Genomic DNA, 57,671 nt, shown 5'->3' on the forward strand with positions numbered 1-57,671 from the left:
GGTCGCCTTTAATTGATTGCGTGCACTTAAGAACATTTGTTGTTCCTCCTTGTCGTTATATCGAATCATATCGATATTATTATATCGGAAAACTGCTTTTGTGCAACATTTTGTTTTAGAAAATTATTTTATCCGGGTGGCTCTCGTCGAGTTGAGGATCGCGAGCAGCGCGACGCCGACGTCGGCGAAAACAGCCTCCCATAGCCCCGCGAGCCCGGCGACGCCGAATATGAGGAATATCCCCTTCACGCCGAGAGCCATAACGACATTTTCCCAGACGATGGCGCGCGTCTTCTTCGCGATGCGCAGGAGGTCGGCCACCTTTGCCGGAGAGTCGTCCAGTATAACGGCGTCGGCTACCTCTACGGCCACCTGAGATCCGAAGCCTCCCATCGCGATGCCGGTTTCCGAGGTTACGAGCACGGGGCCGTCGTTGACGCCGTCTCCGACGTAGATCGTCTTCTTTGTGTCGCCGCGGCAGATATCCTTCAGCGCGTCGACCTTGTCGCCTGGCAGCAGATCTGCCTTGTATCCGTCGAGTTTTAGCTCCTTCGCTACGCTCTCCGCCGTATCCTCGCGGTCGCCCGTCAGCATATAGACGCCCTTGATGCCGAGCCTGCGCAGCTCCGCAACGGTCGCGGCCGCCTCCGGGCGGATGGAGTCGGCCACGGCCATCGAACCCATGTATCTGCCGTTTTTCATTACGTGCACTATGGTGCCGTGTTCGTCTATCTCCGGTACGGCAACGCCGAAATCTTCAAGCAGCGCGGCGTTGCCGGAGGCGACCGTATCCTCTCCGAGGCGGCAGACCATTCCCTTGCCGGGTATCTGCGTGATCGAAGCCCCCGGGGGAACGGCCCGTTCGCCGGCGGCGGCCATGATCGACTTCGCCACGGGGTGAGTGGAGCCGTTTTCCGCCAGCGCCGCCGTCTCTAGCAGCTCCGTTTCGCTCACACCTGGGGCCGGCAGGATCTTTGCGAGCTTGAAGCGCCCGTATGTGAGCGTGCCGGTCTTGTCAAATATGGCGATGTCGACGCTGCCGACGGCGTCAAATACATTGGCTCCTTTTACAAGAATGCCGTTTTTGGAGGCCGCGCCGATGCCCCCGAAGTAGCCCAGCGGTATCGAAATGACGAGCGCGCAGGGGCAGGAGATGACGAGCAGGACGAGCCCGCGGTAGATCCATTCATGCCACGTGCCGTATCCCGTGAGCGGGGGCAGCGTCATCACCGCGGCGGCGAGAAAGAATACCGCGGGGGTGTACCATTTGGAGAACCTTGTGATGAAGCGCTCAGTCGGCGATTTGCGCTCCACGGCGTTCTGCACCATCTCAAGCATCCGCGCGATCGTAGAATCCTCGAACGGCCCCGCCGCCTCGACGAGCAGCAGCCCGTCAAGCGACAATGTGCCTCCGTGCACCTCGCCGCCCGGGGATGCCGTGGTGGGCATCGATTCCCCGGTGATCGCCGAGGCGTCTATCTGCGAGACGCCGCTTATCACATGGCCGTCTATCGGGATTATTTCTCCGGGAAGCACCTGCACGACGTCTCCCTTTACGATTTCCTTAGGGTCCCGTTCAACGATCCTGCCGCCCGCGACGATGCGCGCCGTCAGCGGTTTTTGCGCGAGCAGGGCCTTTATCGAGCGGCGGGAGTTGGAGGAGGCGCGTTCCTGAAAGGCCTCGCCGAGCCGGTAAAAGAGCATCACCCCGACCGCCTCCGACATTTCGCCGATGGCGACGGCGGCGAGCGTCGCGCCTCCCATCAACGTGAACTCGTTGAAGACGTCTCCCTTGAAGAGGGCTTTGAGGGCTGTTTTCAGAACGGGAACGCCGGTCGCGAGATAGAGGGCGATAAAGACGGCGCTGAAAAGCCATTCCGGCATTATCTCCGGCGCGAGCTCCTCCAGCACGAGCGCGGCCAGAAATATCGCTCCCGCCGCGGCGAGGAATGTTATCTCGCGGCGGAACGACGCCCGCTGTTCCCTCTCATCAACCTCGTTCTCGCTGAATATGTCGTCAAGCGCATGGCATGAGGCGCAGCCGCAGCCGCTGTCGTGCCCGTGGACATGATGGGCCGTGTTTTCATGGCGGCCGCCGCACTCAGGGTCCCGGCAGTCATGCCCGCAGCATTCGTGGTCGTGTTCGTGATGATGTTCGTGGTTCATACTCTGTCCCCGTCTCCTGTGAAAAGGGCCGCCTCCCGGCGGCCCCGCGGATTTTATGCAAATTCTATCGTATCTCCGGCCTTGACCTTGCCGCCTTTTATCACCTTGGTGAAGATGCCCTTTTTCGGCATTATGCACTCGCCGGTCTGCTTGAAGACTTCGCAGTGAGAGTGGCATTCCTTGCCGATCTGCGATACCTCGAGCAGCGTCTCGCCGACCTTGAGCATATCGCCGATCTTGAGCTGTCCCAGGTCGAAGCCCTCGGTGGTAAGGTTCTCGGCGAAGCTGCCCGGCACGAGATTCGGCAGCTTTGCCATCATCGTGCGGATATCTTCCATCGAGATCAGGCTCACCTGGCGGTGCATGAAGCCCGCGTGGGCGTCGCCCTCCAGGCCGATCCCCTCGATGAGTCTGCCTTCGCCGATCTCATGCTTTATCATGCCCTTTTGCGGGGCGCTGCATACCGCGATTATCCTGCCTTTTTTATTCTGCAACACGGTGATCCTCGCCTACAAAACGCTCTTCTTCCTCTTCCTCGTGTCCGCCGCAGGCGCCGCCGCAAGCCGTGCAGTTGCCCGGGAACGAGAGCCCCTCGGGCAGCTTTCCGTCCCGGCGCAGATAATAGTCGGCCACCGCCGCCTGGATGCCTTCCTGCGCGAGCAGGGAACAGTGAAGCTTGACGGGAGGCAGTCCGCCGAGAGCCTCCGCGACGTCTTTGTTGTTTATCTTCAGGGCCTCGGCGATCGTCTTGCCCTTCGCGAGTTCCGTCACCATCGAGCTGGTGGCGATCGCCGCCGCGCAGCCGAAGGTCTCGAACCTGATATCCTCTATCACCTCGGTCCCGGGGTCGATCTTCAGATAAATCTTCATTACGTCTCCGCAGGTGGGATTGCCGACCTCGCCGATCGCGTTCGCGTCGTCTAGTTTGCCTGCGTTGCGCGGATTCATGAAATAATCTACCACTTTCTGGTTGTACATGACCTCATCTCCTATCCGGGTTACTTTTTATAAAAGGGAGACATCGCGCGGAGCTTCTCCACGATCGCGGGGAATTTCTCAAGCACATAGTCGATATCTTCTTTTGTAGTATCATGGCTCATCGTCAGGCGTACCGAACCGTGGGCCGTGGTGTGGTCAAGCCCCAGCGCGAGCAGCACGTAGCTCGGCTCAAGGCTGCCGGAGGTGCAGGCGGAACCGCTTGAGGCGGCGATCCCAGCCGCGTCGAGCAGCAGCAGCATCCCCTCGCCCTCGATATACTTGATCGTAAAACTGGTATGGAAGGGCAGCCTGTCGTCGCCCACAGCCCCCGTAAGATGTGACTCCGGTATCCTCGAAAGGACGCCGTCGATGAAATAATCGCGCAGCCGCGCAAGCTTCTTGTCGTCGCCGCGCGCGAGGCGCTCCTTTGCGATCTCCGCCGCCACGCCGAAGCCGACGATCCCCGGAACGTTTTCCGTGCCGGAGCGGAGGCCGAACTCCTGGCCGCCGCCGTGGAGGGTCGGTATCAGCTTGATGCCTTTGCGGACATAGAGAGCGCCGAGCCCCTTAGGGCCGTACATCTTATGCGCCGCCATCGTCATCATGTCGACCGGAAGCTGCTGGATGTCGATCATGATATGTCCCGCCGCCTGTACGCCGTCGACGTGGAACATCACGCCGCGGCGGCGGCATACCTCGCCGAGCTCTTTTACCGGCTGGATCGTGCCGATCTCGTTGTTGGCGAACATGATCGTCGCCAGTATCGTCTCGGGGCGGATCGCCGCTTCCAGGTCGGCGGGGGAGACCATCCCTTTATCGTCGACGGGGAGTATCGTATATTCAAAGCCCATCTTTCCCAGCCATTTAACGGTGTCGAGGATGGCGTGATGCTCGACGGCGCTGGTTATGATATGGTTTCCCCGCCCCTTTTCCTTCAGCGCCCAGGCCGCGCCTTTGATAGCCAGGTTGTCGGCTTCGCTGCCCGCGCCGGTGAAAATGATATCGGAGGGCTTCGCGTTGATCAGCGCCGCCACCTGCGCGCGCGCGTTATCCACCGCCGCGCGTGCCTCGCGTCCGAACTTGTGAAGGCTGTTGGGGTTGCCGTATTTCTCCGAGAAGTAGGGGAGCATCGCCTCCGTTACTCTTGGGTCCACCTTTGTCGTTGCCGAATTGTCGAGATATACTTCGCGTGGTGCCATGCCTGTTCACCTCATAAAGTTTAATTTTTAATTCTCTTGCCGCACCAGCAGTCGGGCCGGTGGCAGCTATTGTCTGACTGATTGACAAGGTCCTGAAAGGTCGTACCGTCATAGACGACCTCAAGGGCCTCCCTTGCCTTGTCCCAGAGCGGCCGGAAGACGCAGTCCTCATAAAGCGAGCAGTCGTCCTCCATGCGCGTTCCGCACTCCACCGGGCCCAGCGGCCCCTGAATGAAGCGTATCACCTCGCCCACCGTGATCGCATCGGCAGGCTTCGCAAGAAAATATCCGCCGTCCTTGCCGCGCGCGGAATCGACGACGCCGGCGCTCTTCAGGCTGCTCAGAATATTCTCGAGAAAGCGGACGGGGATATTCTGAGCCTCGGCGACCGCGCCGATCTTGCACGGCCCCTCCTGCTGCCGTCGCGCGAGCTCGTATATCGCTCTCAAAGCGTATTGACATTTTTGTGTGATCGCCATAATCCTCACCTTCTCTACCAACTTAGTGTAGATTACAGCGCGCCGATATATTTGTCAAGAGAGGTCGGCAAGATTTTGTAAAAGTTTGCGGATAAAATAGTATTCCTCCGGCGGGCGTCAAGCGCAGCGCCGGGAAAAACCCATGCAATGAGAGAGGGATAATCCGGCGGAGGCTGCCGCCGTAATGCCGCTATGCCTTATAATAATGGCTATAACTTTTGAAGGGGCTGTTTCAATGAAACTTGTAACGATCAGGAGCAGGGGGACGGAAGCCGCCGCGGTGATGATCGAACGCGGTTTTGTGAGGATAGATACTCTCAACGAGGAAAAACGTTCCAGCTGGCCGGAGACGCTGGGGGAGCTTGTCGGAAGCGGGCAGGCGGAGCTGCTGAACCGCTGGTATCTCGCGGGCGGCAGGACGGTCCTTGAGAATATGAGCCGCAGGCTGATAGTGACGCCAGATGAGGCGGAGATCACAGGCGAGGTCTATCAGACGGCGGACGAGGAGTAGGGCGGGGGATAGGCCCGCCCGCCGCATAAAGAACGGGAGGCCCGCCGTCCGGCAGGGGCCTCCCGTTTTAATTTTGACCGGCGGCTTCCTAGAACCCGGCGCCGTCGGCGGTGAACATGTTTTCGTATGCGCCGGGGATCTGAAGTTTCTTACGCAGCTGTATCTTCGGCATTCCTACGACGACGAGGCCGGAGGACGGGTCCACATGATACCGCTCGGTGTCGGCTACGGGGTCGAAGCCTATCGAGGTGCCGTTGGGGATGACGTTGTGCGCGTCAACGATCACGCGGCGCAGGCGGCAGTTTTCCCCGATATGGACGTTCTGCCCGATGATCGTCTCTTCGATGACGGAGCCGGAGTTGATCACGCAGTTGCGCGACAGCACGCTTTTGCGTACGTACGCGCCGAGCACGCGGCTCGCTTCGGCGCGCAGGCAGCCGTCGACGGAGCAGGAGTGATCGTTAGCCGGGTAGGTGAATCCGGGCGGATCGGAGTAGGAGACGGTCCTGATGGGCCATTGCTGGTTGTAGAGCGAGAGCGCCGATGGGTGGCGCAGCAGGTCCATGTGGGCCTCCCAGTAGGCTTTGATGCTTCCCACGTCTTTCCAGTAGGGGCGGTCGTCGCCGGGCAGCTTGTTGGTCGAGAAATCATAGGCCATCAGTTTGTAGCCCTTGAAGAGCATCGGCAGGATGTCCCGTCCGAAATCATGGCTGCTGTCCTTGCGCTCGTTGTCCGAGAGCACCGATTCTTCGAGTATCTCGCGCTCAAAGATGTAGTTTCCCATAGAGACGAAGCTGTAGCCGGGACGTCCGGGAATCTCCGGCGGGACGGCCGGTTTTTCTACGAAATCTATGATGCGCCCCTCCGCGTCGGTGGCGATGCAGCCGAACTGACTTGCCTCCGATGAGGGGACGACATAGGCCGCCACCGTAATGTCGGCGTTATTATCCATGTGATAGGCCAGCATCTGTTCCACATCCATCTTGTAGACGTGGTCCGCCGCGAAGATGCAGACGCGGTCGGCGTCGAAGAGCGTCACAAGGTGCATGTTCTGGAAGATGGCGTCCGCCGTGCCCTCGTACCAGCGTTCGCCGTCCCACATCTGGGCGGGGACGACGTTGACGAAGAAGTCGCGTCCGCGCAGCGCGCTGCCGAACTGCCACCCTTTGCCGATGTGTTCATGGAGGGACTGGCTCTTGAACTGTATGAGGCAATATATCGAAAAGAGCCCGCTGTTCACCATGTTTGAAAGTGCGAAATCTATTATGCGGTATTTTGCGGCGAAGGGTACGGCGGGCTTCGCCCTGTACCTCGTCAGAGGCATCAGTCGTTCTCCCTTTCCTCCCGCAAGGACCATTCCGAGTACGCGTCCGTATTTTCCGTGAATCATTGAAGAAGGCCTCCTTTTCAAAGGATTACTGCTATGAAACTGGGTTTTGCCGTTAACGCTTACCTTATTGCCTGTTATTATAGACTATTTAAATGTAAACGTCTATTAATCAGAACTGATGATATTCCTGTACAGCGCCGCGTATTCCTTCGCCGACGAGTTCCAGGAAAAGTCCTCCTTCATCGCGTTTCTTACGATCCTGCTCCACCGTTCGGGCTCATCTTTCGCCGCGAGGGCGCGATTCAGCGCCTCCTCGAGCTCCGCGATGCTGTAGTCGGTAAAGAGGAAGCCGGTGCCGTCCGGCGAACTGTCCGCGTCGATGACGGTGTCTGCGAGGCCGCCGGTGGCGCGCGCGACCGGGATGGTGCCGTAGGCGAAGGCGATGAGCTGCGAAAGGCCGCAGGGCTCGAATAGCGACGGCATCAGCAGGATGTCTCCGGCGGCGTACGCGAGGTGGGCGCTCTCTTCGCTGAAGGCGGTCACCGTTCGCACCGAAGAGGAATGGCTGGTCTCGAAGTCGGAGAGCTTCCTGTTGTAGAATTCGTTGCCCGAGCCGATGATGAGGGCGAATATTTTATCGGGCATAAAACGCTCCAATGCCTCAAGCATGATGTCGACGCCCTTCTGTTCCGTGAGGCGTCCGACGAAGATGATCAGCGGCCGTCCGTCGTCCTCCCAGCCGAAGCCCTCCATCAGCGCGCGGCGGCAGCTTTTCTTGCCGTCCCGGTGGCTGACGTCGTAATGCGCCGGCAGCAGCGGGTCCGTGTGAGGATTCCAGACGTCGTAGTCGATGCCGTTCAGTATCCCGCGCAGCTTGCTCTTGTTCGTCGACATCACGCCGTCGAGGCCGAAGCCGCCGTCATGCGTCTGGATGTCCCATGAATAGCTGGGGCTCACCGTCGTCACCGCCTCCGAGGTGTTTATCGCCCCCTTCATAAGGTTGACGAGCCCGTAGAACTCAAGCGACGCCGGGTCAAGCGCCGAGAAAGAGTCTGGAAGGAATCCCCACCCGTTGAGGCATTCCTGCTGGAAGAGGCCCTGATGCGCCATGTTGTGTATCGTGTAGACGCTGTCGAAGTCGCCGGCCATGGAAGAGTAGTGCCGGTGCCAGCGCAGGGCACTGGGGATTATCGCCGTCGGCCAGTCATGGGCGTGGATGATCTGCGGTTTCCAGCGCGCGGCGCGGGAGAGTTCAAAGGCCGCGTAGGAGAGGAAGATCATCGGCTCGGCGGTGGCCGCGCTCATCTCTTCAGGATAGATGTTTTCGTTCGCGAACAGCTCGTCGTTTTCCAGAATGTAAATGGGAAGCCCGTCGATAGAGGCGCGCCAGAGCTTTGCGGAGAGGGAGCGCCAGTTAAGGGCCGCGGAGACGGTCCCCAGCGGGCGGCTGGGCAGCGCGGAGAGCTCCCGTGCCCTGTCCAGCACGCCGGGCCAGGCCGGCATCAGCACGCGCGCGTCGATATCGTTTTTACGAAGCGCCTTTGGCAGCGCTCCGGCCACGTCGCCGAGCCCGCCCTTTTTTGCGAGGGGGGCGCACTCGGGCGACACGTGCAGGATCTTTAGTACAAATTCATGTTCCTTTTCCATTTTAATGTCCGCGGAATACGGTACCATAAGCCTTTTCACAATATTCGTGCACCACCCTATGCGTATTAAAGTAGCTTGCGTTCACAGCTATTGCGAATTTCATCATGCCTATCCACCGTTTGCGGTCGGTGTAATAGGCGGGAATGATCTTCTCTTCCAGCTTATTATAGAGGTCCACGGCGTCTTCCGCCTCATTATACTCCACCATTCCGTTCTCCGTAGGCTCCGGCCCGATCGCCCATCCGGTCCTGCCCTCGATGCAGCCCTCTATCCACCAGCCGTCGAGGACGGAGAAGTTCATGACGCCGTTATGGACGCACTTCATGCCGCTCGTGCCGGAGGCTTCGCGCGGACGTATCGGTGTGTTGAGCCAGATGTCGACGCCGGAGGTGATGAACTTCGCGGGGCCCATGTTGTAATTTTCGATGAAGACCACCGGAAGCTCCGCGCCGAGCTCCTTCGCGATCCTGTTTATCTTTTGAAGGATGTCCTTTCCCGGTTCGTCGTGCGGATGCGCCTTGCCGGAGAAGACGAACTGCACCTTGCCCTTGCCGATCTCCACCAAACGCCGGATATCGCTGAATACGAGGTCAGCCCTTTTGTAGGTCGCGGCGCGGCGCGCGAAGCCGATCGTCAGCACGTCGGGGTCGAGCTGCTGTCCCGTCTCTTCGAGCACGAAAGCAAGCAGCTTCATCTTTGCCGCCTGATGGGCCTTCCATATCTCCTCATCCGGGATATGCAGGGCCTGCATCAGCCGCGAGGGGTCGTTTCGCCAGCCGGGGATGCGGGCGTCATAAAGGTTTGCGAAACTCGGCGAGGTCCAGGTCGTCGAGTGGACGCCGTTGGTTATCCAGTCGATCGACTCGTTGCCGAACATCGCGCGGCTGACGAGCGCATGTTTGTGCGACACGCCGTTGACATAGCGGGAGAGCTTGAGCGCGAGATCCGTCATCGAAAGGCCGTTGCCGCCGATGTGCTGGCGCAGTATCTGGGCCACGTCGCCGTCCATCACCTCGTCTATGAGGTCGTAGGAGAAGAAATCGTGCCCGGCCGCCACCGGCGTATGCGTGGTGAATATGACCTGGTTCCTCACCTTTTCGATGTCGCCGTAGCCCTGTTCGCGCAGAAGTTCGAGCGTGAGGAAGCCGGCGTGCCCCTCGTTGAGGTGGAAGGTCGAAATATTACGGTAACCCATGTCGCGCAGCAGGCGCAGACCGCAGATGCCGAGTATCAGCTCCTGGCAGAGGCGGTATTTGTTGTCGCCGCCGTATAGCTCCGCCGTCAGCAGGCGGTCTTCCGGAAGGTTCTCCGGCAGGTCCGTGTCGAGGAAATAGATCGGCAGCGGGTGCTCCGTCTGCCCTATCAGCATATAGCACCAGGCGCCCACAGTAACCGGACGCCCGTTCATCGTGATCGTCACGCGGTTCGGCAGCTGCGTCATGAAGTCACGCGGATTCCACTCGACCGGATATTCGGTCTGCCGTCCCTCCCGGTTGATCTTCTGGGCGAAATAACCCTTTTTGTAAAGCAGCGTCATCGCCACCATCGGCACCCCGAGGTCCGAGGCGCTCTTTAAAATATCGCCCGCGAGCACGCCGAGCCCGCCCGAATAGGTCGGTATCTCCGGCATGAGCGCGATCTCCATCGAGAAATAGGCTGTATTCCTGAAAGCCGGGTCGTGTTCAAGCGTCGCCAGCAGCGAGTTTGCAAGGTTCGTTCCGTAATTCATTCCGTTCATCTTCTCCGATCCGTCTGTATTCTGTTCGCCTTTTGTTTTCATGTCCGACTGTTCCCTCATGCGCGGCATGATGTCGCGTATCGCTACCGCCGCGGCGGTGGGGCGTTCCCTCGTGTTGCCGCGCGCCTTTCTGAGGTCTTCGAGCAGCGGCCTGATGAAATCCCTGCCCGAGGATTCCTCCGCGATCTGAGCGGCGCGGAGGGCGTATGATATGACCTGCCTCGTTTCGACGCCGGCGACGTCGTTGAAGAACCAGGCGCACGAGGTGTAGGCGAACATGCGCATACGTTCCATCTCGATCAGGCCGGCGATCCTCTCCGATACCTTTTCCGACAGATCGCCGAATCTCTCCGTGACGAAGGCCCTCCTTCGTTCCGCCCTCTCCTCCGCGCTGGGCGCGAGCCCGCATTTATAGAGGTCGACGGCCTCGTTGCGCAGCTTCCAGGGATCGCCGTAGACTGAGATCTTTTCCTCAAAAAGTTCGTCGGTTTTGGCGGCGAGGTTGTCGAACGCCTCCCGCAGCGGTCCCCGCCATTTCTGGTTCCAGCCCGGTTCTCCTCCCGTGTGGCAGCCGCAGTCGCTCTGCCACCGTTCGACGCCATGCGCGCAGGACCAGGAGGTATTTTCTTCGATTATGCAGCTCGCCGTGGGCGGATGTTCGGCGAGGAATCCTTCTATAGATGGCAGGTTTATCCTCTCGTCCAGCTCCATCTGTTCGAACATTCGCGCGAGGGCCATCTCTCCGAATTTGTGATGATGCCCGTAACTCTCTCCGTCGGTCGCCGTCACGAGCAGGCGGTCCTCGCCCTCCGCCGCGGAGCGCACGGCGGCGTCTTTGAAAAGGTCACCGTTGTTCAGCAGCCCGCCGAAGGCGATGCCCTGCGCCAATCCGGCGTGATAGAAAATTATCGTGATAGAGCGGCCGGAGGGCAATTCACAGCGGTACGGGCGCGTGACGTCGAGGTTTGCCCCTCGCGAGGTCAGTATGGGGCTGCCGTCGACGATCACCGCCTTGCACTGGTGCGGGGCGAGTATCGTAAACTCCACGCCGCAGGCCGCAAGCGTCTCCAGCGTGGGAATATCGACGGCCGTCTCCGGCAGCCACATGCCCTTTGGCGCGCGCCCGAAACGGTATTTGAAATCCTCGGTTCCCCAGACCGTCTGCGTCAGCCGGTCACGCTCCGAGGCGAGCGGCATTATTACATGGTTGTAGGCCTGGGCGATCGCCCTTGATTGTGATTCTATCAGTGTCTTATTGAGAGACGGAGAATGTGCCTCTATCCATCGGTGAAGCGTGGGGCCAAAATTGAAGCTCAGTTTTGCGTAATTGTTGATCTCCGTTTTTATGCGTCCGTCCGTTCCAAGTATCCTTGCGCAGCTGTTTGGCAGATAGCACTCGGAACAGACGCGTTCGTTCCAATCGTGCGCCGGACTGGCGGTTGGGTCCCGCGGGATCGTTCCCGTCCATGGGTCTTCACGCGGAGGCTGATAAAAATGTCCGTGAATCGCGATGTTTATCAAATGCGAGCCTCCTCAAAAAATTTAATTGCCATAAAGCCATGGCATGATATGATTATACTATCAAGAGCTGGAATTAGTCATAAGCGAATGTAAATAGACTAAAACTATCTAAAAGAGGAGGAAGCCAGATGCTTGAAGATCTTTCTGCGCACGTACTGGACATTTCCGAAAACAGCACGATGGCCGGAGCCGACGAGGTGGAAATAACCATAAACGAAGATGAAAGAGAAGATCTGCTCCTCTTTTCGGTAAAAGACAACGGACGCGGCATGAGTCCGGAGTTTGTCGCGAAGGTGACCGACCCGTTCACGACGACGCGGACGACGCGGCGCGTCGGCATGGGGCTGCCCTTTCTGCGCCAGTCCGCGGAGCTCTGCGGCGGGGCGCTGGTGATCGACTCCGCCGTCGGCGTGGGGACGACCATCACCGCGACGTTCCGTTACGGCAGCGTCGACCGCCCTCCGCTCGGAGATATGCCGGCGACGGTCATGACCCTCGTCATGGGTTCGCCGAACGTCCATTGGAAATACAGGCACATCATTAACGGGCGCGAATTCCTGCTGGACACCGATGAAATAATCGAAGCGCTGGATGGCGACCGTGAGATGCTCGCGTCGCCGGATGTCGGCCTCTGGCTGCGCGACAACATCCGCGAAGAGCTCGCGGCGCTGAGGGGCTGAGACAAAACCGGCGGAAAAATAGGGCGCTGCGCTTAATTCGTTATCATTTTCCGCCGTACCACTTGTTTTTTTCTATTTCGGGGTTATAATTTTAATCAAGAAATAACAGCAATCCCATTTACCCTGCTGGGTTCGTGTGATGTGGGTTGAGTCTTGAGCCAACAACTAAACCCGTTTGGATCGTCTTCCGAAGGCGGCGGAGATACGCAAGTATCGACCAGGTTAAGCGGATACGGTCCTATATCCTTGATTAGGATCGGGTCAAGACCTCCCATACACGGCCACGCGGGGTCTTTTTTATCATCCGGCGCGTCCGCGCAAGAAAATATATTTGCAGCATCCGAAGGCCGGTGTCGTGCAGGGCGGCCTGCCCGGCAAAGCAAGCGCGTCAACAAAGGCCGGGGAAAGGGTAAACGGCGGTTTAGCTTGTCATGCCGGGCCTGGTACTCCGTCGCCCCGGGCTTGACCCGGGGCCTAGTGTCTTGATGTTTTTGCTCCACCGGCGCATGTAAAACCAACGCCCATGGACTCCGGCTCGGAGGCCGGAGCGACGGAAGAGCATAACACAAAACCGCAATTCATTTCCTATTTTGCTGTTGACGCGTTTGCCTGTGTGTGGTAAATGAGGGCGCGGCGTGTTATAACCCGACTTTTACAGAAAATCTAGAAGTCCACAAATCGACCCATCAATAAACCCAGTCCCGGAGCGGAAAATTACAATTCTGTTTCGGGTTTTCTTTATTCTATTTACGTTATGCTATTGTTGTGCTATACTATATTTGTATTGTTCTTCATTCTTTTTCTGGAGAAGAGGCGATTTGTCATGATCCGCAAGGACAGCAGAGTATATAAGAGCGGCGCAGTCAAAACTCAGGTTCGCGTGGTCGAGGGCTACAGACCTGGGCCAGGATGTCCTCCAAAGCAGCGTACTCTAAAGAATTTTGGCTATTTGGAGGATCAGGAGGATCCTGTGGCTTTTATGGCTATGGTTCGCGAGTATGACGAAAACTGCAAGAATGAGCCGGTGACACGGCTTGAGGTTCCTTCTACGCTTAAGATGTATTCACTGTCCAACCGCGTAAGGAATTATGGCTGCAGGTTCCTCGAGGCACTATATAACAGTCTTGAGATTGACGGCTTTATTGAACGGTATGCTGCATACTCTGGATATAAGGGCAATATTCCTTTGGCTGAGATATTTAAGTTTTTTGTGTTGACTCGCATTTTGGCTCCTGATTCCAAAAGGGGAAGCTGTCAGATGAAGGAGGAATTCTACGGCCTGTCATGCGATTTTTCTTTGCAGGACGCATACCGAGCTCTCGACGTGTTCGGAGATATGTCGCAGGATCTCCAACTTTGGCTGAATAATGAGGTGAAGCGCAGCATAGGGCGCGATATGTCTTATGCCTTTTATGATGTTACCAATTTCTTTTTCGATATAGATTTCCCTGACGATGAAGGAGGATACCGCAGGCGCGGGGTTTCTAAGGAACATAGGGTGGATCCTATAATCCAGATGGGGCTATTTCTTGATGAGAAGGGTCTGCCTGCATGTATGTCTTTGTTTCCGGGGAATAGGAGCGACTGTATGACGCTTAAGCCTGTGATGGCAGAGGTGCGCGGGAACTATGGTCTGAAGAGGCTTGTCGTTGTCGCAGATAAGGGATTGAACACTTCAAAGAATATCGACATGATCTGCAATAACGGCGACGGTTATGTCGTGTCTCAGGTGCTGCGCGGCAAGAAGGGCAGCCGCTACCATGAAGCGATGTTCGATGACGGCGGATATATACAGAATGCAGACGGCAGTTACCGTTACAAACTCTTTACAGAGGAGTACACAGGCAAGGACAACGACGGACACTCAGTTGAAAGATGCCGCAAGGTTCTTATTTACTGGAGTCGGGCAGATGCAGAAATGGCTCGCCGCAAGCGTGTGGAAAAATTGCTGCGTGCTGAGAACGCAACAAAAAATAACGCTTATTCTATTCAGCACGGATGCCTCGAATATACAAAAGAAGAGATTCGCGACGGTCACGACGGGCATATAGTAAAAAACGTCAGAAAGAGACTCAAACTGGACGAAGAAAAGGCCGAGGCAGATTCCCGTTTCGACGGTTATTTCTGCATCATCACAAGCGAGATGGAATATGATGCCTCAAAGATACGCGAGGTCTACGGCGGTCTTTGGCGCATCGAGCAGTCTTTTAGGGTAATGAAGTCAGGTCTCGAAGCAAGGCCAGTCTTTGTAAGCACGCAGAAGCATATCCTGGCTCATTTCACTATCTGTTTTACAGCTCTGCTGATAGTGAGGCTGCTGCAGCTAAAAATGGGGGAAGACGCCATCTCCGCCGAACGAATAGCGGCGGCACTTGGAGCGGCGAATTGCCAGGTCCTGCGCGGAGGCATTGTGCATCTTCTGGATGTAGGCGGCAGCATGGCGTTTAAAAAGCGTATAGGGCGCAATGGTAAACAGGTCGACACACTTGCTTTTTCCTGCGAAGACGAGATTGCGCTTGATTATGCCAAGATACAAAAGGCATTTTGCGTTGATTTCTACGATGCTTATCCAAAGCAGGAAGTCTTTAACAGATTTCTTAAGGGGATAAAATAGCATAACAGAGCCTTTTGCTCAGATAAGAGAAAAATATCGGTTGTAGCAACGGCTCGGATGGTTTTGACTCTGGTGTGATGTAAAAGTCGGGTCGAAACTGTTGATTCGTCTGCCCTGTCGCCTCGCGGGCAAAAATAAAAAAAATTGCGGGCGATTGGGTTATAATATATCTATGTCTGATTCTGTCCATTGGCGGAAGAGATAACGGCCGATATCTTTGGGAATTTATCGTATAGAGTTTAGGAGGACGACATGTGCATAAAGGAGCCTTTTTGGAGCCCCGCCGGGGCTTCAGGATTTTTATTGGATTGGGACGGCGTAATCGCCGAGACTAAGCTTGATTTTTCCGGCATCCGTGAGAAATATTACGGCGGCCGGCGCGCGATGCTGCTTGAGGAGGCCTTTACTCTGGAGCCGGAGGCGCGCGAGGCGATGTTCAAAGAGCTGGCTGAACTTGAGATGGCCGGAGCCGAAGGCGCTGTACCCGTTCCGGGAGCCTTCGAGCTGATAGAGTGGCTGAATAAAAACAACGTCCCCTACTGTATTCTTTCGCGCAACCTCACGGAGGTGATCCGGCGCGGGGCGGAGGTGATCGGCCTCGACCTGCCGCCGCGGACCTGGGGAAGGGACAACATGGAGTGGGTCAAGCCCGACCCGCGCGCCCTGCTCGCGGCTGCCGGCGCGATCGGCGCGGACCCGCGCCGTTGCGTTTACGTGGGCGATTTCCTATATGACCTTCAGGGGGCGCGGCGCGCCGGAATGCGCGCGGTGCTGGTACAGCGGGACGAGCCGCGGTGGAGCTGCTGGGCCGATGTGGTCTACCCGCTGCTGACCGGACTCGTCGAGGCGCTGCATTCGCCGGAGCCGGTAGTGCCGTGGGAATATCGGGAGATATACGCCAAAAAGGGCGAACGCTGGCTCCACAACGCCGCCTCCTTCATATTTTCCGTGCCCGGCGACCCCTCGCCGACGACCGACTGTTGGCTCGCCCGCGCCGCCTCGCTGGGGGTGGGAGGGTTTTACGTCGACCCGGAAAAGATCTTTACGCCGGACGATTGGAAAAAGAATCCCTCCTTCGACACCTCGGCGATGGGGCTGAAATGGTCAGAAGTCGTAAGCGGCTTCCTGGCGCCGCGTTATCCTCTGGCAAGGGTCGTCACGGAGTGCGAAGCGCCGCTTAACGCGCCGAAGAACTCGCTCGACATAATGCGTTTCATCGAACGTAAAAAGATATAACGATGGCGGAGACCAGCCTTTTCGAAACCGGCGGAGAGGAAAATATCAGCTTTGAGGTGCCTCTTGCAGAGCGTATGAGGCCGCGCACCCTCGACGAATACGCGGGGCAGGGGCACATACTGGCTCCGGGAAGGGCCCTGCGCAGTATGCTTGACGGAGGCAAAGCCCCCAGCTGCATACTCTACGGGCCGCCGGGAGTGGGAAAGACCACGCTGGTCCGCCTCATCGCCCGCGTCACCGGGAGGACGCTGCTTGAGATAAACGCCGTCAGCGCGAAGGTGGAGACGCTGCGCGACCTGCTTGAGCGCGCGCGGGGAGAAAAAAAGCTCTCCGGACGCTCCGCGATCGCCTTCGTCGATGAAATATATCACTTTAACAGCAAACAGCAGAACGTTCTGCTCCCGGCCGTCGAGACCGGCGATCTCATCCTTATCGGCACGACGACGGAAAACCCCTGGTTCGAGATAAACAAGACGCTGCTCTCACGAATGGTCGTCTATACCCTTGAACCGTTAAAGAACGAGGATATCTGCGGGCTGCTCAGGCGCGCGCTGGACGATACGGAACGCGGCCTCGGCCGCTTCGGCGTGCGCGCTGAGACGGAAACAATCGAACGGATCGCCGCGCTCGCCGGAGGCGACGCGCGGCAGGCGCTGACTCGGCTGGAGGCCTCCGTAACGGCGGCGGCGATGGGCGGCGGCTCGCTGCTTACCGACGAGATCGTCGCCGAGAGCACCGGCGCCGCCACGCAGCGTTACGACAGAAATTCCAACGATCACTACGCCGTCATCTCCGCGCTGATAAAGAGCATGCGTGGCTCCGACCCCGACGCCGCGCTTTATTGGCTCGCGCGGATGCTTGAGGGCGGCGATGATGTCCGTTTCATCACGCGCCGCCTCTGCATATTCGCCGCGGAGGACGTCGGCCTCGCGGACCCGATGGCGCTTGTCGTCACGCAGAACGCCGCCGCCGCCGTCGACCGCGTCGGCATGCCTGAGGCGAACCTGATCCTCGGCGAGGCCGTCATCTATCTCGCCTCCGCGCCGAAGAGCAACAGCGCCTACCTCGCGATCAAAGCGGCGCAGCAGAATGTCCGCGAGGGGAAAATAATGGAGGTCCCGAGCCACCTGCGCAACGACGGTGAGGGATATGTCTATCCGCATGACAGCCCGAACCACTGGGTGCCGCAGGCCTACATGCCGGAGGTGCGCCGCTTCTACTTCCCCGGCAAACTGGGCGCGGAGGCCAGGATAGAGGATCGCCTTAAACGCCTGTGGAAGCGCTTCTCAACGGAGGCGGAGGAAAAGCAGGATAAAGAGAAATAGCCTGACGGAGACAGGCTGTCCCACAGCGACATAAAACGCCCGCATCACACAAAGATGCGGGCGCAGCTTTTGCACGGTATCGTTTAGCGGCGAAATCATTTTTTCGCGTCGGCATCTACCTTTAGCGAGAGCAGGTATATGACGTCGGAGAGCCTGTTGAGAAACTGATACGCCTTTTCCTCTAGTTTGCCGTCGCGAAAGAGTGGGGTCGCTGTGCGCTCGGCGCGGCGCGCGATAGTACGGGCCAGATGCAGCGCCGAGCCGCAGCGGGTGTCGCCGGGGCGCACGAAGGTCATGCCGCCCTCGGGCAGAGCCTCCGTAATGCGGGCCGCCATGTTCTCTATGATCGCGGGGTCGGGGGCGGGGTAGTCGCATTTGGCGTAATATGCCATAGCCCCGAAAAGATAATCCTCGATAAAATAGATGTCCCGCGCCGTCTTCTCATCCTCGCAGAAGGCGCGCGCCATTCCCAGCGCCGCCTGGCACTCGTCGATCGTGCCGTAGAGCTCTACCACGCGGTCGTCCTTTGCGATCCGCTCGCCGTTCGCCAGCGAAGTCGTTCCCTTGTCTCCGCCCTTTGTAATAACGTTGAAGCGCGCCATTTCTAATCCTTACCTCCGTTGTCGTGATGATGGCCGCCGCCGCAGTCGTCGGTACGGACGCCGGCCTCTTCGTCGCCGCAGCCGCTCGCGCAGGAGTCGCAGTCTCCGCAGTGACAGCCGCATTCATGCTGTGATTTGAAGGCCACGCGCAGCGTCGCCTCCATGAAAAACTCCTCCGGCAGGGCCTGGCATACATCGCCGCCGAAACTGGTAAAGGTGCGGCAGGGGAATTCCTGTCCGCCCGGCGTTTTGCATTCAGCGCAGGGAGTAAAGTCAAGCTCGAGCATCAGCAGATTTTCTATGGGCGTTTCCGGCGTTCCCGCCTCTTCGCATTCTATCGTCACCATGTTCGCAGTCATCAGGTTATCCTGTGTAAGCTCGTCCATGATGACCTTGCGCAGTTTGAGCTTGAAGCCGAGCGGAATCAGCTTCGGAGCCATGCGCGAGCCGAATTTAACCAAGTTGTCCCACGTTTCGGTCCACGGCGCGGGGTCAATATCTTTCATTGTATAATGTGCCAGAGTGATGGTCTTCACGTCAAGGCCTCCTGATTGCATATTTTCATATATTATATTATATTCCCGCCGCGCACGGATAAAAATATCTGTTTTTTACGTCTGCGGCGTGGCGGGAGGTTTGCGGTAAAAGTTTTAGCGCGTGCCGATTAAATTTCCGGTTGCCCTGAACGCCGTCATGTTATAAAATGACTGAGTCCTAAGCCGGAGTGGCGGAATGGCAGACGCAGCGGACTCAAAATCCGCCGCTCGCAAGGGCGTAGGGGTTCGAGTCCCCTCTCCGGCACCAGTACTATCAACGATTCCCGCGATACGTTGGCGTGAATCGTTTTTATTAAGCAGAGTACGTACTCTTTTGTCAGGAGGTGGATCCGCTTGAACGCAGGTTATCAGACAATGGGCTGCACCGCTGTAGATTGTATCTACTCGGGGATAAGGAAGAAAATTATTTCCAAGGAACTGCAAAAGGGGCAGCGGCTGGCGGAGACAGTCATTGCCAAAGAGTTCAACGTCAGCAGGACCCCCGTGCGGGAGGCAATACGCCGCTTGGCAAATGACGGGCTCGTAAACATAGTACCCGGCTGGGGGGCCCACCTTGTTTCGCCGACAAAGGAAGAGGTCATCGACACCAGCATGATGCGCCAGGTACTGGAAGAGATCGCTATCAGGAAAGCCGTCCAAGCCGTCACCCCCGTTTATATCTATAAGCTGCAGGAACAGATCCTCCTTGAGCAGAAAGCGGCGGCGGAGTGCGACGTTGATGCGTACATCGCCGCAAACAACAATTTTCACTTGGTTATCGCGGAAGCTTCGGGGAGCAAAACGCTTTTTGAGCTGTTGGAGCATGTGCTTGCCAAAGTAGTAACACATTTACTCTTCTTTGACGATTCCCTGTTTAAATTTGATACTAACCCCACTCTTAACCAGCACAAGGAGATCGTGAGGGCATTGGAGTCCGGGGACGTGGATTTGTGTGTCAAATTAATAAAGCAGGATATCTATCCCTGGTCATCTGAACTATAGACATTTTTTGCCAGTCAGATCGATTATTCATAATCTCTTATTTATCACTTTCCCGCTTGAATAAATTTTGCTGTTTCTGGGTGTTCCCGCGGGGAACATCCAAATTTTTTCCCCGTCATCAATACTGGGCCGTTTTTGTGCCCGCCTGACGGCGCTGTTTTTATCGCTTTCACAACGTTTGCCGTAAATTACCTTAGCGTTATCAAGAGAAATGCAGCGGTTCCCTCCGGCGGAGGTTTGCCGCGGGTTTCCAATGCCATGCGGAAATGAAAAACGGCGTCGCGCGTTAACGGGGGCCGCTCGCTGACCTTGCCAATATATTGACAAGGACAGAAAAAAGGTATATAACAATTGTGTACTACATGATGAACACGTCCTACACAATCGTATGTCGGAAATAGTATAGTTGGAGGAATGAAAAATGTATGAATCGTTTGAAAAAAGAAGTGTAAAATCCAAGCAGCTTTTCGATCGGGCAATGAAAGTTTTTGTCGAAGGCGCCAATTCTCCCTCTCGTGGAATCGCCACCTGCAAACCTTACCCGATCTATGTCCGGGATGGAAAGGGGGGAAGGCTGTTTGACGCGGACGGAAACTCATACATAGATCTGATGCTCGGCTTCAGCGCCAATATTATGGGGCATGGGCATCCTAAAATTGTCGAAGCCGTAACACGGGCGATTCAGGGCGGTTCACATTTTGCCGCCTGCACGGAAATCGAGGTGAAGTGCGGCGAGAAATTCCTCAGCATGATAAAGAACGCGGATAAAGTCCGCTTTGGCAATACCGGTACGGAAGCGGTCATGATGGCGGTCAGGCTCGCCCGCGCGGTAACTGGGAAGAAAAAGATCCTCAAGTTTGAAGGACAGTATCACGGCTGGTATGACGGCCTTTTGGCAAATTGCCACACTCGCCCGGTAGATACTATGGGGGCGAAGATGGACCCGGTGAAGATGGTCGAAGGGTCCGGTATTCCGCAGGAACACATCGAAAATCTTGTTATATGCCCGTGGAATGATCTTGAAATCCTTGAGAAAATGGTTAAATGTCACAAACACGAGCTTGCGGCGATAATTACGGAACCCATTATGGCAAACGTAGGCGTCATCCTTCCCAAGAAGGGCTACCTGGAAGGGCTTCAGCGGATAGCGAAGGAAAACGATGTTTTATTCATATTGGACGAAGTCGTGACCGGCTTCCGCTATGGAAACGGCTGTTATCAGGATATGGCGGGTTTGAATCCTGACATTTCCACTTTCGGCAAGGCTCTCGGCGCCGGATTGCCTGTTTCGGCCATTGCGGGAAGAGAGGGATACATGCAGGAGATGCAGTGGGGGAAGGCGCTCAGCTACGGCACCTTCAATTCAGCAAGGCTGCCGATGGAAGTATCCTACGTGAACATGACGGAAATGACAAAGGACGATTGCGCCGGATATAGACATATTCATGAACTGGGGGAAATGCTCATCAACGGTTCAAGGCAGATCATCAAGGACCTAGGCATCCCGGTTATCGTACAGGGATACGGGCCTATGCTTCAGTATTATTTCACTGAAAAAGAGGCTATAAATGATGTCAGAGACTACGCCGAGTTTGCCGATAAGGAGAAGTACCAGACATTTGCCAGAAAGCTGCTTTGCAGGGGGCTTTATGTTACGTCGTCAAACGGATTGCACCACTGTCCCTGCCTGCAGCACACGAAGGAAGATTTTGCGGAGGCTCTTAATATAATAGAAGATACGTTCAAGGAGATGAAATCGGAAGGGATTCTCTAGCGGCTGAAACCAGCGCCGGTACGCAGCCTTTTGAAAAATACCACATATCCCCCCGGGGAAGCGCAGATCATCAGGAAGCTATGCAGGGCTGAGATATATGCGCTTCCTTTTTTTATGAGCCGGTGAAGTGATTCCAGTGCCGCCATTTTTAAGGCCTTCCGTTTGTCATGGAAGGCCCTCTTTTTGTTTGATGGAGACTCCGCCTTGCCGCGATATCAGCCGTAATTCATCAGCATTGCCGAGGTGCCGCCGCCCAGAAGCAGCGCGGACTCAACAAGTCCCTGGAAGAATGGTCCTCATGAAACCTGTCTTCATTGTGTTGCCGCTCCTACATTTTTAATTCTGTTGAGCGGCGCCGCTTCATCGAATGAATGAAAGGGTAAAGAATATATGGCTGTAAACTAAACAAAGGGAGAGACGATCGCCTCTCCCTATTGCTGCTTTTATAACGCTTTTGCTGCCTCAAGCCGGGAATAGCGATATCAACGCCGTGTCACTCCTTAGCCAGCTTGCCTCTGGCTGCTTCGCGGGCCGCTTTTTCAGGATCGAGGAAATCTGTCTCGAACTCTCTGACCTTTTTGAAGATGACCGGCGAGAGCAGCGTCAAGGCGATGACGTTGACATAGACCGGTATCGCGGACTGGATATCAAGGACCATCCAGGCAACTGCCGGGACCGTGCCGTGTGAAAAGAAAAACATCGTGGCGCCGAGCCCGAAGAGCGGGCCGGTGCAGGTGATGAATTTGACGATCTTCCTGCGGGTTTCGGCGGGCTTGTCTCGTACCATAAAGCCGACGAGAGCTTCAAGGTAGGCATACCAGCCTGTTGAAGTAGTAAGCGAGAAGATAAATATAAAGATTGCCAGAGCCATCCCGCCGACGGGCCCATATACATGACTGAGCGCTTTCCCGACGGAACCCGCACCGCCCTCGCCCGCCTGCCACACGCCTGTTATAACGACCATCAAACCGGTGATCGTGCAGACGATTATTGTATCTACGAACACCTCGAATGCGCCCCAAAGCCCCTGGCGCGCCGGATGGTCGACATCGGCGGCGGCGTGGATGATAGGGGCGCTGCCCCAACCGGCTTCATTGCTGTAAACGCTTCTGGCAACGCCGACCTGTAATGTCATGATGATACTGGCTCCGGCAAACCCGCCGACCGCCGCCGTGGGATTGAAGGCATAGTAGAAAATGGATTTGAATGCCTCAATGGTGGCGGGGATGTCTTTCAGGATAAGGAAGAACGCCACGCCAAAATATGCCACGACCATAAACGGCACCGCGCTCTCGGCAAACTTGATTATACGCTTTATGCCGCCGAGAATGATGATGAACTGAAGTATCACGTAGATGAAGGAAAAAATGATCGCGCCCGTTGCGGAGAGGTTGAATCCGGCCTGGACGGATTCCGCTACCACATAAGGCCCGGGAGTGAAGTAGAAAGCGGAGAGCATCGCCACCGTAAAGACGACGGAAAGGACCTTGCACCACTTCCAGCCCTTCTCTTCGACAAGGCCCTTCTGAATGTAATATGCAGCGCTCCCGCGCGAAATACCGGTATTGTCTTTCTGTTTATAGGTTTGAGTAAGGACGATCTCGCTCATTTTTGTCGCCATGCCGACAAGAGCGCACATCCACATCCAGAATATGGCGCCTGGGCCGCCTATCGCGATGGCGCTGGCGACTCCGGCTATGTTGCCATTGCCGACGGTGCTTCCGAGAGCCGTGGCAAAAGCGCCGAAGGACGAGACGTTGTTGCTGCTCTCTTTTTTTACCGTATCTTTTTTACGGAAGAGAGTTCCGATCGTGTTGCGCATAATATCCCCAAAACGGCGAAACTGGAAGAAACGAAGGCCGATGGTAAGATAGAGCCCCAACACAAGGAACATCACGGCAAAATACTTATTCCATAATATCGTCCATGCCACGTATTCAAGCAGATGCTCTATTTGATCCCCGATATTCATAAAAATACACCTCCTGATTATTTGTCGAACTGATGGAGCAAAAACAAATAACACTGTGAAACAAACTAAATAGGAGCGGGTATGCCGTACCCGCTCCTGTTAAAGCGAGTATGTCAGGTAAGGGGGTATGTATCTGTATTTATGATTATTGTAATTTGGTAAATTTTGTTGTTTGGCGGCGGGCCGAATGTGAAATGCCCGATAGGTTTCATTTATGTGCAAGGCTCCCATTCTATTATGCCGCTCAAGCCGTGGCGTTTATAGTCTCTATTTAGTCTCTTTAGGAAGCCTTGCACAGAATGTTTTAAACTTCAAAGGATCGTGAGGCGTTATTTGTTCTCCCAGAGCTTTGCGTTCTTTTCGATTTCGACCTTCTCTTTATAGAATATGCCAAGTTTACGCTGCTCTTCCAAAACCCAATCGTAGAATTCGTCGTCCCTGGCGAGCTGCTCGCAGTTGAGGATGCCCTTGCCTGTAAGTTTGCCGTCAGCGATCGCGCGCGCGAAGATGGCGCATGTCGTGGCCGTCGTCCAGGCCATTGACGTGTAGCCTGTCTCAGGGATTTCCCTTTGGGCGATCTCAAATGTATAGGTCACTCGATCATTGCCCTTAATGCCTTTTGTAACGATCCTAAGGATGGACATGTCTTCTTCACCCGGCAGTCTCTGGTATTTCTTACCGAAGATATCCATGAGGATGTCGCGGGGGACCTGATCGACCTTACCGAGCCGGCGTTCTTCCTCGTCAAAGAGGTCGAGCTCATTGAGGAAGCGCATCTGAGCGGCAATCCCGGGCCAGCGGACAGTGTACGCAGCCATCTCAGGCACATCCTTGAAGCAGCGGAAAAGCCCGCCGAGTCCGTCGCTGGTGAAACACTCAAGGTCCTTATAGTCCTCGATCTCGAAAGGCATCACTTCGCTGAGGGCGGGTATGCGCTTTGCTTCGCCGCCGCGAACGACTGTCGCCGGCTGGTTGAACTGGTTGATATTGTCATAAAGCGACCATGTTGTGAAGTAATTGAAGGGAGGACGGGGATTTATGGGAAGGCCGCCGCCGACATAGAGGTACATTTCCTCGCACTTGTCCAGCCGATAATACCCCCGGCCGGCAAAAAAGCTGCTCATTCCGGGTTCAAAGCCAACCATAGAAATGCCAAGCCCGCCTGTGCGGAGGCCTATCTCATGATAAGGAGCGTCGGAACGGCCGTTCATAGCGGAAACGCTGGCGATCTTTTTCCCAAGTTCTATAGCAAGTTTGGTCACTTTATAACCGATGGTTCCGGGCATAGCCGCGGTGATGATATCGCAGTCCTCAGAAGCCTTGCTTACAACTTCCTTATCGAGAGCAGATCCCTTTACTACCTCAACGGAAGGATAAAGTTTTTTTGTTTCTTCCAGATTCTCGTCGCTCATGTCAAGCACGCGGACATCAAAATAAGGAAGCAGATTGTGAACTACGCAACGACCAACCATACCTGCGCCAATATGAAGTGCCTTTTTCTTTGCTGCCATGTTTCTTCCTCCTCACAGATTTTTTAATAGCGTCAATCAATAAAAATATTGCTACCTGTAGTACATGTACTTCATGATCTACACGACCGTATAATACACACCATTCTTTTCCTTGTCAAGCGGCTTCAATAATCTTGCAGGGCAAACGCCCCCGGCCTTTTGATGGAGAAAACGGGCGGAAGGGCTGCCTGAAAAAACCAGCCGGCGAAGCAGTGCGGGCGCGCTTGCGCGGCCGCTCCATCGCCGTCTTTTTCTTTCGGTACTCTCTGATAAAAAGTGCTGCGGGAACGCCGCGATGTGTTAAAATGTCCTGACTGCGGCAAAGGGCGTTTTATGAGGAATAGGATTTTGCTCGTATCGAGCGGCGAGGCGGGGACAGATAAATGTTGCTGAACAAAAAGTACGAGATAGATATGTGCAGCGGAGCGATTTTGCCGAAGATGCTTCTTTTCGCGATCCCGCTGATGTGCTCAAGTATATTGCAGCTGCTTTTCAACGCGGCGGATATCATCGTGGTCGGACGTTACGCGGGCGATAATTCTCTTGCCGCGGTAGGTTCCAACACACCTCTTATCGGGCTTTTGACAAATCTTTTTATCGGACTTTCGATAGGGACGAATGTGCTCGCGGCGCGCTATTACGGCGCGAAAGCGGAGGAGGACCTTGCCAAGACCGTCCACACCTCGATGGTGCTCGGGATCGTCAGCGGCCTTTTTCTGTCGGTCGCCGGCATCGCGGGGGCGCGGAGGATACTCATCTGGATGCAGACCCCTGAGGAGGTGCTCGGCCTCGCGACGCTGTATCTGGTCATCTATTTTCTCGGGATGACCGCGATGATGGTCTATAATTTTGGCAGCGCGATCCTGCGGGCCGTGGGGGACACGCGCCGGCCGCTCTATTATCTGGTGGCCGCCGGTATTATCAACGTGATCCTGAATCTCTTTTTTGTCATCAACCTGCGCCTGGACGTCGCCGGCGTGGCGATCGCGACGGTGATATCGCAGTGCGTTTCGGCGCTGCTCGTAGTGCGCTGTCTGCTTCGCGAGGGCGGCGGCATCCGGCTGGTACCCTCGATGATGAGGATAGACAGGGCTAAGCTGGCGCAGATTTTGAAGATCGGCCTTCCCGCGGGAATCCAGGGGGTCCTGTTTTCTCTCTCGAACGTCGTTATCCAGTCTTCGATCAACTCCTTCGGCGCGGTGGTGATGGCGGGTAACTCCGCCGCCGCGAATATTGAACTTTTCGTCTATTTCGCGATGAACGCCTTTTATCAGGCGATCATCTCATTTACGAGCCAGAATTACGGAGCCGGGCGCATCAAACGCATTTATAAGGTCCTCCTGCGCGGCCAGGCCTGTATCGTCGTGATCGGCGGATTGCTCGGCGTGCTCGTCGTCATCTTCGGACGGACGCTGCTCGGCGTATATTCATCGAGCGGCGCGGTGATCGACGCGGGCATGCAGCGGCTGTGGATACTGTGCAGCACCTATGTGCTCTGCGGCATGATGGACGGCATGGTGGGAACGCTGCGCGGCCTCGGTTATTCGGTGCTGCCGACCGTCGTAACGCTGCTCGGCGCCTGCGGGCTGCGTCTGGTGTGGATCGCCACATTGTTCCAGGCGGAGGCTTTCCATACCGTCACGACGGTCTATCTTTCATATCCGGTCTCGTGGGCTGTGACCTTCGGCGTCCACGTCCTCTGTTTCCGGTGGATCATGACCAAGCGGCTGCTGGTTAGGAAGCTCTAGGGAACCGCTGATTATCCCTTTTATATGTCCTTCGTCGTCCTATTTAGCATTTTATCATAATGATTTTGTTGCAGGGTAGTAGTTTACTATCGAATTTAAATATCGGTTTTTTATGTTTTTCTCTAAGCGTTTGACGCGGCTCACCGTAATGCTGGAAAGAAATATAAGGCCAAAGATGTTTTTCTTAACTTCCGTCTATTGCAAACGCGCATATTATGGTAAAATCTCCTTGCACCCCCCGATCTGCCAAAGACGGAAAACTTATGAGGAGGTTTTTGCATGCGCAAACTATTCGCAGTACTGGCAATTATGCTTTTGGCTCTCCCAGCTTTCGCCGCCGACACGATCAAAATCGGTGAGATCGCCACGGTCACCGGAGACTTCGCCGCCTACGGCGTCGCCGAAGTCGAGTCTGTCAAGATGGCTGTCAGCGAGATCAACGCAAAGGGCGGAGTTCTCGGTAAGAAGCTCGAAGTAGTAATGTACGACTGCCGCACGCGCAACGAAGACATGGTAAACGCGGCCCGCCGCCTCGTCCAGCAGGACAAGGTCGTCGCGGTCATCGGCCCCAGCGGCTCCGGCCTCTGCATCGCGGCCTCCCCGGTGTTCAATCAGGGCAAAGTCGCCCACATCGGAACTCTTCCGACAAACCCGAATGTAACGGTCGACGAAAAGGGCAAAGTAAAGCCCTATAACTTCCGTATATGCTTCCTCGATCCCTATCAGGGAAAGATCCTCGCCGTATTCGCGGCTAAAGACCTCAAGGCTAAAAAGGCCGCGATCCTTTACGACGTGTCAAGCGATTACTCACACGGGCTCCGCGAGTTCTTCACGAAGAGCTTCAAGGCCGCCGGCGGCACGATCGTTGCCGACGAGGGACACCGTGGTGAAGACGTCGACTTCCGCGCCCAGCTGACGAAGATCAAGCAGTCGAACCCCGACGTGCTCGTTCTGCCGACGATGGGCAAGTGCACCCCCCTCTCCGTCAAGCAGGCTCGTGAAATGGGCATCAGCGTTCCCATCATCGGCGGCGACGGCTACGGCGACTTCATGTGGGAGATCACCGGCAAAGAGGCGATGAGGAATACCTTCTGGGTGAGCCACGTCGCCAAGGAAGACCCCGCGCTGAAGGATTTCTTCGCGAAGTATAAGAAGCAGACCGCGACGGAATGCCAGGAGTTCATGAACGCGGTCATGGCCTATGATTCGGTCTACTGGCTCGCGGACGCCATCAAGCGCGCGAACAGCACCGATCCCGTCAAGGTGCGCGACGCTCTTGAAAAGACAAAGAATCTTCAGCTGATGCATACGAAGCTGACGATGGACGAATTCCACAACCCGAAGGACAAGGATGGATTCATCCTCGAGGCGAAGGACGGCAAGGCCGTATTCTACAAGAAGATCAGACCGAACGACTAAAATAACTTTCGCATCATACGGAGCACGGCGGGCCATCGGCCCCCGTGCTCTTTTTTGTTATCGCTGAATATGAGGGGAGGGGGATGTTTAAGTAGAAATACCGCCCGCCGCGGCTATAGCGCCGGTGGCCGCCCGAAAATATTTCTGTTATTATGGGGGCACAGGTTAGCTTAAAGCTTGAAGGAGGCCCTCCCGATGGATAATATCAACGCACTCATTCTCTTTGTATCTCTTATATTGCTTTTTTGCATAGCGTTCAGCCGCTTTCTTACAAAGGCTGGCATTCCCGTGCTCGTCTTCTTTATCTTCGCGGGAATGATCATGGGGTCCGACGGCGTCGGGGGCATATACTTCGATAACGCCGTCGTCGCCAGCACCATCGGGAACTTCGCCATATGCTATATCCTCTTTGCCGGCGGTATGGCGACGAGCTGGAAGTCCGCCAAAGAAGTGCTGGCGCCGGGGGTGCTGCTCTCCACCGTAGGCGTCCTTATAACGGCCGTGTTCGTCGCCGTCGCCGCCTATTTCCTCGTGGGTCTCACATGGCTTCAGGGGCTGCTGCTGGGAGCGGTGGTATCCTGTACCGACGCCGCCTCCGTGTTCTCCATTCTGCGCTCAAACAACCTCAACCTCAAAGCGCCGCTCGCGCCGCTGCTTGAACTTGAGAGCGGCAGCAACGACCCCACCGCGTACATGCTGACGATCGCGATAATCAGCCTCATGACGGCGCCTGACAACGGTTTCCTCAGCTTCGCCATGATGTTCGTGGTGCAGTTCTCCGTCGGCGGCGCGCTTGGCTTTGCCTTCGGTTTTGCCGGCGCGTGGGTGACGAACCGCATAAAGCTCAACAGCGACGGTCTGTATCCCGTCGTTGCGGCGACGATAGCCGCCCTTATATATTCGGCGGTGCAAATAATGCACGGGAATGGGTTCCTCGGGATATATGTCGCCGGCATGGTGATGGGAAATGTAAAGCTGGCTCACAAGGTTTCGCTGGTCCGTTTCTTTGACGGGTTTTCCTGGCTGATGCAGATACTGGTTTTCGTCACGCTCGGCCTGCTCGTCTTTCCCTCGCAGCTGCCATCCGTATGGCTGCCGGCGATAACGATATCGGTCATGCTGATGTTCGTCATTCGCCCCGCGGCCGTCTTCCTTACGCTGCTGCCCTTCAAATATCCCAGAAATGCGCGGCTCCTGATCTCGTGGGTCGGCCTGCGCGGCGCCTCGTCGATCGTTTTTGCCTCCTACGCGCTCTCCAATTCGCTCCCCAATGCGGACGTGATTTTTAACATGGTCTTTTTTATATCGCTGACCTCCGTGATCCTTCAGGGGTCTCTTCTTGCGCCGGTGGCCTCGTTGCTCGACCAGCTTGACCGCGAGGACAAGACCCTTGTCTCCCGCGGCTTCACCGACTATGAAGAGGAGCTGCAGGGGACCCTTTACGAGCTGCGCGCGGTCAAGGGATCGCCGGCCGTCGGAATGGCGGTGCAGGAGATGAAGTTCCCCGAGAGCGTGCGCATCATGCTCATAAGCCGCGGCAGCGGCACCCTCACCCCGACGGGGAAGACCCGGATCAAGGAGGGCGATATGCTGATGGTGACGGCGGAAAACACCGGCGTCCTGCTCGCGCTTAAGGAACGTCTCGGCCTCGCTTAGCGGTTAGCGCGCGGAAACGGATCGCCGGCCTGAAGTCCTATCCTTCAGGCCGGCGATTTTATCCTTTATGATGACAGGGCTAGATCCCCATCTCCCTCTTGACCTCGGCGAAGGCTGTTATCGCCCTGTCGAGATCCTCCTTCGTGTGCGCCGCGGAGACCTGTGTGCGCACCCTTGCCTTGCCCTGCGGGACTACGGGGTAGAAGAAGCCCGTCACGTATATGCCCTTTTCAAGCAGCCGTGAGGCGAATTCCGAGGCTGCCTTCGCGTCATAGAGCATGATCGGCACGATCGGATGCGTCCCGGGGAGGATGTCGAAGCCCAGCGCCGCCATCTCTTCGCGGAAATATTTGGTGTTGGCGTGTACCCGGTCGCGGTATCCGGTCGACTCCTCAAGCATCTTTATAACTTCTAGCGAGGCGCCGCAGATCGCGGGGGCTACGGTGTTCGAGAAGAGATAGGGGCGGCTGCGCTGGCGCAGCATCTCCACAATTTCGGCCTTAGAGCTCACATAACCGCCGGAGGCTCCGCCGAGAGCCTTGCCGAGAGTGCCGGTGATGATGTCTACGCGTCCCATGACGCCGCAGTATTCGTGCGTGCCGCGCCCGCGTTCGCCCATAAAGCCGACTGCGTGGCTGTCGTCGACCATCACGAGGGCGTCATATTCGTCGGCGAGGTCGCAAATGCCTTTAAGGTCGGCGATATAGCCGTCCATCGAGAATACGCCGTCGGTGACGATGAGTTTGATGTCTGCTCCCGCCGTTTTCGCCGCCTCCAACTGTTCGCGGAGCGACGCCATGTCGTTGTTCTTATAGCGGAACTTCTTCGCCTTGCAGAGGCGCACGCCGTCGATGATGCTGGCGTGGTTCAGCTCGTCGCTGATGATCGCGTCCTTGTCGGAGAGCAGCGGCTCGAATACGCCCCCGTTCGCGTCGAAGCAGGAGGAATAGAGAATAGTATCATCCATGCCGAGGAAGCGGCTGACGGCAGCTTCGAGGTCCTTGTGTATCTGCTGTGTGCCGCAGATGAAACGAACCGAGGCCAGGCCGTAGCCCCAGCGGTCGTAGGCCGCCTTCGCCGCTTCGATGACGCGCGCGTTGTCGGCGAGTCCCAGGTAGTTGTTGGCGCACATGTTGACGACGCCGCCCTTGGCGGTGGTGTCGATCACGTCGCGCTGCGGGGTCGTGATTATACGTTCGTTCTTATAGAGGCCGTCCGCCTTTATCTTTTCTATTTCAGCCGCTATTTTGCCGATCGCAGTTTTCATGTTTCGTATATACCGCCTTTCCTGAATGTTAAAAGCTCTTGGACAACCCCAGGCCAATTTTATTGCCGGGGGGTTGTTCGCCGCTTAAAGTTTCTGCCAGTCAAGGACGACCTTGCCCGACTGCCCGCTGTTCATCGCCTCAAAGCCCTTTTCAAAGTCGCGCACGTCGAAGCGGTGGGTGATGACCTCGCTGATGTTGAGCCCGCTCTGGAGCATCGTCGTCATCTTATACCATGTCTCGTACATCTCGCGTCCGTAGATGCCCTTTATCGTCAGCCCGTTGAAGATGACCTTGTCCCAGTCGATCACGGTGCCAGGCTTTACCAGGCCGAGCAGCGCGATCTTGCCGCTGTTGTGCATCGCGTTGACCATGCCGGAAAAGGCCTGCGGGCTGCCGGACATCTCAAGTCCGACGTCGAAGCCCTCTTTCATGCCGAGCTCGCGCATCACGTCGCGGAGGTCTTCCCTGTCGGCGCGTACCGTGCGCGTCGCGCCAAGCCTCTTCGCGAGGTCGAGCCGGTAGTCGTTGAGGTCGCTGACGACGACGTTGCGCGCGCCTACGTGGCGGCATATCGCGGCGGCCATCATGCCGATGGGGCCCGCTCCCGTGATAAGCACGTCCTCGCCGATAAGGTCGAACTGTAGCGCCGTGTGCGTGGCGTTGCCGAGAGGATCGAAGCAGGAGATTATATCGTCTGGGATCTCAGGGGCGCAGCGCCAGACGTTCGTCGTCGGTATCGAGAGATACTGCGCGAAAGCTCCGTCCCTGTTCACGCCTACGCCGATCGTGTGCGGGCAGTAATGGCGGCGACCGGCTAGGCAGTTACGGCACTCGCCGCAGACAATATGGCCCTCGCCGGAGACTCGCTCTCCAACCTTCCAGCCGCGCACATGGCTGCCGAGCTCGACGATCTCGCCGACATACTCGTGCCCGATAGTCATCGGAGTTTTAATGGTCTTCTGCGACCATTCGTCCCAGTTATAAATGTGGAGGTCCGTGCCGCAGATCGATGTCTTCTTTATTTTTATCAAAACATCGTTGGGCCCCGGCTGAGGAATGTCGACTTCGCGCATCCACAGGCCGACACCCGGTTTTTCTTTGACAAGAGCAAGCATTTTTCCCTTCATCTTCGTCACTCCTTCAAGCTGTTTTCGTCGTTTATTCATGTAACGGTATAATCAAAAGCTTTTTATTGGGCGTGGTTATTGAATTATCACTAATATACCCTAAACGCATGGAAAATTCAAATAGACAGAACGATTCTATTGCTGATTTATTGCAACTGCACAGTCCGCGGCGAAAGACGCGCCGGTGAACGCCGGAACGCTGAATCGCAGTTTATCCACCGCCGGGTGTTTTCTGCTTCGCTTGAATCGATGCTGGACAAATTTGCCATGTAAGTGTTATTATCTTACGTTGGCTAGAATAATCGCTGGTTGAAAAATTCAATGGCGCAGAACAGTTAGGACGTATACTAAACCGAGAGGAACATATAAAATGCAGGACTCTTCAAAGATAAGAAATATAGCTATCATCGCTCATATCGACCACGGCAAGACAACGTTAATAGACGGCATCTTCAAGGCGGCGCACCTCTTCCGCGATAATCAGGTAATGGAGGAGCGCGTGATGGACGCGGGAAATCTGGAGCGCGAACGCGGCATCACGATCAAGGCCAAACACTGCACGGTCGAATGGGAAGGCTACAAGATAAACATCGTCGACACCCCCGGGCACGCCGATTTTTCGGGAGAGGTCGAAAGAGTCCTCTCGATGGTCGATTCCGTCCTGCTGCTCGTCGACGCGAACGAAGGGCCGATGCCGCAGACGCGTTATGTCCTCATGCGCGCGCTGAAACTCGGACTCAGGCCGATCGTGATCGTCAACAAGGTGGACCGCCCGAACGCCGAACCCGACTCGGCGCTCGACAAGACCTTTGACCTGTTTATTGAGCTTGGCGCGACGGAAGAGCAGTGCGACTTCGCGGTGCTCTATGGCTCCGGCCTTCAGGGCTGGTTCGTGGACGATCTCGGCAAACACGAGGATAACTCAAAGGCCGGAATGAACGACCTCTTTAAGACGATAATCGAGAGGGTCCCGGCGCCGCGCGCGGAGATGGACAAGCCCTTCCTCATGCAGGTCTGCACGCTCTCATGGAGCGAATATCTGGGCCGCATCGGCTGCGGGCGCATCCTTCAGGGCACGCTGAAGAAAGGGGACCGGATACTGCGCACGCACACGCGCTGGACCGATTACGATCAGACGAGCTGGGAGGTCGTATCCACCGACACCTCGACCTGTGCGCACCTCTATGTCACAAAGGGGCTGGACCGCGCCGAAGTTTCGGAGGTCGGCGCGGGCGACATCGTCTGGTTCACGGGGCCCGAGAATATCGACCTCGGCGATACGATGAGCGCTCCTGACCTTTCTAATCCCGCGATCGCGCCTCTTGACATCGAAGAGCCTACGGTCTCGATGCTTTTCCTTGTAAACACGAGCCCCTTCGCCAATCAGGACGGCAACGCGATCACGCTGCGCCAGCTCAAGGCGCGCATAGAGCGTGAAACCAAGACCGACCCCGCCCTGCGCATGGAAGACCTCGGCCGTCCTGACGGCATCAAGGTCTCGGGGCGCGGCGAGCTTCACCTCGGCATCCTTATCGAAGAGATACGCCGCGAGGGATCGGAGATCTGCGTCTCGCGTCCTGAGGTCATCACCCAGCACGATTCAAGGGGGCGCACTCTCGAGCCGATGGAGGAACTTATCATCGACGTGCCGGAGGAATATCAGGGCGTCGTTATCCAGAAGCTCGCGCAGCGCAAGGGCGAGCTTAAAAATATGGAAAACAGCGGCACCGGCGTTCTGCGCCTGGAATTTTCTATCCCTACGCGCGGCCTTATCGGCTACCGCGGGGAATTTCTCACCGACACGCGCGGCCTGGGCATCCTCGCTTCGCGCTTCGTCGGCTATGGCGAATGGATGGGCGAGATAAACGCGCGCTCGCGCGGTTCGCTCGTCTCGATGGATACCGGCCCCGCCACAAGCTACGCGCTTGACAACCTTCAGGAGCGCGGCACCCTCTTTATCAAACCGGGCGACCCGATCTACAACGGACAGGTCGTGGGCGAAGCCTCGCGCCTCAAAGACATTCCCTGCAATCCCGCCAAACGTAAACAGCAGAACAACATGCGTTCCGCGACCAAGGATATGAAGACGGTGCTCGACGTCCCGCGCACGGTGACGATCGATACGGCGCTTGAGTGGATCGCCGACGACGAGCTGGTCGAGGTGACGCCGCTTTCGGTGCGTATACGCAAGATGATCCTCGACGCCGACCAGCGCAAGAAGGCCCGTATGCAGGCGGGGATAAGCGATTCGGACGAGGATTAAAATGATACGGGAGCTGATCCCCTACCGCGATTTTGAACGCGACGAGGTCTTTGCCTGCGTTACGGGGCTCATCAAGAGCGCCGGACAGATAGACGATTCCTCTCTTGCCGAAAGCGCCTCATGGTATTGCGACTGCGTCGCGAAGATGGCCGCGGCGGCGGAGAAGGCCGGCATCGCGGGGAACCTTTGGCAGACGTGGCTCGCGATGCTTGTCGCGGAAAACGAAAACCCCTTCTCTCTCGCGCACGAGCGCCGCGAACCGCTTGACGGCACGATGCGCTCGCTTGCGATGAGGGACTTTGAGACGTTATACGACTACATGCACTATGACCTCAGAGCCGTTGAGGCCGAGCTTGGCCTTGGCGCTTCCGGCTGCCTTGACGGTTTTGTGCCGATGGAGGCCGGACCGGTCTCCTTTGGGCGTATCGCCGGCGCGGTGGTCGGAGGTCTCGCGGAGGCGATGGCAAAGGCTGATTCTCCCGCCGGCCTTTATGAGGCGGCGGCGGCCTTTTACCGTGAGCACGGAGTCGGCAAATTCGGCATTTACGGAGGCTTCCGCTGGGACGCGCACTCGCGTGAGATCGTTCCCGCGATACCGCTTGAGGATATCGCCCTCTCCGACCTCGTCGGCTATGAAGAGCAGAAAAAGGCGGTGGTGGACAACACCGCGGCCTTTCTCGAAGGGCGTCCCGCGAACAACGTGCTTCTCTACGGCGAGGGCGGGACCGGAAAATCTTCAACGATAAAGGCTCTGCTCAACGAGTACGCCCCGCGCGGCCTGCGGATGATCGAGGTATACAAGCACCAGATAAACGACCTTGAGACTATCCTCGAGGAGATAAAACTGCGCAACTATAAGTTCATTCTCTTTATGGACGACCTCTCTTTTGAACAGTTTGAGGTAGAATACAAATTTCTCAAGGCCTTCATCGAGGGCGGTATTGAAAAGCGTCCCGACAACGTCCTTATCTACGCCACCTCAAACCGCCGCCACCTCATGAAAGAGACCTGGGGCGACCGCCTGGACAAAGACGACGACATGCACGAATCGGAGACGATGCAGGAAAAGATGTCGCTCGTTGACCGCTTCGGGCTGCTGATACGCTATTTTTCGCCCGAACAGGGTGAATACCTGCACATCGTCCGCAGCCTGGCCGTGGAATATGGCGTGGAATTACCGGACGAAGAGCTGGAACGCGGCGCGATCCGCTGGGAGCTCAAGCACGGCGGCTTCTCCGGCAGAAGCGCGCGCCAATATGTGGAATTCCTGGCCGGCAGAAAATAAGTTCGGATTTAAGGTTATTTTATATCAGTCATTTGAAGGCAGCCTGAGTTTGGCTGCCTCTTTTATTCCAAGCTGAAGCAGGACGGACTGCGCCACGAAGAAGACGTTCGTCATAAGTTCGGAAAGCTGCCGCGAAAAATCGCGCCGCCGCCCTTCGCGCAGGCTCACCGCCATATCCGAGGATAGCCGCGGAAAGACGTCGAGCACGATACCCTGAATTTCTATCAGCCGCAGAGGATAGAGCCACACCAGCCGCCCCTTGATCTGGGAATATATCTCCTTTATCACAGTATTTTTCGACGATTTGCAGATAATGGCTATCGCCGCGCCCAAGGTGAAAAACTCCATGCCGCGCCGCGCGTCGTTCTCGATGGCGTCGGTCAGCTCCTTTACGCAATCCTCGGTGAAAGAGGGGAATGCCTCGTAAGAGACGTCCTCTATCGTGATCGCGAGTATGTGCAGGAGGCTGAGGCCGGAGACAAAGCGGCTTTTGAACAGGCCAACGTCGATCTTTACGGCGCGGCGCGCCCTCTCCGAGCCGTATATCCTGGTTCCCTTCCGCTTTACCGTCTCCGTCACGCCGATACTGTTCAAAAGCTTGATCGTCCGGCGGACCGTTATCTCGGAAAGCCCCATCGAGGCTGCCAGCTCGGGGATCGGCGGCAGCCATCTGCCGGAGAATTCCCCTGTGTTTATCCGGTAAAGCAGATCGACGGCAGCCGAATAGAGATGCCGCTCCTGCTCCATATAGACCTGCCAGCGGAAGGGGATCTTGCCGGTCGCGTTTTCGAGCCCCACGGAGTCGAGGTATATATTCATATCCTTATTGCATGAATCTATGAGTTGATGAAAAAGCGCATCGGTCCTCGCATAGTCAGCCGCTCCCGCCGCGTTCACGATATCGTAAAAGAGCTTTGCCGGAATACGTTCCGTCCAGGGATGCTTGTTGTTTTTTATAAGCAGATGCACGTCCCCTCCGGAAAAGGCGGCGTAGACGAAATTGTCAAGCTCGCAGATAAGATGCAGCAATACAGGATTGCCGAGCAGCCTGATGAAGAAAGCCGTAAATTCAAAGATGGCGCCGGAATTGTTGTTCTCGATTTCATCGATGATCAGCGCAAGCTTCGCTTGCCCCTCCTGATCGAGATAACGCGCGCCGAGGGAGAGCGAGGGAGGAAGGAAATAGTTCATCGCCGCGTACATGTCCGCGACCGCGTTTATGCGGTCGTAAAGTTCGCTCCTGTTTAGCCCGCATTTTCCGTTCCAGCATACGGTCCCGGTCCGGCCCGGAGACAACTCTATATAACCGTCATTCTTTAAGGCTTGCAGCGCTTTTCTTGCCGTACTGAAAGAAACGTCAAAGATTTCCGATATCTCCAACGCCGCCGGAAGAGGCTCTCCGCTTTGGTATTGACCGCCTTCTATCTGAGTGCGGTAAAATCTATAAATCAGGCGATATAATCCTTGAGTGTCGTTCATTTTGTTCCCTCTTTCGTCATGTATATAGTTTACCATACCTCATTTATGAAAATTTTAAATAGCTGTACTTGATAAAAAATAGATATATATGATAGCATAATAGACATAGTTGTTATTTGGGAATGCTCGTCGATAAAATCTGACCGGTAAGATTACCGCGGATCAGGTATGGACAAAGGAGGGATTTTGAATGCTGACGAAAACGTTGAAAGTCGAGACCGACAACCATTTGAATATCATGGAATCGGTAAAGAAGCTCGCCGCGTCCTCGGGGCAGCCGCTCATAGTGATAGACGGAGAGGGAACGCTCCTCTATATAAACGTACTTGGCAAAGAAGTTCTAAAGAAGAAGGGGCGCTCCCGAATGATGCGGAAGATTTTTTCTTTTTTCAGCTTTGTCTCCTATCTTGCCTACAACGACAACTATTATGAGATGGAGAGGATCGCCGATTTTCGGACGAAAGAGAACTCTCTGCATATCTGCCGAATACGCGCCTGATGGCTTAGTTGGCGGGCGCGGCCTATGCGGAGGGTTGATGTAAACTGCCGTATAGGTCAAAGTTCATAAATTTAGTTTCGATTATTATTTAGCAATCTCCAAGAAACAGTAAATCGCGCCGATATGCCTGTGGAAAATTGTATTTTCCCCTCTTTTCAAAGTTCAGAAAAAATGCTAAACTTGTTATGTCAACGATAAAAATGAACAAATATACTCAAACGGTTCAAAAATAATCATGAGGAGGAAAAGAAAATGCTCAGCACACAGCAGATCATCGACAAGACAAACAAACTCGGCGCGCATAACTATCATCCGAAAGACGTAGTCATCGTCGAAGGTGAGGGCGTGATAGTACGCGATCCGGAGGGACGCGAATATTTCGACATGCTTTCAGCCTATTCGGCCCTTAATTTCGGGCACCGCCATCCGGAGATCGTGGCGGCCGCCAAGGAACAGCTTGACAAAGTGACGCTCACCTCGCGCGCCTTCCATAACGCCGTTCTTTGCGACTTCTATGAAAAACTCTGCGGACTGACGGGCAAAGAGATGATCCTCCCCATGAATACGGGAGCCGAAGCCGTCGAGACGGCCCTTAAGACCGCCCGCCGCTGGGGCGCCGAGGTGAAGGGCGTGGAGAACGGAAAGCAGGAGATAATCGTCTGCGAGAACAACTTCCACGGCCGCACGATCGCCATCGTCAGCTTCTCGACCGACCCTGACGCGCGTATCAACTACGGTCCCTACTGCGAGGGCTTCAAGATCATCAAATACGGCGACGCCAAGGCACTCGAAGAGGCGATCACGCCCAACACCGTAGCCTTCATGGCGGAGCCGATACAGGGCGAAGCCGGCATCATCACGCCTCCGAAAGGGTACCTCAAAGAGGTGCGTGATATCTGCACGAAGCACAACATTCTCTTCATCGCCGACGAGGTCCAGACGGGCTTTGCGCGTACCGGCAGGATGTTCGCCTGCAACTTTGAAGATGTCGAACCGGATATTTATATTCTCGGGAAAGCGCTCGGCGGCGGCGTGATGCCGATATCGGCGGTGGCCGCCAACAAAGACGTCCTCGGCGTATTCACCCCCGGGACCCACGGCTCCACCTTCGGCGGCAACCCGCTCGCCTGCGCCGTATCGATCAAGGCAATGGAGATACTTGTGAGAGACGATTACTCAAAGCAGGCAGAGGAGAAGGGCGACTACTTCATGCGGAGGCTTCGCGAGATAGACAACCCCGAGATCATCGACGTGCGCGGCTCAGGGCTCCTCATCGGCGTTGAGTTCTCGGTCCCAGCCGCTCCCTACGTCAAGAAACTTATCGCCAACGGCGTACTGGCGAAGGAGACCCACGAGCGCACGATCCGTTTCGCGCCGCCGATCGTCATCACTTACGAACAGATAGACAGGGCGATAGAGGGCATCAAAAAAGCCTTCGCGAAATAACGATATATCCGCCTTTGAGATAACGGCAAAGGACCTTCGGCAAAAGAAGGTCCTTTGTTTTGTCCTCGGCAGGTGCTAAAATTAACCGCAGATTATGATTATTGGTGGTGTGTTTATGGCAGTGGATCTGACACTTGGTTTTATCGGCACCGGCGGCATAACTTCTTTTCTTGTGCGCGGGCTTTGTTCCGCGCCGGAATTTACAGGGAGGGTCATTCTTTCGGTGCATAAAAACCGCGGGAAGGCGGAGGAGCTGAAAGAGCTTTTCCCGGAGCGGATAACGATATGCGAGTCCAACCAGGAGGTCGCCGATTCGTCCGACGTCGTCTTCATCGCGGTGCTTCCGCAGCAGCATGAGGCGGTCGCGGGAGCGGTGAAATTCAAACCCGAACACCGCGTCGTCCATATCACGGGCGGCGTCAAACTTGAAGATTCGCGCAGCCTCTACGCCCCCGCGGCGAGGGCGGTGCGGGCGATCCCCCTGCCCTTTGCCGCTATGAGGATGGGCCCCGTGCTCTTCTACGGTGATGACCCCGTCTGCCGCGAACTGCTGGCGATGCTCGGCTCGATCGTCGAGGTGCGGGCGGAGAGCGAGCTTGAGGTGCTTGGCCCGGTGACTGGCATGATGGTGCCGTATTACGCCCTGATCGCCGAATATGTGAAATGGGGGACGGCAAAGGGGCTTTTGTTCAAGACCGCGCTCGACTACGCCGGCTACATGAATGAGGCGCTGTCTTCATTTATGCGCACGCACTGCACGGAGGACGTCGAAACATTCCTGATCGACAATTCTACGCCGGGGGGAGTCAACGAACTCGGCCTGAAGCTGCTTCGCGAGGGCGACGCCTATTCTTCCTGGTCAAAGACGCTCGACGCGCTCTACGTCCGTTACAATTCAATGGGCAAAAACGGCGTGGCCGGCGATACGCGGTAGCGCCGCCGGATTTCCAAGAGGAGAGTTCATTTGTGTATAAATAAAGAGACCGTAGCTAAAAAAGGCGCCTTTGCCGCTGTTTTTCTCGGCACGCTGATGATCGTGCTCGCCATCGGAGCCGCCTATGTGAACAACAAGTTCAAGATGGAATGTGCCCAGATGGAGCAGCTCGTCGTCATCAAATCCAATAAAGTGAACGACGTCCTCTGCAAACTGCTGTACAAAACGCAGGTCCTCTCCGCGCTTGTGATACAGAACAACGGCGGGATAAGGGACTTCGAGAAAGTGGCCGCCACCATCGTAGACGACCCCGCGATCAGGAACGTCATCCTGGCCCCGGGCGGCGTCGTGAAAAAGGTCTATCCGCTCAAGGGCAATGAGGGCGTGATCGGCCTTGACTATTTTTCCGCAGGCAAGGGCAACATTGAGGCGCTGCAGGCTAAGAACGGGAAGCGCCTCGTACTCGGCGGCCCCTTTGACCTCGTGCAGGGGGGACAGGCCCTTGTCGGCAGGCTTCCAGTCTATACCGGCAGGGATAGCGTCGAGGAGAAGTTCTGGGGCCTCGTCTCCGTCACTCTTAACTACCCGGAGGCGCTGAACGGCGCGGAACTTGACCAGTTGAAGGCCCAGGGCTTTGCTTTCGAGATATGGCGGATAAACCCCGACGACGGAAAAAGGCAGGTCATCGCCCACAGCAGCTATCTGTACGACAAAGGCGCGAATTACGTTGAAAAACCGCTCACCATCCTCAACGCGGAGTGGTACTTCCGGCTCTCGCCGATAAGGCGCTTCTACCAGTACCCGGAGACGTGGATGTTCTTCTTCGCGGGGCTGCTCGTGAGCTGGCTTATCGCCTCCCTCGTGGGGCATAATCACGACCTTAAAAAGATCAAAGTGGAACTGGAAGAGCTGACGGGCATGGACCTTCTCACCGGCACGCTGAACCGCCGCGGGCTTTTCAAAGAGCTGGGCGCGCTCATGGGCGTGCCGGGCACCGAGTTTATCCTCTGCTACATCGACCTCGATAAATTTAAAGAAGTGAATGATTCCTACGGACACATGGTGGGGGACAGAGTCCTTAAACACGTCGCCGCCGTTATCGGCCGCCGTATTGACGCGGGCAGCATTTTTGCGCGGATCGGCGGCGATGAGTTCGTCCTGATCTTTAAGGATACCGACGACCGCGAAATGGTCAAAGCCTTCTTTGATAAGATCGCCGGTGAGCTGCTTGATTCATTAAATATAGCTCCCAACGGAGACAGGCTCGATATAACATTCAGCATGGGAATGGCGGCATATCCCTCGCAGGCAAAAGATATCGACGGATTGATAGGCGTCGCCGACCGCGCGATGTATAAAGATAAAAAACAGGGATAAAGGATAGCGCGCGGAGCGGCTCCGACGCTCATCTTGCGGCCGGTCCCGCGGGACCGGTTTCGTCCCTTTTCCGTCTCCTAGACGCGTGTCTCGACCGGAGTCAGCGCCTCGTTGGGGCAGAGCCCGTAACACAGGCCGCAGCCGGTACACCTTTCAAGCTCGATGCGTACACCGCCGCGCGAAAGCGTTATCGCCTGATAACCGGCGTCGCGGCAGCTGACGGCGCATTTGCCGCAGCAGCTGCATTTCATAATGTCCAGGTAGGGCTTAAATAGACGCCCCCTGTCTATGTCGGCGTGGTGGACGATGCTGCCCAGCGCCCTGCCGCGAAAGGCGTCTATATCCTTGAAGCCCATACGCTCCATATAGGCGGACAGTCCGTTGCAGAGCCCGCCGATAATGCCGTAGCCCTGCTCCATGACCGCGGAACATATTTGCAGGGTGGAGGCTCCGGCGAGGATGAACTCGGCGGCCTCGCGCCAGTCATAGATCCCGCCGCTGCCGGATACCGGTATCTTCACGGCACGCGCGATCTCCAGCACGGAACGCAGCGCGATCGGTTTTATCATATGCCCCGAAAGGCCGCCCGCGGTGCCGACGCCGCCGGCGTTCATGCGCGGGCGGAAAGTCTCAAGATCTATGCCGGGCATCGAGCTTATAGTATTGATGGCGCAGATCGCGTCGGCCCCGCACTCCTCCGAGAGCGCCGCGGCGTAGACGATGTCCGATAGCGCGGTGAGCTTCGTGATGAGCGGCAGCCTGGTCGCCTCTTTTACCCAGCCGATTATCTCCCTGATCTTCGCGGGATTGCCGCCGATGCTGACGCCGCTGCCGATCTCGCTGCACCCGTGGGGGCAGGAAAAATTGAGCTCTATCGCGTCTGCGCCCGCAAGCTCGCAGTCCGCCGCGGCGCGCTGCCACTTCTCCTTGATCGGCGCGTGTCCGTAGAGGATGCTTGCGATGACGGCGCGGTCAGGCCACCGTTTTTTCAAAAAAGAGATGTCTTCGCAGGATTCCTCGTTTGTCTTCTGAGAAGTCAGTTCGATATTCATATATCCGAAAACCACGTTTTTGAAAACGCCGCCGCTCCCGCGGATGGGGAAGATGCGCGGCGAGACGTCCCTTATCTCGCTGCCCTCCTCGCCCGTGTACTGTGTCAGCGTCTTGATCACCGCGCCGCCCCAGCCGGCCTGAAAGGCGCGGTCGATCATATCGCGGTCGCGCGCCGGCGGCGCGGAGGCGAGCATAAATGGATTTGGCATTTCTACTCCGAGGAAATTGGTGCGAAGATTCTCTCTCATGGATCAATCCTCCAGATCAGCTTGTCCGTTGCAACTGGCAAAACGTAATACATGTGATTATAGCGTACTCCGCCCGGAATGGGGAGATAAAAGGGGCCGCCGCGCGCGGGCTTTTGGTCTTCCCGGGTTAAACCCTTTGACGCCGCTGGATTCCCGACAGGGCCGTTGATGAACATACTAAGTTCGATAACGGAAATCAAAGATTTCCTATCTCACTTATCGGGAATGACGGGGCTCCTTTATCGTCTCCCCGCAAATCTTCTGTGCGGGGTCCAGAAAATACGGAGCAAATGGAAGACGGAGCTGGACGGATAAGCGCGCCGCGAGAAAAAACACACGCCAACGCCGCAGGGCAAACGCATCAACAGGTCAACAAAGGGTGAATTGGCGTTTATAAACGATTACGTGGAAAGATAAATAGCGATTTATACTTTAAAAGCCTCCCTCGCCGAGGGAGGTGGGCCGGCGCGCGATTTTGCGCCGGGTCGGAAGGAGTGTTGCGCTGTGTGGCGCATGTTTTCCGCGCCACACAGTGCCCGCGGCGCAAGCCGCGGAAGAGGCGAAAGATGATAGAATCAAGAGCGAAACAAAAATCAAGGTCAAGACTCCTCCACCCGCCTGCGGCGGGAGCCCCCTCGGAGAGGGAGCCAAAGGCCTTAGATAAACCCCAGTTTACCATTTACCTGACCTTTCTTGATGCGTTTGCACGCCGTTTGCCCGCCGACGCCGCAGGGCAAACGCATCAACATTCTGAGATTAACTTGATCATATAATCATTATCCCATCCAGCCTTAAGGCGTTTTCCCCTAAGGCTGGTTTTGCCGGATTTGTCTTGTTTCAGTAAATTAATTGCACAATGCCTGATGATTGCCATATTTGCGGCACTGTTTTTTTGTCTGTTGCGCATCGCGTCTTCGTTGAATATCACATCAAGAACCCAATGGAGACTGTTTTCGATACCCCAGTGTGAACGTACTGACCGTCCTATTTCTGCCGCGTCAGCCGGCAGACTGCTTATGTAGTATCTTCGTTCCACAGAACTCTGAGTGCCGGATTCTCTTGTGGATTCCACCATGATTATGCTCTTGAGCCCCTTCCATTTATCAAATTCCGCAATGTCTATTTTCTCATTGTTTTCTATTGCAGCGACGTTCCTTTTTTCTATACGACCGTGGCTTTTTCAATCGTCGCATATGATGTGTGAGTTACTCCGGCGTAATCTGTTTTCTCTTCGCATTTGAAAAGATGTTCCGCCATTTCCAGCGTGCCGCCCTGATTGCCTTTCAAGGCCAGCAGGTAATTCCCTTTCATAGAGACAATCTTATCTGCTATTGCTTTCTGGCATCCCATGGCGTCTATTGTTATAGTGCAGTTTTTGATATCAAGCATATCCAGAAGGGTCGGAATTGCTGTAATTTCGTTTGACTTAGCTTCCGTTGCTGTTTGGGCTAAAACATTCCATTATCTGAGGACCACGCACTTACCATATGCAGGCAATCGCGGTGCTCTGTATTTTTGAAGGACCTTCTGGATGTCTTGCCGTCGATGGCAATGACGCCTTTTAAACGTTCGGACAATGACCTGGCCCAGTTCGCAAAACACTCCGAAAACTGCTTCGGGTCCAAGGCTGACATTACCCTGTTCATTGTGTCGTGGGAAGGGATTCCATTTGGTAAATCAAGAAACGATTCAAAGAAATCCTGTTTGCACTTTGCAAAAAGTTCAATGTCGTTAAAGCCTTCCGCACCGCAGATGACCCCGCACAGCACAATAGTAAGAATGTCGGTCAGGTTGTGCCTGATGTGGTTCTCCGCACGATTGTCAGTGAGAATAGCGAAGTGTTGGCTGATGCTTGTTTGCATGTTCATTAAAACACTCCATAAATTATTTATTGTAGTTTAGCATATTAATGATTTATTTGATTAGGGATAATACATTTTCATATGATACGTTTCGGTTTATGGTTGCTGGTGATATCGTTTTTTTGTACAAAGTTTTTGACCTTTATTGATGCGTTTGCCCTGGCCGACGCCGGGATAAAGATGCGCATACGCGATTTTTGTGCTAAAATGTCCCAAGCGATACTGACCCGACTTTAAAACAGAAGACGAAACATTATCAGGGTATCCGTAAAGGAGAATGAGAATGACGAATCACGCCAGCGGCGACCGCAATATCGCCGCGTTGAAAGAAAGTGCCCCCCCCCCCCAGAAGTAAAGTCAAGTTTAGGATCTCCCTCTCTCTCATATTCAAACTCTTTATTTCATTTACATACGTTCACATCCATATCCATATCCGTTTGCCCCGCGCGAAAAACATCCGACTGCCCAAAAGCCGCTCCCTCTGACAGCGCGGAAGCGCGCCGCCAGACCCGCCAACATCCATACAGACGACCCTCCGGCATCAAGCCTGCCAACGCCGCCGGCCTGTTTGTCCGCGCCCCGAGCCCGCCGAAATAACCTTCCGTCCCGCCGCGCCGTGCCATCGCGGCGAAACAGGCAAAAGCTGACGAACCGGAACATATATTTAAATACCTATATCTGAAGAAGGGAAACCATAATAATGAACATCAAAAAAGCGGCCGCGTCCATACTCGCGGCGGCCATAGCCGCGGCGTCGTCGTTCTCGCCCCTCCCGGCGCGGGCGCAGGAAGTCGCCGTCGTAGACGTCGTGCGCGTCGTAGACGCCAGCGTCCCCGGCAAAGCCGGACAGCGCTACATTGACGGCCTCAAAAAAGAACTCGACGCCGAACTGGAAAACTTCAAAAAAAGCCTCGGCGAAATAAAAGAGGACGACCCGCGCCTCGCGCGGAAACAGGCCCAGCTCTCTGCGCGCTACCAGAGCGAATTTTCGCGCGTCACCGGCCTGCTCACGGCGGAACTCCGCCGCGTGACGGCCGAGTGGCTGAATGGCAACAAACAGGGGGCGACCGTCGTCATCCCCGCCGGCACGACGCTCGCCGCCGCGCCGGAAAGCGACGTCAACGCGGAGATACTGCGCCGCCTCAACACGGTCGCCATAGATTTCAGCCTGAAAGAAACGGGAAAAGGAGACCGCGTGAAATGAAAAAATACGGACAGGCAAAACAGATCGCCTTCTGGCTGCTGCTCGCCGCGCTCGCGCTCGCTCCCTTCGCGGGAACGGCGGCGGCGAGCTACACAGCGGGCGGCGGCGAGGTCGAAGACGGCGTGTTCTATGCCATCGCCATCGGCACAATCGACAGCCGCCCGCCGGAAGTGACGGGCGAATACGCGATAGCCATCGGCGCGAGTACGAAGGCGGATGGCGCTTGCGGCACCGCCGTTGGATACTTTGCATCGGCGATAGGATTATATAGTTCCGCCTATGGACAATTCGTGTCTGCGAAGGGGGAAGGCAGTGTCGCCACCGGATGCGAGGCGCAGGCGACCGGACTCTACAGTGCCGCCACCGGATTCGAGGCGGAGGCGTCCGGAATCCGTAGTTCCGCCTATGGAGCCAAAGCGCAGGCGATGGGTACTGGCAGCCTCGCCGCCGGAAGCGATGCGTACGCGGGAGGCGCAAACGGCACCGCCGTTGGGTTCTCAGCATCGGCGGGAGGAGAGAATAGTTCCGCCTATGGAATGGGCGCGTATGCGCAGGGTACTGACAGCCTCGCCGCCGGAAACGGTGCGGGCGCGGTAGACGCAAACACCACCGCTGTTGGGGCCTCCGCGGTAGCGAAATTTGAGGGCAGTACCGCCATCGGATACAAGGCGAATGCAACCATTGCCGGTAGCGTGGCGCTGGGAGCTGGTTCCTACGCCAATAGGACCACCACCGCGACCGGCGTCTACGTCCCCGCCGGCGCGTCCGGCGGCGGCATAACCGCGACGGTAAAAGGCACTGACAAAGGAGTAGTCTCTATCGGCGACGCTACCGACGTCAAGGGGCACGTAGCTTTCACCCGCCAGCTCACAGCATTGGCCGCGGGCATAGAGGACACCGACGCCGTCAACGTCGCCCAGCTAAAGGCGCTGGACAGTGTCGCCGTCAAATACGACAACGACACGAAAACTGCCGTCATCCTGAACAGCGGCGGAGCCGCCGTCAAGCTGTCCAACGTTGCGGATGCGGAGCTCTCTGACGCGAGCACGCAGGCGGTAACAGGAAAACAGCTCTACGCGGCAAACCAAACTATCGCGACGAACCGGACGAACATAGAGACGAACAAGGCGAGCATCGAGACGAACAAGGCGAGCATCGCGACAAACGAGACGAAAATAGCGTCCAACACGACGAACATCACGGCCAACGCCGCCCAGCTAAAGGCGCTGGACGATGTCGCCGTCAAATACGACGACACGAAAACTGCCGTCACCCTGAACAGCGGCGGAGCCGCCGTCAAGCTGTCCAACGTCGCTGATGCGGTTCTCGACAACACGAGCACGCAGGCGGTAACAGGAAAACAGCTCTACGCGGCAAACCAAACTATCGCGACGAACCGGACGAACATAGAGACGAACAAGGCGAGCATCGCGACAAACGAGACGAAAATAGCGTCCAACACGACGAACATCACCACCAACACGACCGGCATCAAGGAAAACAAAACAGCGATAACCGCGGTCAGCGGCGACGTGGCAACGAAGTACACGGCGCTTGACGGACGCATCGCCGCTAACACGAACGAGATAGCGGCGGTCAGCGGCGACGTGGCAACCAAATACACCACGCTTGACGGCAGGATAGCGGCCAACGAAGCTAGCATCAATACCGTCAGCGGAGACGTGGCGGCGAAATACACGGACCTCGGCGGACGCATCACCGCTAACACGAACGAGATAGCGGCGGTCAGCGGGGACGTGGCAACCAAATACACCACGCTTGACGGCAGGATAACGGCCAACGAAACGAACATCGCCACGCTCGACACGAGAGTGACCTCGCACGACACGCGCATAGCGACGAACGAGACGAACATCGCGGCGAACACGACGAGCATCGGCACGCTCGACACGAGAGTGACCTCGCACGACACGCGCATAGCGACGAACGAGACGAACATAGCGTCCAACACGACGAACATCGGCACGCTCGACACGAGAGTGACCTCGCATGACGCGCGCATAGCGACGAACGAGACGAACATAGCGGCGAACACGACGAGCATCGGCACGCTCGACACGAGAGTGACCTCGCATGACGCGCGCATAGCGACGAACGAGACGAACATAGCGGCAAACACGACGAGCATCGGCACGCTCGACACGCGAGTGACCTCGCATGACGCGCGCATAGCGACGAACGAGACGAACATAGCGTCCAACACGACGAGCATCGGCACGCTCGACACGCGAGTGACCTCGCACGACGCGCGCATAGCGACGAACGCCGATGCCATCACGACGAACAAGTTAAGCATCGACACAGTAAGCGGCGATGTGAGAATGCTCGACGGCAGAGTGAAGGCCAACACCGCAAGCATCAATACCGTCAGCGCCGACGTTGCGGGCCTTAGAGGCGAGATCACCGCCTCCGGCGTCAAATACGACGACGATTCTAAAGAAGTCCTCACCTTAAACAAAGGCGGAGCCGCCGTCAGACTGTCCAACGTCGCGGATGCGGAACTCTCTGACGCGAGCACTCAAGCGGTAACAGGAAAACAGCTCTACGAGACAAACCAAACCATAAACACAGTAAGCGGAGACGTGGCGGCGAAATACACCGTGCTTGACGGCAGGGTAGCGGCTAACGAAACGAGCATCAATACCGTCAGCGGAGACGTGGCGGCCCTCAGAGGCGAGATCGCCGCCTCCGGCATCCATTACGACGACCCGTCCAACAGCGTCGTCACCTTAAACAAAGGCGGAAACGCCGTCAGACTGACCAACATCGCCGCCGGGACCGCCGACAGCGACGCCGTCAACTACGGACAGCTCAAAGCCCTCGGCGGAAAAGTCGAGACCTTCGGCGAAACACTCGCCGAAAGGATCGGCGGCACTTACGACCCAGTCACAGGCGAATTCACCGTCACCTACCCTGACGGCCCCACGCCGGCGAACCCCGCCGCCCAGGCGTCGGCATCGTCGGCGGCATCGGCGCCGTCGCCGGCCTCCGCGCAAAACGCAGCCCAGGCCGCAGCCCAGGCCGCCAGCACCCCGCACCTCAGCGAGACGCTGCAAAACATGTGGGACGCCATCGGCGCCGTGCAGGCCGGCAACGTAAAAGCGGGAGACAACATCGTCGTGGATGGAACAAAAGTCTCCGTCTCCAAGACCCCCGAATTTGAGAGAGTCAAAGTCGGAAACATCGACATCCGCGAAGAAGGCATCGACATGGGCGGCAAACCTATCACGGGACTTGCCAAAGGCGAAATATACGACGGCAGCGGAGACGCCGTCACCGGCGGCCAGCTCTGGAACGCCTACCGCCGCATCGAGACGATAGACGAGCGGGTCCAGGTCGTAGGCGCGCACGCGGCGGCCCTGTCCGCCATGCACCCCGTAGCCTACAACCCCTACGAACCGACCACCCTCTCAGCGGGAGTCGGCTACTACCGCAGCGAATACTCGATGGCGGTGGGCATATTCCACTACGCACGTGAAAACGTCCTGCTCAACGCAGGCATCGCCTTCAACTCTGACGGCGATACGATGGGGCGCGCCGGCATCAGCTTCGCGCTCGGCAAAAGCGGCAGGAAACAGCCGTCGATGATCAAAGACGTAGCCGCGATGCAGCGCCAGATGATGGAAATGCAGCAGGTGCTGACACAGCTCAAAGAAGAAAACGAGAAAAACAAAGATACCATCAAAGAGCTCAAAGACGCTCTTAAAGATAAGAAATAACCGAGTATTGCCGGGCGGCGTCCGCCGCCCGGCAAGCGATACGCAAAAGGAGTGAGGCGGATTGCGGCCAGCCGGCGCTGAAAGTTTTTTTTACGACGTCATACACAGCGAAAGAATACGCGGCATGTGCCTTGATATAGCATCACTGCCGGAATCGGAGCGAGGGCCGGCGATCCGCGCGCTAGGCTACGATTTCAGCCCGAAAGAGCTGGACTCCGCCGTATGCCGCGCCTATTATAAGATGCGGCCGGAAGCGCGCGCCATCCTCGGCCCCGGCGACCTGCGCGATATAGTGATGAAGAAGTGGGGCAAACCTATGTAGGCCGGGCGGCGGAGCAAAAACATAAAGCCACTGGATTCCGGCTCGGAGGCCGGAATGACAAAACAACAAATATAGAGCCGCTGGATGCCGGGTCGAGCCCGGCATGACAAGGCGGCGGGCGGCGGAGCGTCGGAGCTGGAATGACAGGGTACAGATTCAGCGCTCCGCCCTTTCCGTCTCTCCGGGTCGGAGGCCGGCATGACAAGGAAGACGGAATCTGGGCCCCGGGTCGAGTCCGGGGTGACTGGCGGCAAACATAACGTCGCTGGATGCTGGGGCGAGCCCGGCATGACGGGTGACTGGCGGCGGGCGGCCCTATGCGGCCTTTTAGATAGCGCCGTTGTCTATTCTTTGGGGAGGGGAAGTGCGACAGTGAGCTCCGAGTTGAAGCAGAGCGCGACCTCTTCCCCTCTTTCGTACCTTGCCGCGCCCGGGAAGTAGTTTTCCATCACCGAGACCGGCGCGCCGTTTTCCAGTTCCACCACGTATTCCATGCGGTCGCCGCTGAATACGGCGCTCGTCACTTTGCCGGAGAGCAGTCCCTCTCCGCCCGCCCTGAGGGTCACGGCCTCCGGGCGCAGTATCAGGGATATGCCGTCCCCCGCGGAATACGCGGCGTCGGAGATGAGCTTTACCGGGAGGCGGCGTTCGCCGATCCTCATAGTGCCGCGCTCCGCGCCCTCCCGCGCGTCGAGCGTGCCGGAGATCGCGTTCGCCTGGCCGATGAAGTCCGCGACGAAGAGCGTACGCGGATGGGTGTATATGTCAAAGGGCGATCCGATCTGCTCGACTTTGCCGCGGTTCATGACCATGATGCGGTCCGCCATCGTCAGCGCCTCCTTCTGGTCGTGCGTAACGTAGAGGCAGGTGATGTCGAGCTGTTTCTGGATACTGCGGATCTCCGTCCTCATGTGGAGGCGGAGTTTCGCGTCGAGGTTTGAGAGAGGTTCGTCCATCAGCAGCACTTTCGGGCGCATGACGAGGACGCGCGCCAGCGCGACGCGCTGCTGCTCGCCGCCCGAGAGCTGGTTGGGGTATCGTCTCTCCGTGCCTTTAAGGCCGACCATTTCAAGCGCTTCTCCGACCTTCCCGGCGATATCGGCGGAGCTCTCGGAGCGCATTTTCAGTCCGTAACCGACGTTGTCTCCGATCGTCATGTGCGGGAAGAGCGCGTAGTTCTGAAAGACGAAGCCGATCTCCCTTTTGTTGACCATCACTTCCGTGACGTCCGCGCCGTCTATGAGGATGCGCCCCGAGGTGGGGGCCTCAAAGCCGGCCACCATGCGCAGGGTCGTCGTTTTGCCGCAGCCGGAGGGGCCGAGGAAGGTTACGAGTTCGCCGCCCGCCACTTCGAGGTCAACTCTTTCGACGGCGTCGAATTTTACGCCGTCTTTGATGAAGGTTTTTGTTATATTTTTAAGATGCAGATCTACAGCCATTACAGATTTCCTCCCTGCCCTCTGTAGTTATAGCCGGCGCCCCGCACTAGGAGCGTCAGCATCCCGTTGAAAATGAACACGAGCAGGATGAGCACGACCGAGAAGGCGCAGGCGTTCCCGAACTGCAGCTCCGTCATGCACTCCAATATTCTTGCGGTCAGCAGCGACCAGCTCACGGAGACGAGGAAGATCGTCGCGCTGATCGCCGTCATCGAATGGATGAAAAGGTATTTCATCCCCGCGAGCAGCGCCGGGACGACGAGAGGCAGCGTCACGTTTTTAAAGGTGCCGATCGACGATGCGCCGAGGCTCAGCGACGCCTCTTCCAGCGAGGGGTCTATCTGGTGCAGCGAGGCGATGACGGAGCGTATTCCCGCCGAGTCGTAGCGGAATACGTATGCCGCCACGAGAATGGACATCGTTCCTGTCAGCACGAGCGGCTGGCTGTTGAAGGCGATGATGTAGGCGATGCCGACGACCGTTCCCGGCAGCGCGAAGTTCAGCAGGGAGACGACCTCCATCAGGCCGTTGCCCCAGAAGCTTTTGCGCTGTGTGATGTAGGCTATCGATACCGCGAGTAGTCCGCCGAGAGGCGTCGCGATGCAGGCGATTATCAGCGTGTCCAGCATCGCTTTGCGCCCGTGGTTGAATACGTAGGCGAAGCTCTCCCAGGTAAAACTGTTGTCAAGCCCCCAGGCTTTTGTAAACGCTCCCATCACGATCAGCGCGTAGAGGAAGAGGATGAAGGAGATGACCGCGGCGCATATCGCGAGCACCGCCGCCTCGCCCGCCGTGCCGATACCCTTGATCTTCGTCTGCGCGCCCGATTTGCCGCTCACCGTAACGTAGCTTTTGCGGCTCACCCAGAAGCGCTGCAGTACGAAGACGAGCAGCGCCGGGACGAGCAGCGCGAAGGAGAGCGCCGCGCCGCCCTTGAGGTCGTACATGCCCGTTATTTGCAGATATGCCTGCGTCGGCAGCACCGGGAACTGGTGTCCGGCGAGCACGAGCGGCGTCGCGAAGTCGGCGAGCGAGCAGGCGAAAAGCAGCAGGATCGAGTTGGCGATGGCCGGCATCGTCAAGGGGAAGGTCACCGTGCGGAAGACGCGGAACGGCGAGCCTCCGAGGGATAGCCCCGCGTCCTCCAGGTTGGGATCTATACAGGCCAGCACGGAGGTTATCGTGAGGAAGGCGACGGGAAAGTACGTGAGAGATTCCGAGATCCAGGTCCCCCAGAAGCCGTATATGTTGAAATCGGGGATGCCGAAAAATTTCAGGATTATGCCGTTCGGCCCCAGCGAGAGAGTCAGCGCTATGCTGCTCGTGAAGGGCGGCGAGATCAGCGGCAGCACTGTTACGGCGGAGATGAACCATCTGAGCGGCGCGGAGAGGTTTATCCTTGTAACGGCCAGGGCGAATACGAAGCCGAGAAAGGTGCCCATCACGGCGACGGCGACCGCCAGCCAGATGCTGTTGACGAAGGCGAGGCGGTCGTAGCCGTTTGAAAATACGAGCATGAGGTTGGCGAGCGAAAGCCGTCCGTCAACGATAAAGGTCGTGATCAGCAGCTTGACGAATGGATAAACGACAAAAAACCCCAATGCGAGCCAAAGCGCGGCGACTACCGGCAGCAGCGCGGGGTCGCGTCTCATTGAAGAGGATGACGCCATGTTTTCGTACTCCTTTGCTATGAAAAGGGCTGCGCGGGAGTAAGCTCACGCGCAGCCCTAAAATTGAAAATTAACGGATGACTTCGTTGATCCAGCGCTCGACGTAAGACTTGCGCTTGTCGCCCTTGTGTTCGGCCCCGACCTTAAGGAGCTTCTCCTTTGACATATCAAGCGCGGGGTTGGTGATCTTCACGCCTTTCACGACGGGAATGTAGTTGATCTTCTGATCGACGAAGAACTGTCCCAGCTTGGGGCTCGTCGCCCAGTCGATGAATTTTTTCGCTTCCTGGGGGTTCTTCGCGCCGGCTATCATTCCGGTCGCCTCTATGCCGAAGGTGACGCCCTCTTTCGGGTAGGTGATGATCACGGGATATCCCTGCTGCTGGATGTCGAGCGCGTCAACGAGGTAGAAGATCCCGCTTGCCGCCTGTCCCTGCGCTATCGGCATCGCGCCGCCGGCGCCGCTCTTTGTATAGAGCTGGACGTTTTTGTGCAGCTTCTTCTGATAGTCGAAGGCTCCGTCCACGCCGTAGACTCCGATCAGGCTGTAGATACGCTCCGTCGCCGTTCCCGACGTGCGGGCGTCGGCCATCTGCAGGCCGTTTTTGTAGGCGGGGTTCAGGAGATCCTGCCATGATCCGGGGGCTTTAAGGTTGTTCTTCTTGAGGAAGTCGGTGTTGGTAAGGAAACAGAGCGGGATGAGGCCGATCCCGGTCCAATGGTTGCCGGGGTCCCTGTATTCCGCCGGGGTCAGTTTCTGCTCTTTCGGCACATAGACGGCGAATACGTTGTCCTTCTGTCCCGCCGTATAGATATCCGCGGGGCCGCCGAGGAGGATGTCGACCTGCGGGTTGTTCTTTTCCGCCACGAGGCGGGCGAGGGCCTCGCCTGATGAGAAGCGGATGAAGTTTACCTTGATGCCGGTGTCCTTCGTGAACTGCTCGAAGACCTTTGAGGCATACTTTTCGGGCATGACCGTATAGGCGTTGAGCGTTGCCGCCATCGCGCCGGTGCAGGCGACCATGACGAGAGCCACGGCCATGAGAAGAGATACTGCCTTACGACTGCTGTACATAAAACCACTCCCAGTGATATTGATTGCCCAATGAGGGCCAAACGCGGCGAAAGCGCAATGCTGCACTTTCGTTACGTCTGAAATGATACCATTATTCGGTTAAAATAAAAGTGTAAAAGTTTGAAGTATTGCGCGAAGAGAAGCCTCAGGCGTCCATCCGCCGCGGCGGAAGACGGAAAAAACAGAAGAGGGCAAAAGGCGGCGCTTTGGAGTCGCCCGCCCCTGCCGGACGGCTCCAAAGACGGCCGCGAGCCGCCCTGCTTTTATCATTCATACTTTAATACGGCCTTCTCCCCGCGGTTCTTTTCAAGGATCATCGAGCGGATCAGGTAGGCGCGGCTGATGCAGCCGACGAAAAAGCCGTTTTCATCCGTGACCGGGCAGATCTTGAAATGACGGCGGATCATCTCGGCGGCGACGGTGAAGTCGCTGTCATCCTTTTTGAAGCAGACGACGTTTTTTTGCATGATCTCCGTCACCAGCTTATAGCGGATGGCGGCGAAGCGCTTTGCGAACTGCCCGTAGTCCGGCAGGAAAGCGGCGTTTTTCAGCGTGGTCATATATCCGGGCAGACACTTTTTGATGATGTCCTCCTCGCTTACGAAGCCGCGGACCCTGCCGTCGGCGGAGAGCACCGGCACTCCCGTGCGGCAGTGGCGGAGGATCATCTCGATCGCCCTCTCTATTGTATCGCTCTCATGCAGCACGACTTTTTCTTTATTCATCAATTCGCCGATCTTCAATCTCATTCCTCCTGTCGGAATTCTTCACCCAATGTCATTATTATACTACGGCACGCTACATCCAAAGGCCGCGTCCTATCCAAAGCAGGGCGGCGGAAGAGATCAACAGCGAGATAAAGACGATCCGGAGGCCGATCCTTGAAAAGGCCGCGAAAGGTATCTCTATGCCCTCCCTTGCCGCGAAATCGGCGACGACGGCGTTGGCCGCCGCGCCGAAGTAGGTACCGTTCCCGCCCAGGCAGGCTCCCAGCGCCAGCGCCCAGTAAAGCGGCTCCGGGGCGACGCCGGCAGCCTGCCCCATCGAACCGATGATATGTACGAATATCGCGGTGAAGGCGATGTTATTGATGAAGGCGCAGACGAGCCCCGATATCCACAGCGTCGCCATGAGCATCAGCAGCGGATTGCCGGCAAACAAGAGGGTCAGCAGCTTGGAGGCCTCCTCCAGGACGCCGTTGGCCTTCAGCCCTCCCGCCATGATAAATAGGGAAAGGAAGTATATTATCGTCGGCCACTCGACGTCGTTATGGAGTATCGTTCCCTCGTCAAGCAGCGATATTGCCAGCAGGGCTCCCGCCGCGGTCAGGGCGACCACCGACGCGTCGAGGTGGAAGATGCGGTGCGTGGTGAATCCTATGAGCACCAGCACGATGATGACCACGGATTTGATCATCAGCGGCCTGTTGACGATGAGCTTCGATTCGTCGACTTCGCTGAGGCGCTCCGCGGCGTCCGGGTCGGACTTCAGCTCGCTCTTGTAGTAAAAAGCGACATACGCCGTCGTCGCGCAGAGGATGACGGCGGCGACCGGCGCGAGGATGACGATGAAGTCGTTGAACGAGAAACCGGCGACGGAGGCGATTATCATATTCGGCGGGTCGCCGATGAGCGTGGCCGTCCCGCCGATGTTTGAGGCGAATAGCTCCATCAGAAGCAGCGGCAGAGGATTCATCGAGATAAGTTCGCAGAGCGAAAGCACTACCGGAGTCACCAGCAGCACCGTCGTAACATTGTCGAGAAACGCGGAGAGCACCGCCGTCAGCAGCGACAATATCCAGAATATAAGAATCGGCCTGCCGCCCGTTACCTTTATCGCCTTGACGGCGAGATATTGGAAGAGGCCGCTCTTTGAAAGAATGCCGACGACGATCATCATGCCGACGAGCAGCCCGACGGTGTTGTGGTCTATCGCTTTGACCGCGTCCTCCGACGAAAGCAGCCCGCTCGCCACCATGACGGATGCGCCGAATAAAGAGGCGGTGGCGGTCTTCATTCTGCCGCTGGCGGCGAGGATTATCACGCCAAGAAAGATGGCAAGCGCCGCCCAAGCCTGTATAGTCATATATCTTACCTCCAAAGAAAATGGCGAATCAACGGAAATGTTTATATTTTTAACAAAAACCGTCTCTTCACTTTTTGCAAAACGGATGGGAATATACGCCTTGGCTCTGAAAATTACAACCCATAAGGTGGAAAGTCGATATATTGCGATAATGTGGAATATTTGTGAAACGGAATAAAAGAAAAAATCCTCTCCCGCTTGACGCAAAAGAGGATTAATTGTAATTAAAAAACTGAAAATTAGCTTCTATTTGTGCTGTCTGCGGCGGTAGATAAATATGTATATCACAATCAATACGGCGCAGGCCGCGATCAGGCAGAGGCTTATCTTCCTCATCTCCTGGTGGATCATCGCCTGATTGCTGCCGAGGAAGTATCCGACAAGCGCGAGGATGACGACCCATATTCCCGAGCCGAGCGCGGTGTAGAATGAAAACTGCGCGAGCGGCATCCGCGCGAGCCCGGCGGGCAGCGAGATGTACTGGCGTATCACGGGCAGCAGCCTCCCCGTGAACGTGCTTATATGTCCGTGACGGGCAAAAAAGACCTCCGCCTTATCAAGTGACTCATGAGTGACGAAGAAATATTTCCCGTATTTTTCAAAGATGGGGCGTCCCCAGCGCACGGCGATCCAGTAATTGAACAGGCCGCCCAAGATGCTGCCCGCGATCCCGCTGAAAATCACGAGGAATATATTCATCTCTCCCTTCCATGCGAGGTAGCCGGCCGGCGGTATCACGACCTCGCTGGGAAACGGAAAGAAGGATGACTCGAGGAACATGAGGCCGACGATCCCCGGATACCCAAGGTGCCCGATGACCTCTACCAGCCACTGTATCAAATCCCCGAAGAGCTGGATTCCGCAGCTTAAAAAAGATGACAGTGCCTCCAATGCAAAACTCCTCTCATTATTTTTTACCACGTAAGAAGATATACGGAAAAGTGATAAAAGTCCATAGCAATTTGAAACCTTTGCCTCTTTGCGCTAAAATGCAACATGGAAGAGAAGCATTTTTATGATCGCAAAGGATGGAGGAGTCATATTGCTTCCGTTACCTAAACTCGCGCTTGTCATAGCCGGTAATTTTTCCGCGGATGAGGAAAGTGCCGACCCTGGTATCCTGCTGGGCTATCTGCCTGAAGACCTCGCACGCTGCTGTGAGATAAAGGAGTGGAGCTGCCAGCCAAGCACGCATTATTCCATGCCGATGACGTTGGCGATGGAGGAGATGTTTGAATCGCTCATCGCCGAGGGCTATACGGGTATAATCACCGTCTGCGGCAGCGGCGTCATGGAAGAGATGGCATACCTCGTCAACCTGCTCTGGCAGCATTCGGAGCCGGTGATTTTTGCCAACCTCATGGTACAGGGGCGCGCCGGCCTCAAAGAGGGGCTTGTGAACCTGCACTGTTCCGTGCTTGCCGCGATCTCGCCCATGGCAAGGGACAAGGGCGTGCTTCTTTGCTCCAGCGGCGAACTCTTCGGAGCTGACGACGTGACGCTTGTTGACCCCGGCTCGCCGGACAGCGCCTTCCAGTCTCAGGAGAGGGGATCGGTCGGAAAGATGCTCAACGGCGAGATCAAATTCTTCAGCGAACCCAGGCGTCCCTCGTTTCTGGCGCGGAGGCCGAAAGAGCTTCCCTGTGTTGAG

General features: G+C 56.5%; 43 protein-coding genes, 1 tRNA gene and 1 pseudogene (2 of these 45 only partly in view). 21 read left to right on the plus strand and 24 right to left on the minus strand.

Annotation, left to right across the window (positions count from 1 at the left end; translation table 11 throughout):
- The 6 genes from CLOEV_RS17275 to CLOEV_RS04135 form a co-directional block, all read right to left on the minus strand.
- Positions 1-36: the 5' portion of a TOBE domain-containing protein gene (locus CLOEV_RS17275; protein WP_008710771.1), read on the minus strand. 393 nt of this gene lie to the left of the window's left edge; only the first 36 of its 429 coding nucleotides appear in the window; its start codon is at positions 34-36; its stop codon lies off the left edge, out of view.
- A gap of 87 nt (positions 37-123) precedes the next feature.
- On the minus strand, positions 124-2,166 hold the full coding sequence (locus CLOEV_RS04115; RefSeq protein WP_034442056.1) for a heavy metal translocating P-type ATPase: 2,043 nt from the start codon (positions 2,164-2,166) through the stop codon (positions 124-126).
- A gap of 53 nt (positions 2,167-2,219) precedes the next feature.
- The gene (locus CLOEV_RS04120) at positions 2,220-2,660 is read right to left on the minus strand and encodes an MOSC domain-containing protein (RefSeq protein WP_008710776.1); all 441 of its coding nucleotides are present in this window, start codon (positions 2,658-2,660) and stop codon (positions 2,220-2,222) included.
- Positions 2,650-3,144 carry an iron-sulfur cluster assembly scaffold protein gene (locus tag CLOEV_RS04125; RefSeq protein WP_008710778.1) on the minus strand — a complete coding sequence of 165 codons (495 nt, stop codon included), beginning with the start codon at positions 3,142-3,144 and terminating at the stop codon, positions 2,650-2,652. The genes CLOEV_RS04120 and CLOEV_RS04125 overlap by 11 nt, the downstream gene beginning before the upstream one ends.
- Before the next feature lie 20 nt (positions 3,145-3,164).
- On the minus strand, positions 3,165-4,343 hold the full coding sequence (nifS, locus tag CLOEV_RS04130; RefSeq protein WP_008710780.1) for a cysteine desulfurase NifS: 1,179 nt from the start codon (positions 4,341-4,343) through the stop codon (positions 3,165-3,167).
- Between the two features lie 20 nt (positions 4,344-4,363).
- Positions 4,364-4,822: an RrF2 family transcriptional regulator gene (locus CLOEV_RS04135; RefSeq protein ID WP_008710782.1), complete on the minus strand. Its 459-nt coding sequence runs from the start codon at positions 4,820-4,822 to the stop codon at positions 4,364-4,366.
- A 235-nt stretch (positions 4,823-5,057) separates the two neighbouring features.
- Here CLOEV_RS04135 and CLOEV_RS04140 point away from each other — a divergent pair, with 235 nt between their 5' ends.
- Positions 5,058-5,333 (plus strand): hypothetical protein, encoded by a 276-nt coding sequence (locus CLOEV_RS04140; protein WP_034442058.1) that lies wholly within the window; start codon positions 5,058-5,060, stop codon positions 5,331-5,333.
- An 88-nt stretch (positions 5,334-5,421) separates the two neighbouring features.
- On the opposite strand, the gene glgC is transcribed toward CLOEV_RS04140, so the two are convergent.
- From glgC to glgP, 3 genes are all read right to left on the minus strand, one after another.
- Positions 5,422-6,723 (minus strand): glucose-1-phosphate adenylyltransferase, encoded by a 1,302-nt coding sequence (glgC, locus tag CLOEV_RS04145; protein ID WP_034442060.1) that lies wholly within the window; start codon positions 6,721-6,723, stop codon positions 5,422-5,424.
- A gap of 105 nt (positions 6,724-6,828) precedes the next feature.
- Positions 6,829-8,310 carry a glycogen synthase gene (locus tag CLOEV_RS04150; protein ID WP_034442063.1) on the minus strand — a complete coding sequence of 494 codons (1,482 nt, stop codon included), beginning with the start codon at positions 8,308-8,310 and terminating at the stop codon, positions 6,829-6,831.
- Between the two features lies 1 nt (position 8,311).
- A complete protein-coding gene (gene glgP, locus CLOEV_RS17460) occupies positions 8,312-11,569 on the minus strand; it encodes an alpha-glucan family phosphorylase (RefSeq protein WP_084482168.1) in 3,258 nt (1,085 codons plus the stop codon).
- Between the two features lie 128 nt (positions 11,570-11,697).
- On the opposite strand from glgP, the gene CLOEV_RS04160 reads away from it, so the two are divergent.
- From CLOEV_RS04160 to CLOEV_RS04175, 4 genes are all read left to right on the plus strand, one after another.
- Positions 11,698-12,249, plus strand: coding sequence for an ATP-binding protein (locus tag CLOEV_RS04160; RefSeq protein ID WP_008710793.1), 552 nt, complete (start codon positions 11,698-11,700; stop codon positions 12,247-12,249).
- An 823-nt stretch (positions 12,250-13,072) separates the two neighbouring features.
- Positions 13,073-14,863, plus strand: a complete 1,791-nt coding sequence (locus tag CLOEV_RS04165) for an IS1634 family transposase (RefSeq protein ID WP_034442065.1) — start codon at positions 13,073-13,075, stop codon at positions 14,861-14,863.
- 252 nt (positions 14,864-15,115) lie between these two features.
- Positions 15,116-16,099, plus strand: coding sequence for an HAD family hydrolase (locus tag CLOEV_RS04170; RefSeq protein WP_034442067.1), 984 nt, complete (start codon positions 15,116-15,118; stop codon positions 16,097-16,099).
- A gap of 2 nt (positions 16,100-16,101) precedes the next feature.
- Positions 16,102-17,424: a replication-associated recombination protein A gene (locus CLOEV_RS04175; protein ID WP_051484876.1), complete on the plus strand. Its 1,323-nt coding sequence runs from the start codon at positions 16,102-16,104 to the stop codon at positions 17,422-17,424.
- Positions 17,425-17,519: 95 nt separating this feature from the next.
- On the opposite strand, the gene CLOEV_RS04180 is transcribed toward CLOEV_RS04175, so the two are convergent.
- Both CLOEV_RS04180 and CLOEV_RS04185 read right to left on the minus strand, forming a co-directional pair.
- A complete protein-coding gene (locus CLOEV_RS04180) occupies positions 17,520-18,026 on the minus strand; it encodes a cob(I)yrinic acid a,c-diamide adenosyltransferase (RefSeq protein WP_034442070.1) in 507 nt (168 codons plus the stop codon).
- A gap of 2 nt (positions 18,027-18,028) precedes the next feature.
- Positions 18,029-18,562, minus strand: a complete 534-nt coding sequence (locus CLOEV_RS04185; protein ID WP_008710800.1) for a DUF2703 domain-containing protein — start codon at positions 18,560-18,562, stop codon at positions 18,029-18,031.
- Between the two features lie 182 nt (positions 18,563-18,744).
- Between CLOEV_RS04185 and CLOEV_RS04190 the strand changes: the two genes are divergently transcribed.
- The 3 genes from CLOEV_RS04190 to CLOEV_RS04200 all read left to right on the plus strand — a co-directional run bounded on the left by CLOEV_RS04190 (position 18,745) and on the right by CLOEV_RS04200 (position 21,338).
- Positions 18,745-18,830 (plus strand) — tRNA-Leu (locus tag CLOEV_RS04190).
- A gap of 86 nt (positions 18,831-18,916) precedes the next feature.
- Positions 18,917-19,564: a GntR family transcriptional regulator gene (locus CLOEV_RS04195; protein ID WP_084482169.1), complete on the plus strand. Its 648-nt coding sequence runs from the start codon at positions 18,917-18,919 to the stop codon at positions 19,562-19,564.
- Positions 19,565-19,985: 421 nt separating this feature from the next.
- On the plus strand, positions 19,986-21,338 hold the full coding sequence (locus tag CLOEV_RS04200; protein WP_008710803.1) for an aspartate aminotransferase family protein: 1,353 nt from the start codon (positions 19,986-19,988) through the stop codon (positions 21,336-21,338).
- A 493-nt stretch (positions 21,339-21,831) separates the two neighbouring features.
- On the opposite strand, the gene CLOEV_RS04205 is transcribed toward CLOEV_RS04200, so the two are convergent.
- Together CLOEV_RS04205 and CLOEV_RS04210 are read right to left on the minus strand one after the other, a co-directional pair.
- The gene (locus CLOEV_RS04205) at positions 21,832-23,310 is read right to left on the minus strand and encodes an alanine/glycine:cation symporter family protein (protein ID WP_051484877.1); all 1,479 of its coding nucleotides are present in this window, start codon (positions 23,308-23,310) and stop codon (positions 21,832-21,834) included.
- Positions 23,311-23,639: 329 nt separating this feature from the next.
- The gene (locus CLOEV_RS04210; RefSeq protein WP_008710807.1) at positions 23,640-24,821 is read right to left on the minus strand and encodes a saccharopine dehydrogenase family protein; all 1,182 of its coding nucleotides are present in this window, start codon (positions 24,819-24,821) and stop codon (positions 23,640-23,642) included.
- Positions 24,822-25,204: 383 nt separating this feature from the next.
- Between CLOEV_RS04210 and CLOEV_RS04215 the strand changes: the two genes are divergently transcribed.
- The 3 genes from CLOEV_RS04215 to CLOEV_RS04225 all read left to right on the plus strand — a co-directional run bounded on the left by CLOEV_RS04215 (position 25,205) and on the right by CLOEV_RS04225 (position 29,644).
- Positions 25,205-26,569 carry an MATE family efflux transporter gene (locus CLOEV_RS04215; protein ID WP_174401621.1) on the plus strand — a complete coding sequence of 455 codons (1,365 nt, stop codon included), beginning with the start codon at positions 25,205-25,207 and terminating at the stop codon, positions 26,567-26,569.
- Between the two features lie 279 nt (positions 26,570-26,848).
- Positions 26,849-27,988 (plus strand): ABC transporter substrate-binding protein, encoded by a 1,140-nt coding sequence (locus CLOEV_RS04220; protein WP_008710812.1) that lies wholly within the window; start codon positions 26,849-26,851, stop codon positions 27,986-27,988.
- 195 nt (positions 27,989-28,183) lie between these two features.
- A complete protein-coding gene (locus CLOEV_RS04225) occupies positions 28,184-29,644 on the plus strand; it encodes a potassium/proton antiporter (RefSeq protein ID WP_034442071.1) in 1,461 nt (486 codons plus the stop codon).
- Between the two features lie 79 nt (positions 29,645-29,723).
- On the opposite strand, the gene CLOEV_RS04230 is transcribed toward CLOEV_RS04225, so the two are convergent.
- Together CLOEV_RS04230 and tdh are read right to left on the minus strand one after the other, a co-directional pair.
- The gene (locus CLOEV_RS04230; RefSeq protein ID WP_034442074.1) at positions 29,724-30,911 is read right to left on the minus strand and encodes a glycine C-acetyltransferase; all 1,188 of its coding nucleotides are present in this window, start codon (positions 30,909-30,911) and stop codon (positions 29,724-29,726) included.
- 84 nt (positions 30,912-30,995) lie between these two features.
- Positions 30,996-32,039, minus strand: a complete 1,044-nt coding sequence (gene tdh, locus CLOEV_RS04235) for an L-threonine 3-dehydrogenase (RefSeq protein WP_034442077.1) — start codon at positions 32,037-32,039, stop codon at positions 30,996-30,998.
- Between the two features lie 370 nt (positions 32,040-32,409).
- On the opposite strand from tdh, the gene typA reads away from it, so the two are divergent.
- Positions 32,410-34,302 (plus strand): translational GTPase TypA, encoded by a 1,893-nt coding sequence (gene typA / locus CLOEV_RS04240; RefSeq protein WP_008710818.1) that lies wholly within the window; start codon positions 32,410-32,412, stop codon positions 34,300-34,302.
- Between the two features lies 1 nt (position 34,303).
- The gene (locus CLOEV_RS04245) at positions 34,304-35,587 is read left to right on the plus strand and encodes an ATP-binding protein (RefSeq protein WP_034442079.1); all 1,284 of its coding nucleotides are present in this window, start codon (positions 34,304-34,306) and stop codon (positions 35,585-35,587) included.
- A gap of 24 nt (positions 35,588-35,611) precedes the next feature.
- Here the strand turns inward: CLOEV_RS04245 and CLOEV_RS04250 are convergent, their stop codons facing one another.
- Complete coding sequence (locus tag CLOEV_RS04250; protein WP_169732191.1) at positions 35,612-37,066, minus strand: GntR family transcriptional regulator; 1,455 nt, start codon at positions 37,064-37,066, stop codon at positions 35,612-35,614.
- A gap of 190 nt (positions 37,067-37,256) precedes the next feature.
- On the opposite strand from CLOEV_RS04250, the gene CLOEV_RS04255 reads away from it, so the two are divergent.
- The 4 genes from CLOEV_RS04255 to CLOEV_RS04270 all read left to right on the plus strand — a co-directional run bounded on the left by CLOEV_RS04255 (position 37,257) and on the right by CLOEV_RS04270 (position 41,322).
- Positions 37,257-37,565 carry a hypothetical protein gene (locus tag CLOEV_RS04255; RefSeq protein WP_008710824.1) on the plus strand — a complete coding sequence of 103 codons (309 nt, stop codon included), beginning with the start codon at positions 37,257-37,259 and terminating at the stop codon, positions 37,563-37,565.
- Between the two features lie 252 nt (positions 37,566-37,817).
- Positions 37,818-39,011: an ornithine--oxo-acid transaminase gene (gene rocD, locus CLOEV_RS04260; protein ID WP_008710826.1), complete on the plus strand. Its 1,194-nt coding sequence runs from the start codon at positions 37,818-37,820 to the stop codon at positions 39,009-39,011.
- A gap of 115 nt (positions 39,012-39,126) precedes the next feature.
- The gene (locus CLOEV_RS15765; RefSeq protein ID WP_051484878.1) at positions 39,127-39,945 is read left to right on the plus strand and encodes an NAD(P)-binding domain-containing protein; all 819 of its coding nucleotides are present in this window, start codon (positions 39,127-39,129) and stop codon (positions 39,943-39,945) included.
- A gap of 30 nt (positions 39,946-39,975) precedes the next feature.
- Entirely contained in the window at positions 39,976-41,322 is a 1,347-nt protein-coding gene (locus CLOEV_RS04270; RefSeq protein WP_034442086.1) for a sensor domain-containing diguanylate cyclase, read from the plus strand.
- Between the two features lie 77 nt (positions 41,323-41,399).
- Here the strand turns inward: CLOEV_RS04270 and preA are convergent, their stop codons facing one another.
- Both preA and CLOEV_RS17510 read right to left on the minus strand, forming a co-directional pair.
- Entirely contained in the window at positions 41,400-42,623 is a 1,224-nt protein-coding gene (gene preA / locus CLOEV_RS04275; protein WP_051484879.1) for an NAD-dependent dihydropyrimidine dehydrogenase subunit PreA, read from the minus strand.
- 742 nt (positions 42,624-43,365) lie between these two features.
- Positions 43,366-44,455: pseudogene (locus CLOEV_RS17510) on the minus strand (ISAs1 family transposase); the annotation flags it as partial.
- A gap of 730 nt (positions 44,456-45,185) precedes the next feature.
- Here CLOEV_RS17510 and CLOEV_RS04285 point away from each other — a divergent pair.
- The 3 genes from CLOEV_RS04285 to CLOEV_RS04295 all read left to right on the plus strand — a co-directional run bounded on the left by CLOEV_RS04285 (position 45,186) and on the right by CLOEV_RS04295 (position 49,751).
- The gene (locus tag CLOEV_RS04285; RefSeq protein ID WP_034442088.1) at positions 45,186-45,689 is read left to right on the plus strand and encodes a hypothetical protein; all 504 of its coding nucleotides are present in this window, start codon (positions 45,186-45,188) and stop codon (positions 45,687-45,689) included.
- A complete protein-coding gene (locus CLOEV_RS04290; protein WP_034442090.1) occupies positions 45,686-49,429 on the plus strand; it encodes a YadA-like family protein in 3,744 nt (1,247 codons plus the stop codon). The genes CLOEV_RS04285 and CLOEV_RS04290 overlap by 4 nt, the downstream gene beginning before the upstream one ends.
- Before the next feature lie 61 nt (positions 49,430-49,490).
- Positions 49,491-49,751, plus strand: coding sequence for a hypothetical protein (locus tag CLOEV_RS04295; protein ID WP_034442092.1), 261 nt, complete (start codon positions 49,491-49,493; stop codon positions 49,749-49,751).
- Between the two features lie 344 nt (positions 49,752-50,095).
- Here CLOEV_RS04295 and CLOEV_RS04300 read toward each other — a convergent pair whose 3' ends face one another.
- The 6 genes from CLOEV_RS04300 to CLOEV_RS04325 form a co-directional block, all read right to left on the minus strand.
- Entirely contained in the window at positions 50,096-51,190 is a 1,095-nt protein-coding gene (locus tag CLOEV_RS04300; RefSeq protein WP_034442094.1) for an ABC transporter ATP-binding protein, read from the minus strand.
- Positions 51,190-52,860: an ABC transporter permease gene (locus CLOEV_RS04305; protein ID WP_034442097.1), complete on the minus strand. Its 1,671-nt coding sequence runs from the start codon at positions 52,858-52,860 to the stop codon at positions 51,190-51,192. Before CLOEV_RS04305 ends, CLOEV_RS04300 begins: the two co-directional genes overlap by 1 nt.
- Before the next feature lie 70 nt (positions 52,861-52,930).
- Positions 52,931-53,935 (minus strand): ABC transporter substrate-binding protein, encoded by a 1,005-nt coding sequence (locus CLOEV_RS04310; RefSeq protein ID WP_008710841.1) that lies wholly within the window; start codon positions 53,933-53,935, stop codon positions 52,931-52,933.
- 266 nt (positions 53,936-54,201) lie between these two features.
- Entirely contained in the window at positions 54,202-54,678 is a 477-nt protein-coding gene (locus CLOEV_RS04315; protein ID WP_008710844.1) for a CBS domain-containing protein, read from the minus strand.
- 55 nt (positions 54,679-54,733) lie between these two features.
- On the minus strand, positions 54,734-56,020 hold the full coding sequence (locus CLOEV_RS04320; protein WP_008710845.1) for an ArsB/NhaD family transporter: 1,287 nt from the start codon (positions 56,018-56,020) through the stop codon (positions 54,734-54,736).
- Between the two features lie 246 nt (positions 56,021-56,266).
- Positions 56,267-56,911: a DedA family protein gene (locus CLOEV_RS04325; RefSeq protein ID WP_008710848.1), complete on the minus strand. Its 645-nt coding sequence runs from the start codon at positions 56,909-56,911 to the stop codon at positions 56,267-56,269.
- 151 nt (positions 56,912-57,062) lie between these two features.
- Here CLOEV_RS04325 and CLOEV_RS04330 point away from each other — a divergent pair, with 151 nt between their 5' ends.
- A protein-coding gene (locus tag CLOEV_RS04330) for an asparaginase domain-containing protein (RefSeq protein ID WP_008710849.1) crosses the window boundary here: on the plus strand, positions 57,063-57,671 show its 5' portion. The gene runs 387 nt beyond the window's last position; only the first 609 of its 996 coding nucleotides appear in the window; it begins with the start codon at positions 57,063-57,065; its stop codon lies beyond the right edge, outside the window.

This window comes from Cloacibacillus evryensis DSM 19522, from assembly GCF_000585335.1.
Lineage (GTDB): Bacteria > Synergistota > Synergistia > Synergistales > Synergistaceae > Cloacibacillus > Cloacibacillus evryensis.

Bases quoted from the DNA above. Each gene is read 5' to 3' on its own strand.
- CLOEV_RS04115 (WP_034442056.1), bottom strand. From the start codon at position 2,166: ATGAACCACGAACATCATCACGAACACGACCACGAATGCTGCGGGCAT.
- CLOEV_RS04125 (WP_008710778.1), bottom strand. From the start codon at position 3,144: ATGTACAACCAGAAAGTGGTAGATTATTTCATGAATCCGCGCAACGCA.
- nifS (WP_008710780.1), bottom strand. From the start codon at position 4,343: ATGGCACCACGCGAAGTATATCTCGACAATTCGGCAACGACAAAGGTG.
- CLOEV_RS04135 (WP_008710782.1), bottom strand. From the start codon at position 4,822: ATGGCGATCACACAAAAATGTCAATACGCTTTGAGAGCGATATACGAG.
- CLOEV_RS04140 (WP_034442058.1), top strand. From the start codon at position 5,058: ATGAAACTTGTAACGATCAGGAGCAGGGGGACGGAAGCCGCCGCGGTG.
- glgC (WP_034442060.1), bottom strand. From the start codon at position 6,723: ATGATTCACGGAAAATACGGACGCGTACTCGGAATGGTCCTTGCGGGA.
- CLOEV_RS04150 (WP_034442063.1), bottom strand. From the start codon at position 8,310: ATGGAAAAGGAACATGAATTTGTACTAAAGATCCTGCACGTGTCGCCC.
- CLOEV_RS04160 (WP_008710793.1), top strand. From the start codon at position 11,698: ATGCTTGAAGATCTTTCTGCGCACGTACTGGACATTTCCGAAAACAGC.
- CLOEV_RS04165 (WP_034442065.1), top strand. From the start codon at position 13,073: ATGATCCGCAAGGACAGCAGAGTATATAAGAGCGGCGCAGTCAAAACT.
- CLOEV_RS04170 (WP_034442067.1), top strand. From the start codon at position 15,116: ATGTGCATAAAGGAGCCTTTTTGGAGCCCCGCCGGGGCTTCAGGATTT.
- CLOEV_RS04175 (WP_051484876.1), top strand. From the start codon at position 16,102: ATGGCGGAGACCAGCCTTTTCGAAACCGGCGGAGAGGAAAATATCAGC.
- CLOEV_RS04180 (WP_034442070.1), bottom strand. From the start codon at position 18,026: ATGGCGCGCTTCAACGTTATTACAAAGGGCGGAGACAAGGGAACGACT.
- CLOEV_RS04200 (WP_008710803.1), top strand. From the start codon at position 19,986: ATGTATGAATCGTTTGAAAAAAGAAGTGTAAAATCCAAGCAGCTTTTC.
- CLOEV_RS04205 (WP_051484877.1), bottom strand. From the start codon at position 23,310: ATGAATATCGGGGATCAAATAGAGCATCTGCTTGAATACGTGGCATGG.
- CLOEV_RS04210 (WP_008710807.1), bottom strand. From the start codon at position 24,821: ATGGCAGCAAAGAAAAAGGCACTTCATATTGGCGCAGGTATGGTTGGT.
- CLOEV_RS04215 (WP_174401621.1), top strand. From the start codon at position 25,205: ATGTTGCTGAACAAAAAGTACGAGATAGATATGTGCAGCGGAGCGATT.
- CLOEV_RS04220 (WP_008710812.1), top strand. From the start codon at position 26,849: ATGCGCAAACTATTCGCAGTACTGGCAATTATGCTTTTGGCTCTCCCA.
- CLOEV_RS04225 (WP_034442071.1), top strand. From the start codon at position 28,184: ATGGATAATATCAACGCACTCATTCTCTTTGTATCTCTTATATTGCTT.
- CLOEV_RS04230 (WP_034442074.1), bottom strand. From the start codon at position 30,911: ATGAAAACTGCGATCGGCAAAATAGCGGCTGAAATAGAAAAGATAAAG.
- tdh (WP_034442077.1), bottom strand. From the start codon at position 32,039: ATGAAGGGAAAAATGCTTGCTCTTGTCAAAGAAAAACCGGGTGTCGGC.
- typA (WP_008710818.1), top strand. From the start codon at position 32,410: ATGCAGGACTCTTCAAAGATAAGAAATATAGCTATCATCGCTCATATC.
- CLOEV_RS04245 (WP_034442079.1), top strand. From the start codon at position 34,304: ATGATACGGGAGCTGATCCCCTACCGCGATTTTGAACGCGACGAGGTC.
- CLOEV_RS04250 (WP_169732191.1), bottom strand. From the start codon at position 37,066: ATGAACGACACTCAAGGATTATATCGCCTGATTTATAGATTTTACCGC.
- CLOEV_RS04255 (WP_008710824.1), top strand. From the start codon at position 37,257: ATGCTGACGAAAACGTTGAAAGTCGAGACCGACAACCATTTGAATATC.
- rocD (WP_008710826.1), top strand. From the start codon at position 37,818: ATGCTCAGCACACAGCAGATCATCGACAAGACAAACAAACTCGGCGCG.
- CLOEV_RS15765 (WP_051484878.1), top strand. From the start codon at position 39,127: ATGGCAGTGGATCTGACACTTGGTTTTATCGGCACCGGCGGCATAACT.
- preA (WP_051484879.1), bottom strand. From the start codon at position 42,623: ATGAGAGAGAATCTTCGCACCAATTTCCTCGGAGTAGAAATGCCAAAT.
- CLOEV_RS04285 (WP_034442088.1), top strand. From the start codon at position 45,186: ATGAACATCAAAAAAGCGGCCGCGTCCATACTCGCGGCGGCCATAGCC.
- CLOEV_RS04290 (WP_034442090.1), top strand. From the start codon at position 45,686: ATGAAAAAATACGGACAGGCAAAACAGATCGCCTTCTGGCTGCTGCTC.
- CLOEV_RS04300 (WP_034442094.1), bottom strand. From the start codon at position 51,190: ATGGCTGTAGATCTGCATCTTAAAAATATAACAAAAACCTTCATCAAA.
- CLOEV_RS04305 (WP_034442097.1), bottom strand. From the start codon at position 52,860: ATGGCGTCATCCTCTTCAATGAGACGCGACCCCGCGCTGCTGCCGGTA.
- CLOEV_RS04310 (WP_008710841.1), bottom strand. From the start codon at position 53,935: ATGTACAGCAGTCGTAAGGCAGTATCTCTTCTCATGGCCGTGGCTCTC.
- CLOEV_RS04320 (WP_008710845.1), bottom strand. From the start codon at position 56,020: ATGACTATACAGGCTTGGGCGGCGCTTGCCATCTTTCTTGGCGTGATA.